Below are 54,963 nucleotides of genomic sequence, written 5' to 3' on the forward strand. Positions count from 1 at the left end.
GGAAAGATCGGGCTAGGGAGGGGTAAGGCTTTGAATGAAATAGGGAAAGTGGACCGCTTGATGGTCAAGAGTGTGGTGAAGGCGTTTCGGATCCTCGAAGTCTTCGATGCCGAGCACCCGGCGATGAGCGTCAAGCAGCTGGCGGAACGCTGCGACATGGACCGCAGTGCGGCGCAACGCTTCGTGCACACCTTGACGCAGCTAGGCTACTTGCAGCGCAATGAGGAGACGCAACTGATCGAGCCCAGCGTGCGCACGCTGGATATCGCCGCGCACTACCTCCATGCGCACCCCCTGGTCGACAAGGTTCGCCCCTACCTGCTGAACCTGAGCAAGGAAACGGAAGGTTCGGTCAGCCTGACGATTCTGGACGGGCAAGACGTGGTGTATCTCTCCCGCTTGCTGAGCCGCAACATGCTGGATACGGACATCACCATCGGATCGCGCCTTCCGGCATTCTGCACGGCGCCTGGGCTGGCGATGCTATCGCAGTTGGAAGAACAGGAGGCTCTGGAGGTCTTGGAACGGACGCAGCGAAAGGCCTACACGCCCAATACTGTGTACGAGGTGCCTGCGATCATGGAGCGCTTGGCTCGATTCAAGCGCCAGGGATACGCGCTGTCGGTAGAGGAGTATTTTCTCTCCGACATCTCCATTGCGGTACCGGTACTGGACAGGCACAACCGACCGCGAGCGGCGGTCAGCATCTCGATGTCTCGGCTAAGGAGCATGCCCGAGGAAGTGGAGCAGAACCTTTCGGGGTTGTTGATCGCTACAGCACGACAGTTATCGAGGCTGTGATTGGAACCCCAATTTTGTTGAACTGGACCGATCAAGAGGTAGAGCGCGCCGATGATAGCCTGTCATCACAATACACCGCTTGCCGCACGGGCCCGCCAGATCCTCGAGACAGCGCCTGAGACTGAGCTGCCGATGACCTACCAGCAGCTCGCCGAGGCGCTGGAGCCGCCGCGCACCATCCAGCGTGTCGCCTCGGCGCTCGAGCAGCTAATGCGCGAAGACGCTGAGCAGAGGCGACCCTTTGTCGCCGCGCTGGTTGTCAGTCGCAGGGGCGAGGGTTTGCCCGCCAAGGGCTTTTTCGATCTCGCTGTCGAACTTGGGCGCTTCCCGCTGGATCCAGCACAGCACGCCGAGGCCTACCACGAGGAGTTTCGCCGGGCCATGGCGCAGCGGGGGTGATTGGGATTCCTCAGGGGTATTGGCTTCATGGTTCTGATGAGGTTCTCGGATCGATCACTCAGAAGTTCTGCACACCTGGACAGCGCCTCGTCCAGGTCCATTGGTCCGTCAGCAAGGGCAAATGCGCCTGTTACGCCCTCATCGAGCACAGCTTTCCAGCCGGGTCCCAAGCGGCCAGCCAGAACAATCACTGGTATGCAATGATCGCGCGCGGCACGCGCGACACCGATCGGAGTTTTTCCAGCAAGGCTTTGGCCGTCCAGTTGCCCTTCGCCTGTGATGACCAGGTCGGCCCATGCGAGGCGGTCTTTCATACCGGCATGGCGCATGATCAATTCTATTCCCGGCATCACCTCTGCACCGAGAAAGGTAGCCAGCGCAAAGCCCATACCACCGGCAGCTCCAGCTCCCGCAATATCCCGATAATCGATGCCAAGCACTTTCCTTGTTTCATCTGCGAGATGTTGAAGCGCCTTGTCCAGACGCAAGACCTCGTCATTGCTTGCACCTTTCTGCGGTCCAAATACGGCACTTGCTCCGCGCTCACCAAGGAGGGGGTTGTCGACATCTACCGCGGCTTCGACAACAAGATTGGCAAGGCGAGGATCGAAGTCACTCAAACCGATGCTCGCTAGTCGCTCGAGTGAAGCGCCCCCTGGTGGCAACGGCTGACCATCGCAGTCCAGAAGCTGTGCACCTAACGCCGTTAACATGCCTGCACCGCCATCGTTGGTGGCGCTACCTCCCAGCGTGACCAGCAGCCGCTCAGCACCCGCATCGAGAGCCGCACGAACCAACTCGCCAACGCCATAGGTCGAACTGTGAAGAGCGGTGCGTTCATCATGGGCCAATGACTGAAGACCACTTGCTTCGGCCAGCTCGATACAGGCCGTGCGAGAATCACCATGCCATCCCCAGTCGGCGTCACAAGGGCGTCCCAGAGCATCGTGCACCCGAGCAGTCCGCCGCTCTGCTCCAGTGGTGCTGATCAGTATATCCAGACTTCCCTCACCGCCATCTCCGAGTGAGCATTTGTCAATCGCCGCTTCCGGGGCGGCAAGCTTGACGCCAGTGGCAATGGCATCAGCGGCCTCGCGAGCACTGAGAGAATCCTTATAGCTATCTGGGCATATTAAGATGTTCATTTTAGTGCTCAAGACATGTCATTGTTCAGGTGTTTTCTTTGAGCTGCATTCTCTTGCGAAGTAAAGGACCAATGAAGCAGGGGAGTGCCAGCCCGAGTATGGCAATTAGCCATAGGCTGATAGAAAGATTACTGCTCCAAAGCGACATCCAATCGCCATTGGCAATATCCAACGTGTGGCGCAAGTTCGTCTCCATCTCGGGACCAAGCAACAACCCAAGAATGATGGGCACGAGCGGTATATCAACTTTGCGCAGAAGATAGCCTATTACCCCGAAGGCAACCATGAAATACAGGTCGAACGAGGAATGGCTTATCGAATAGATTCCCACAAAGGCGACCATGGTGACGATGGGAAGCAGGTACATCGGCGGAATGGAGAGTAGCTTCACGAATATTCCAACCAGCGGGATATTCATGAGCAGAAGCAGGAAATTGCCGATCAGTAGTGCCGCGATCACGCCCCAGACGATGTCCGCGTTCTGGGTGAACATTAGCGGACCAGGAGTGATATTCATCGAAATCAGTAAGGCGAGTAGCACGGCAGTGGTGCCTGAGCCAGGCACCCCGAGGGTGAGCATGGGAACCAGTGCCCCTGACGAAGCGCCGTTGTTGCCAGCCTCTGGAGCCGCGACACCTCTTGGGTCTCCGTAACCGAAATGCCCCTTGCGTCCAATCAAGCGCTTCTCGAGTGTATAGCTGACAAAGCTGCCCAATGATGCTCCGGCACCCGGAAGCACGCCTGCAATGAATCCCAGCATACCGCCTCTAAGGCTGGTGGGCAGAATGGCAACGATATCTCTCAGGCCAAGATTGAGTTTACTGATGGTGACCAAGGGTTTCCCACCTCCAGCCCGGTCTTCGATGAAGAGCAGTAGCTCGGAGATGGCGAATAAACCAACGATAGCGATGATGAAGTCGACACCCTCGTAGAGATGCAAACTGCCGAAGGTGTAGCGCTGCGTCCCCGTCGAATCGATACCTATCGTGGCGATCATCAACCCGATACCTGCGGCGAGGATCGTCTTGACCGGATTCTTGCCGGTGACGCCGCCTAGTGTGGCGAAGGCCAGCACGAAGAGAGCAAAGTATTCGGCGGCACCGAAGGTGAGAGCGAACTTGGCGAGCAGGGGGGCCAGGACGATCAGGCCCAGCGTCGCCAGCAAGCTGCCCACGAAAGACGCGATTGCCGAGATCGCCAGCGCTTCGGCGGCCTTCCCCTTCTGGGCCATGGGATAACCGTCGAGGCAGGTCATCATCGCCGGCTCGTCGCCGGGGATATTGAGTAGGATGGCGGAAATGCGGCCACCGTACATGGCGCCGGCATAGACGGCGGTGAGCATGATCAGGGCCGTTTCCGGACGCAGGCCCAGTGTAAAGGCCAATGGGATGAGGATGGCCACGCCGTTGGCCGGGCCGAGGCCCGGCAACGCTCCGATCAGGGTGCCGAGGAAGGCGCCCAGTAACGCAAACATCAGGTTGTGTGGTGCCAGGGCGACACCGAAGCCGTCGATCAGATAGCCCAGGGTTTCCATGGCTATACCTCCAGGATACTCAGTACGCCCAGCGGCAGCGCCAGGTCGAGAGCGTAGGTAAACAGGGCATACACCGCGACGCCGGCAACTGCGCTGATGCCGAAGGCTCGCGGGGGTCTGGCTCCCATGCGCCAGCACAGGGTGCCCACTGCTACCAGGGTGGCGAGGATGAAGCCCAGCGGCTCGAGCAGCAGGGTGTAGGCGATCATCACCAGCATGGCGAAGACAAGCTCAAGCCCGGTTCGCCAGCTCGGATAGGGATTGTCCGGATCGGGTTTCACGATGAGGTAGAGGCTGCACAGCGCAACGATCACGGATATCACCTTGGGAAAGGTGGATGGGCCGACAGCGCCGTCGCCACCGAACGGTTCGGAGAACTGGGTCGCACCCCAACCGTACGCGACGGCCAGGGTGAGCATCAGTACGCCGACGATGCGGTCGTTGACGGTCATCTTGCGATACCAAGATCGGATGAAATCTGCTCAATGGAGGCGATCTGCTCGGTGACGAAGTTGGTGAACTCCTCACCGGAGAGGTGGAAGGGCATCAGGCCATTATCCATCATGACCTGTTTCCACTCGTCGCTCTCGTAGAGCGTATTCATGGAATCGATCCAGTACTGCTTGGCGTCGTCGGGGATGTCCGAGGGAATGTAGAAGCCCCGCCAGTTCGCACCGACCAGATCGATACCCTGTTCCTTCGCGGTGGGAATGTCCGCGTACTCCTCCAGTGGCAGGCGCTCGTCGGAGAGCACGGCGAGCACGCGCAGGTCGCCGGACTTGATGAAGCCGCGAGCCTCGCTGATGTCGCCGGTGAAGGCGTCCACATGGTGTCCCACCACCTGGGTCAGGGCTTCGCCGCCACCATCGTAGGGCAGGTACTTGATATCGCGAAGATCGCTCACTCCCGCTTTCTGGGCCGCCATCAGCAGCTTGAGATGATCCCAGCTACCCTTGGAGTCGCCGCCGGAGAACGTCACCGAGGTCGGGTCTTCCTGAAGTGCACTCATTAGATCGTTGAGGTTTTGGTAGGGCGAGTCATCAGCGACGGCAATGATGCCGTAGTCGGCGCCGAGGGCGCCCACCCAGTCCACCATGTCTGCTGTCATGCCGGGGAAGAGGCCCTGGGCCAGGCCGGCCGCGGTGGTGGTGGAGGCAGCGATCAGCAGCTTGGGGTCGTTGCTGCGCTTGGAGACGACGTGGGAAAAGGCGACGCCACCGGTGGCTCCCGCCATGTTGATGGTCTGTACGCTCGCGGGCACCAGGTCGAGATTCTGCAGGACCCTGCCCACGGAACGGCAGGTGAAGTCCCAGCCGCCTCCCGGGTCAGAGGGAGCGATGCAGTCAACCTTTCCGGAAGGTTCGAAACTCCAGGCCGCGGTGGAAATGAGCGCGCAGGAGATTGCTGCCGTGAGCTTGGCTTTGCCATGCATTTTCATGATGTCACTCTCGTTTGCTTGACGTCGCTAATTGTTGTTGAGATCGATGCCTTCCCGGAGGAAGTCAGTTTGACCTTAGGGCGACGAGTCACGAATGAACATCACTAAATCGCAAAGCCTGGCTTCGTGGTCCGCGAAGTCAGAGAATTAATAAGCCAACATCAGTCGATTACAATTCTGGTTTTTCCGTGAGGTGGGACAGCATTTGTTTGCTAATGGTGGAAAGATCGTCCGGATTTTTCACGCCGATCACTAGCTCTCGTCTGGCCCAGGCGTCCCTGAGGGCAATGGTATCGATGTCGAGGCTCGGCAAATGACTGTGCACGGATTTTTCTGGAAGCACACCCACGCCCATGCCCTTGTCGATCATCTGCAGGATGCCCTCGAAGCTTCTGACCTGGATGCGCATATGCAGGTTTTTTCCCAGTTGTCGCGCATTTTTCGTCACTAGCTGGTGAAGGGAAGAGCCTTGTTCCAGCCCGATGAAGTCGTACTCGGAAGCCTCCGAGAGCAGGATGGTGTCGCGGCCTGCCAGCGGATGTCCCTTGGGAATGACCAATACCAACTGGTCGGTTCGGTAGGGAAAGGTGTGCAGGTCTCCTGAGGGCATGTGGCCGGCAAAGATGCCGATATCGGTGAGATCCTCCTTGAGCGCGGCGATGACTTCCGTGCTGAGCTTTTCCTCCAGGTCAATCTTGACGCCGGGATGTTCGGTAGAGAAACGCGACAGGTCCTCGGGCAAAAACTGGATGATCGCCGAGGTGTTGGCGTGCAGGCGTACGTGGCCGCGAACCCCTTCGCTGTACTCGCTCAGGTCGGCGCTCAAGTGGCGCAGTTGATCGAAGACATTTCGCGCATGATGGAGCAGGGCGTGGCCTGCAGGCGTCAGTTCCACACCCCGGGGACGGCGGTAGAGAAGCGGGGAGCCCACCTGGCTTTCGAGATCGCTGATGCGCTTGCTCACCGCGGCGAGCGCCATGTTTTCTCGGTTGGCGGCGGCGGTCAGGCTGCGTTCATCGGCGATAGCGATGAAAAGCCTAAGCGTCACAAAATCGAATCGCATCATCGGATGGTGTCCTCAACGGTGGCCGGGAGTGGCGGTTGGTTCCTGACTTCGTCGATTGTGAAGGGGGGCTTGGCAAATGCCTGATTGTGCGAGGACAGGAGCGTGGACAAACTTCGAGCATGTCTGAAATGGTTAAGGTGGAATACCGATGGAAAATACACAAGTTCTTGAAGGACTGAAAGTTCTCGAGCTTGGGCAATTGATCGCCGGTCCCTTCGCCACCAAGCTCCTTGGGGAGTTTGGCGCCGACGTCATCAAGGTGGAGCCTGTGAGCAAGGGCGATCCTCTTCGCAAATGGCGAAAAGTCCAGGACGGTATCTCGCTTTGGTGGCATGTCCAGGCTCGCAACAAGCGCTCGCTGGAACTGGACCTCAAGTCGGAGGAGGGCCAGGAGGTCATAAAGCGACTGGTTGGCGATGCCGACATCGTGATCGAGAACTTCCGCCCGGGCACTCTGGAGAAGTGGGGGCTTGGCTGGGAGGAACTGTCGGCCATCAACCCCCGGTTGATCATGGTGCGCGTCTCCGGTTACGGCCAGACCGGCCCCTACCGCGACAAGCCGGGCTTCGGTGTCATCGGTGAGGCCATGGGCGGGCTTCGCTACCTGTGTGGCTTCCCCAATCAACCCTCGGTACGGGTGGGCATCAGTATCGGCGACTCGCTCTCCGCGCTCTACGCGGTCATCGGCTCGCTGCTGGCACTGCATGAGAGGGAACGCAGCGGAAAGGGCCAGTACATCGACATCGCTCTCTACGAAGCCGTTTTCTCGATGATGGAGAGCCTGATTCCCGAGTACGACGCCTGCGGCCATATCCGCGAGCCCAGCGGTAGCGCCCTGCCTGGCATCACGCCATCCGACGCCTACCCCTGCAAAGATGGCAGCTACGTCATTATCGCCGGCAACGGCGACAGCATCTTCAAGCGTTTGATGCAGGTGATCGGGCGTCCCGATCTAGCCGAGGATCCGCGCCTTGAGCACAACGACGGCCGCAGCCAGCACGTCGAACTGATTGACGGCGCCATCAGCGACTGGACCCTGCAGCATTCGCGTGACTTCGTGATCGCGCAACTCGACGAGGCCAAAGTGCCGGCCGGCTATCCCTATACCGCAGCTGACATCGTCAAGGATCCTCACTTCGTCAGTCGTGAAATGCTCGAAGACATCACGCTGCCCTCAGGCGCGCGCCTGAAAGTTCCCGGTGTGATCCCAAAGCTGAGCCGCACTCCGGGGCGGGTGGGGGGTGCCGGGCCCAAGCTCGGTGAGCATACCAGGCAGATCCTCGATGAACTCGGCATCGATGCCGAGACACAGGCGAAGATGAAAGAAAAGGGCGTCATCTGATTCAAGGCGGAGGCAAGACGACATGAAAGGCGACGGCAAGAAGATTCATATGCAGGAGGTTGTGACGCGAGACGGCTTCCAGAGCGAGAGCGACTTCGTGGATACCGGCAGGAAGATCGAACTCGTCAATCAGCTCAGCGAGTGCGGCTACGCCAAGATTGAGGTGACTTCCTTCACCTCTCCGAGGGCGATTCCGGCGCTGCGCGACGCTGAAGAGGTCATGCAGGGCATCATCCGCAATCCCAGCGTCGAGTACACGGTGTTGGTGCCCAATGTTCGCGGTGCCGAACGGGCGCTGTCCTGTGATGTCGACGAGGCCAATCTGGTCATGTCGGCCAGCGAAAGCCACAACCTCTCGAACCTGAGGATGACGCGCGAGGCTTCCTTCAGCGGTTTGAAGGAGGTGGTCAAGGAAGTGCAGCCAACGCGCACCGCTATCAACGTCTCACTTTCCACCGCCTTCGGTTGCCCCATGGAGGGTGAAGTGCCGCTGGACACGGTACTCTCCTGGGTGGAGCGCTTCGCGGAAATGGACGTGCGCGGCATCACCCTCTGCGATACCACCGGCATGGCTTACCCAACGCAGGTTGCCAAGGTGATATCCGCGTTCAAGGAACGCTTTTCGAACCTCCAGCTCACCGTGCACCTGCATAACACTCGCGGTATGGCGCTGAGCAACGCCCTGGCGGCGATCCAGGCCGGGGCCGACCGCTTCGACAGTTCCCTCGGAGGGCTCGGCGGCTGTCCTTACGCTCCTGGGGCAACCGGCAATGTCTGCACCGAGGACCTCGTCCATATGCTGGAGCTGATGGGCTACAACACCGGTGTTGATCTCGACAAAACGCTCAACGCCGCCTCGCTGCTGCCGGGCCTGGTGCACCATGAAGTACCAAGCCAAGTACTCAAGGCGGGACGTCGTCTCGACCTCCATCCCACGCCGGATTTCGTCAAGGGACGTCTTGGCTCTGAGCCCGAGCGTTAAGCGACCGCCGAGTTGAAACACTGCCAGTCTTTCATAATACGAGGCTAGTGATGAACATCGTTTTTCTCGACAGTGAAACCGTGCCGAAGGACATACCTGCCCCCGCCTGGACAGAGCGTTGGGACAACCTGGCGCTTGCTCCGGATGAGAGCACCGTGGAGGCGCTGAAGGACGCCGACATCGCTATCACCAACAAGGTGAAGATCACGCGCCGCGACCTTGAGCGACTCCCCAGGCTCAAGTACGTGTGCGTAGCGGCGAGTGGCTATGATTGCGTGGACCTCGAAGCCTGCCGGGATCACGAGGTGGTGGTCGCCAATTCGCCGGACTATTCCTCCAATAGCGTGGCCGAGACGGTTATCGCCTTGATTTATGCACTCCGGCGTCGACTGATTCCCTACGCCGAGGCGAGTCATGATCGGTGGCCCGAGTCCTCGTTCTTCTGTGTTCATCTTGCGCCCATTCTCGACGTTCAGGGCGCCACCCTGGGCATCGTCGGCCGGGGCGATATCGGTAACCGCGTGGCCCAACTCGCCGAGGCGGTCGGCATGAAGGTAATGTTTGCCGAACGCAAGGGGGCGACTACGGTCAGAAGCGGCCATGTCGCTTTCGAAGATGTGCTTCGCCAAAGCGATATCCTGACGCTTCACTGCCCGGCAGTACCGGGCGTGGATTACCTGATTGGAAAGCGAGAGCTATTCGTCATGAAGCAAGGGACCTACTTGGTCAATACTTCTCGAGGAACCCTGGTTGACGCCGATGCCGTTCTGGCCTCCCTTGACCAAGGCCACTTGGGTGGGGCGGCACTGGACGTATTGGCTTCAGAACCACCGCCCAAGGATCACCCTCTGATTCGCGATCGTCACCCAAACCTCATCGTTACTCCTCATATAGCCTGGGCAAGTCAAACGAGTATCGACAACCTGATCAAAAGGATTCTGGAGAATCTGGAAGGGTTTCACTCAAAAGCACCGATCAATACCGTATAGAAAGTTTGCGATGTGCTGGAGAGGGATATTGTGCGTTGTACACGAAGTGTGGGTGGTTGTAGAAGCTAAGTGATACGGATAGTGCCACGGAAGGGCGGCCTCTTTGGATAGGTGCAATGCCCTGCGTGATGAAAGATAATAAGCAGGGTAACGAAAATAGCCGGCGCCAACGCCCGAGGTCACTGTCACCTGGCCTCTGATCGGCTCGGCGTCCCGGCCCTCCAAAACAGGCTCTACATCTATCGAGGTAGCATGAATCCCACCATTGAACTGCTGAAATCCCACCGTTCGATCCGCAAGTTCACCGATCGCAAAATCCCCCAAGAGCTGCTGCTGGAGCTCATCCGGGCCGGCCAGTGCGCCGCGACCTCCAGCCACGTTCAAGCGTACAGTGTCATCCACGTCAAGAATCAGACGAATCGCGAGAAGATCGCCGAGCTGGCCGGCGGCCAGGACTATGTGGCCACCTGCTCCGATTTCCTGGTGTTCTGTGCCGACATGAAGCGACCCACCGAGGCGTCCGAGCACACCGGCGCCAACGTGTGCGGGGGATGACCGAGCAACTGCTGGTGGCTAGCGTGGACACTGCCCTGATGGCGCAGAACGTGGCCATTGCCGCGGAATCCGAGGGGCTGGGCATCTGCTACATCGGTGGAATTCGCAACGATCCCCACGCCATCAGCGATATTCTCCGGTTGCCGGAGCATGTCTATCCGGTATTCGGCATGTGCCTCGGCTACTCGGCCCAGATGCCGGACATCAAGCCCCGCCTGCCGGTCGAGGCGATCCTCATGGAGGACCATTACACCGAGGATCGCCAGCAGGTGGAGGCCTTCGATGACGCCATGCACACCTACTATCAGGAGCGCAGTGACGGCAAGAAGGACTCCAACTGGTCACGGAATCTCACGCCGCTCTTCGATAGCAAGTTGCGCGCCCATATGCGGGGTTTCCTGATCGAGCGGGGCTTCGAGATGAAGTGATTCTCCGTCTGGCCCCGCAAATTGACAGTGAGTCGAATCGGCTCACCGCTCCGCCAAGGATCGCTGCAAATGGCTGCAGAAGCGTGGCGTATGTTCGGTATATTGGCGGGCGAACTCCTTGCCGAAGCCGCTCGATGCGCCCGTGATGAGCACCCATGAAGTGTCTGTTGTGGTCATTTCGCTTACCTGTAGTCGGTAGTGGAGAGGTCGCCGTAGAGGCACTCACTGCTCGCGGGCCGCGCATCCCATCCGCCCCCCAGGGCCCGGAAGGAGGCAATGGCGGCGCGCGCCGCTTCGGTTTGCGCCTGCGCCTTCGTGTCGCGCACCTGCAGCAAGTTACTGTCGGCATTCAGCACCTCGATCAGGCTGACGACGCCGCCTTCGTAGGCGGCAAGCGAGTTCTCGCGGGCACGGGCGAGCGAGGATTCGCCCTGCATCAAGATGCCGACCTGGGCCTCGTGTTTGACGAGGGCGGAAAAGGCGTTCTCTACCTCCTCGGTCGCCCGCAGCACGGCCAGGCGGTATGCCGCGAGTGCTTCGGCCTCCTGGCCGCGCGCGGCGGCGATCTGCGCCTCGACGCGGCCGAAGTCGAACAGGCGCCAACGAAACCCGAGGACGCCCTGGGCTTGACGCGCATCGCTGGAGAAGAGGTTGCCGCTCGATATCGTGGTGGCGCTGCCTAGCAGCGCGCCGAGCGAGAGCTTGGGGTAGTACTCCGAAATCGCCACGCCGATGCGCGCGTTGGCGGCGGCGAGGCGCCGCTCGGCCACGATGAGATCCGGTCGGCGCCGAATCATCTCGGCCGGGGTGCCGGTCTCGGCCAGACCCGGCGCGACCGGGATCGACGCCGCCGGGCGCAATTCGGCGCGGTAGGTCCCAGGCGGCACGCCGAGAAGCACGTCCAGAGCGTTCATCGCCGAGTCGAGGCCCGCCTCCAGGACGGGAATCTGCGCCTCGACCTGAGCGAGCGCCCCCTCGGCCTGGTTCATCTGGAGCTCGGCAGCGATCCCCTTCTCGTACTGGAACTTGATCGTGTCGAGCAATTGGCGACGGGTCTCGGCCTGTTGCCTGGCGATCGCGATGCGTGCCTGCAAGCCACGGATCGTGACGTAGACATCCGCCGTTTGCGCGGCCACGGCCAGCCGTGTCGCGATGGCGCCGGCTTCGGATGCCGCGTACTCCGCGCGCGCGGCTTCCCGTCCTCGCCGCAGGCCGCCGAACATATCGATCTCCCAGCCCGCCTCGAGGTTGGCCTCGTAAGCGCTGCCACTGCGGTCGAAATCGGGCGTGGCAGCGAGCACCTGCCCCAGCGGGGTCTCGATCGACTGGTATACTTCCGCACCGTGAGCGCGCACATTGGCCGCTGGAAGCAGCGCGGCATCGGCCTGGCGCAATGAGGCTCGCGATTGGGCGACCCGTGCCGCCGCTTGTGCGATGTCCAGATTCTGCTCGAGGGCGAGGACGACGAAGCGCGACAGCAAGGGGTCATCGAAGACGGCCCACCAGGTCTGGAGGTCCGCCTTGCTCTGGACCTCCCGCTGCTCTACGTCCTCCTGACCGAGGAAGCGAGCCGACAGGGCGGTCCCGGGTGGCCTGTAGTCCGGGCCAACCGCGCAGCCCGTCAAGATGCTGACACTCAACAGAAGGGCGAGAGAGCGGGGGCGGGCGAGCATGCGAGTCTCCGGGGAATTGAATTGTCGGGGTGACTATAATCCAATATAGTCACTAGTTGTCAAACCAAAAATATCGAGGTGTGGTGTTCTCATGAGTGAAAACGCGTCTTCCGCCCCGCAATCGCGCGGCCCCTCCGACCACAGCGTTCGCGAACAGATCGTGGAGGCCGCCGAAGAGCACTTCAGCCACTATGGTTACGAGAAGACCACGGTTTCCGACCTGGCCAAGGCGATCGGCATTTCCAAGGCTTACATTTACAAGTTCTTCGATTCCAAGCAGGCCATCGGCGAGGCAATCTGCTCCAAGACCCTGAGTGATCTCATCATGGCGGTCGAAGAGGCTGTGGCCGGCGCGCCCACGGCAACGGAAAAATTTCGCAGGATGTTCAAGAGCTTGGTATCGACCGGCGTGAGTCTGTTCTTCAATGATCGCAAGCTGTACGACATTGCCGCGCACTCCGCCGGTGAAGGGTGGCCGTCTGCCCGCGCCTATGCGCAGCGCATCGAGCAGATCCTGATGGAAATCGTCCGCGAAGGGCGTGAGAGCGGTGAATTCGAGCGTAAGACGCCGCTGGACGAGACGGTGAATGCGATATTTCTGGTCATGCAACCCTACGTGAATCCGCTCCTACTCCAGCACAACCTCGATCTCGTCGAGGATGCGCCGGTGCAGTTGTCGAACCTGGTGCTGCGCAGTCTGGCTCCCTAGTAGTCCGAATTGTGACTATTGACTAAAATGGTCACAAGGAATACGCTGGAGATATCCGCTCTCCCGGAGATCTCCATGCTCAAGCGCCGTGATGTCCCATTCCTTGCCGTCATCGCTCTGTTGCCCCTTGCCTTGGCAGCGTGCAGCGATGCCACCTCTTCAATCGATCCGCGGACGCAGAGTCCCCTCGTGCGGGTAGCGGCGGTGGCGCCCTCCGCCCAGGCCGAGCGTTCGTTCACCGGCGTCGTGGCGGCGCGGGTGCAAAGCGACCTCGGCTTCCGCGTACCCGGCAAGATCCTGGAGCGCCTGGTCGATACCGGGCAGACCGTCGAGCGCGGCCAGCCGCTCATGCGCATCGATCCCACTGACCTGCAGCTCGCCACGCGTGCCTTTGATGAGGCCGTGGCCGCCGCTACGGCGCGCGCCCGCCAGACCGCGGAGGACGAGGCACGCTATCGCGCCCTGGTCTCCAGGGGCGCGGTTTCGGCATCGGCCTACGACAGCGCCAAGGCGGCGGCCGAGTCGGCCCGGGCGGAGCTCAGTGCGGCCGAGGCCCGGGCCGACGTTGCCCGCAACGAAGCGAACTATGCGGTCCTGTTCGCCGATGCGGACGGCGTGGTGATGGAGACCCTGGCGGAGCCGGGCCAAGTCGTCGCTGCCGGCCAGGTCGTCGTGCGTGTGGCACACGCCGGGCGCCGCGAGGCAGTCATCGAGTTGCCCGAAACCCTGCGCCCGGCGATCGGCTCCACGGGGCGCGCGACTCTGTATGGCAACGGGCTGATGGGCTCCGCGACGCTTCGCCAGTTGTCGGATGCCGCAAACCCTCAGACCCGGACGTTCGAGGCGCGCTACGTGTTGGAAGACCGCCTGGCGGAGGCACCGCTGGGCTCGACCGTCTCCATCCACATCCCGGACGAACGCTCCGCCTCGACACTGCAGGTACCGATCGGTGCGCTCTTCGATCCGGGCAAGGGTCCCGGCGTATGGCTGATCGAAGGGGAAACATCTCAAGTCACCTGGCGTGCGGTGCAAGTCACCAGCCTCAGCGACGAAGCGGCGTCGGTCGTCGGCGACCTCAAGGCGGGCGATCGCATCGTGGCGCTCGGCGCGCACCTGCTGAACGAGGGCGAGCAGGTGCGACTCCCCGGGAGCGAGGTTGCACCAGACCTGGCCGTCAACGGCGGGGAACGGCTATGAGCGCCTTCAATCTCTCCGCCCTCGCGGTACGCGAGCGCTCGGTCACCCTGTTTCTGATGATGGCGATTTTCATCGCCGGCGTCGTCGCCTTCCTGACGCTGGGCCGGGCGGAAGACCCCGCTTTCACGATCAAGCAGATGACCGTGGTCACGGCCTGGCCCGGAGCCACGGCCAAGGAGATGGAGGAACTGGTCGCCGAGCCCCTGGAAAAGCGCATGCAGGAACTGCGCTGGTATGACCGGACCGAGACCTTTACGCGACCGGGCCTGGCCTTCACCACCGTGAACCTGCTCGACAGCACGCCGCCCGCTGAGGTCCCCGAGCAGTTCTATCAGGCGCGCAAGAAGCTCGGCGACGAGGCCGGCAGCCTGCCGCGTGGCGTCATCGGCCCGATGGTGAACGACGAATACGCCGACGTGACCTTTGCGCTCTATGCCTTGAAGGCAAAGGACGAGCCTCATAGACATCTCGTCCGTGAGGCAGAGAGCCTGCGCCAGCGCTTGCTTCACGTGCCGGGCGTCAAGAAGGTGAACATCATCGGCGAGCAGGCCGAAAGGATTTTCGTCGAATTCTCCCATGACCGCCTCGCGACCCTGGGTGTCTCCCCTCACGACCTCTTCGCGGCACTGAACGGGCGCAACGTCATGACGCCCGCCGGCTCGATCGAAGCCCACGGCCCGCAGGTCTTCATCCGGCTGGACGGGGCGATCGACGACCTGGAGGCGATCCGCAATACACCCGTCGCCGCGCAGGGCCGTACGCTGAAGCTCGGCGACATCGCCGAGGTGAAGCGGGGCTACGAGGATCCGGCTTCTTTCCTCATCCGCAACAACGGCGAACCGGCCCTGCTGCTCGGCGTGGTCATGCGCGAGGGGTGGAATGGCCTCGACCTCGGCGAGGCGCTGGAGGCGGAGGCAGCGGCGATCAACGCCGAGATGCCGCTCGGCATGAGCCTGTCCAAGGTCACGGACCAGTCGGTCAATATCCGCTCGGCCATCGACGAGTTCATGCTCAAGTTCTTCGCCGCCCTCGGCGTGGTGATGCTGGTGGGCTTCCTCAGCATGGGCTGGCGCGCCGGCATCGTGGTCTCGGCAGCGGTGCCCCTGACCCTGGCCGCGGTGTTCATCGTCATGGCGGCCACCGGCAAGGACTTCGACCGGATCACGCTGGGCTCCCTGATCCTGGCGCTGGGGCTTTTGGTCGATGATGCGATCATCGCCATCGAGATGATGGTGGTGAAGATGGAAGAAGGCTACGACCGCATCCGCGCCGCGGCCTATGCCTGGAGCCATACCGCCGCGCCCATGCTCTCCGGGACCCTGGTGACGGCGATCGGCTTCATGCCGAACGGCTTTGCCAAGTCGACCGCCGGCGAGTACGCCGGCAACATGTTCTGGATCGTCGGCATTGCGTTGATCGCGTCGTGGATCGTGGCCGTGGTGTTCACACCCTACCTGGGGGTGAAGCTGCTCCCGGATTTCAAGAAGCGCGAAGGTGGGCACGAGGCGATCTACGCGACGCCGAACTACGAGCGCTTCCGCCGGCTGCTGGGTTCGGTGATCCGGCGCAAATGGCTGGTTGCGGCGGGCGTGGTCGGTGCCTTCGCCGTCGCGGTCCTGGGCATGGGCGTGGTCAATAAGCAGTTCTTTCCGACTTCCGATCGGCCCGAGGTGCTGGTCGAAGTCCAGATGCCGTATGGCACTTCCATCGAGCAGACGAGTGCGGCGACCGCCAAGGTCGAGGCCTGGCTGGCCGAACAGCCGGAAGCGACGATCGTGACCGCCTACGTCGGACAGGGGGCGCCGCGCTTCTACCTCGCCATGGCGCCGGAGCTGCCCGATCCCTCCTTCGCGAAGATCGTCGTCCTGACCGACGACCAGGCGGCGCGGGAGGCGCTCAAGTTCAGGCTGCGCCAGGCGGTGGCCGACGGCCTGGCGCCGGAGGCGCGGGTGCGGGTGGCCCAACTGGTGTTCGGCCCGCCCTCGCCGTTCCCCGTGGCCTTCCGCGTGATGGGGCCCGACCCCGACACGCTGCGCGACATCGCGGGAGAGGTGCGTGCCGTGATGCAGGCCTCTTCCCAGATGCGGACGGTCAACACCGACTGGGGCGAGCGCGTGCCCACGCTGCGTTTTGCGCTCGATCAGGACCGGCTGCAGAGCCTCGGCCTGACCTCCAGCGACGTGGCCCAACAGCTTCAGTTCCTGCTAAGTGGCATCCCGATTACCGACGTCCGCGAGGACATCCGTTCGGTGGAGGTTGTAGCCCGCTCCGCCGGAGCTGCGCGGCTCGATCCGGGCAGGATCGCCGATTTCACCCTGGTCGGCGCGGCCGGCCAGCGGATTCCGCTGTCGCAGGTCGGCACGGTGGACGTCCACATGGAAGACCCGATCCTGCGCCGCCGCGATCGCACTCCGACGATCACCGTGCGCGGCGATATCGCCGAGGGGCTGCAGCCGCCGGACGTGTCCACCGCCGTGTGGAAGGAACTGCAGCCGATCATTGCCGAACTGCCGACCGGCTACCGGATCGAGCTAGCCGGTTCCATCGAGGAATCCGGCAAGGCCAATCGCGCCATGGCGCCGATCTTCCCCATCATGATCGCCCTGACGCTGATCACGATCATCTTCCAGGTCCGGTCGATCTCTGCGATGACGATGGTGTTCGCCACCGCGCCGCTGGGCCTCATCGGGGTCGTGCCCACCCTGCTGCTGTTCCAGCAGCCGTTCGGCATCAACGCGCTGGTCGGCCTGATTGCGCTGGCGGGAATTCTGATGCGCAACACGCTCATCCTGATCGGCCAGATTAGAGACAACGAGAAGGAAGGACTCGCGCCTTTCGATGCCGTGGTCGAGGCCACCGTGCAGCGCGCGCGCCCGGTCATCCTGACCGCGCTCGCCGCCATCCTGGCGTTCATACCGCTTACCCAGTCGGTGTTCTGGGGAACGCTGGCCTACACCTTGATCGGTGGCACCTTCGCCGGGACGGTGCTGACCCTGATGTTCTTGCCGGCGATGTACGCCATCTGGTTCAAGATCAAGCCGGCTTCGCCTTTTCCGGCGTCAATGAGCGGCTGGTACCCGACGACTGGGGCTCCCCGCTTTCAAGGATGATGGGAGCTATTACTCACATGAAGTTCCCAAGGGCAGGCGTGTTCATCTGAATAGCTGAGCGCGCCATTCAGAGAACAAGAACCAGGCAAGTGCTTTCATGGAAGGCCACAATCAATGGATTAGACGTGGCTTTGAGGATGGTGTTTTTTAATGGTCGGCAGTCTCAAGCCCGGTCCTGGTGGTTCCATCATTGCTCATGGTGTATCGCTGGAAGCCCTTGAAAATAGGGTTAATAAAGACCCCTTTGTAGCTGAGAATATCGTCACTGTGGAAGTTCTCGAAATAGAACCCAAAAAAGCAGATGATCGACTGAGCTTCCTCCTTAACTGAGAATTGGGGGCTGGCGAGTTGTGTTGTAGTTGGTGTTCAGCGGCTCCTGAATTCTTTGAATACCACGATAAGGAATGGGCTCATCACAAGAACCTGATGTCGGACGCACCTGCGCTTCGCTCCGGCAGGGCTATCACCTTACAGGGTCAGCAGCGCCGCGATGAAGCAGCCGCAAGCGACTGTCGAGGCGACCGTACGCACGTGGTTCCACAAGGTCCATGCCTTCAGGTAGCGTGCCCATACGGCGCCTGCATCGCCAGTTGCCCGGGCACCGACCAGCTCGTTGTTGAGTGGCACGTTGAAGAGCAGGGTGACGCCGAACATGCCGACGACGTAGATCACTCCCCCAAGAAGCATCGGCGCGGCACCCGGCTCGCTCCAGCGCAGCAGGGAAAGGACCGCGAGCGCAGCGCCGGCAATCGTCGTGCCGAAGAACAGTGGCAAGAACAGGGAGCTGAGGATCACCTTGTTGATCTCGACCATGGCGGCAATGCCGGCTCCGAGGTCGATGTGACCGAGCGCCTTCATGATGAAGGCCGAAAAGGCGAAGTAGAGTCCGGCGATGAGGCCACAGCCGATGGCGGAGAACCACAGGAGCAACGACAGCATGGCACTTGCCTCCTTTGAGTTGCGGGCGTTGCCCTGTCAGCCCGCGGCCTCATCTCTGGGCATGGGGGTATCAGGAATAGTGGGTAGCCGAGCGTCGCGCCTCAGGCGCAGCATGGTGACGACATTGGTGAGGAAGATCAGGCTTTCCGCAATGGTGCCGCCGATCGAGCCCGCCAGCAGGTTGCTGGCGACCCAGCACAGCGCTGCCGCCGCCAGGGCGATGCGCATGGGGATGCCGCGCAGCATGAACATGCCATAGGTGCCCAACAGGCCCGCGGCCAGGGCCGGGATATCCCGGGGGCCGCTCCAGGTCAGCACGGCCACCACCAGAGTGGCGAGCAGCACCCCCACCATGACGGCACGGTGGCGCGGGAAGCGGCGCACCAAGGCGATGCGTAGCACGATCAATGCCGAGATGCCCGCGGCCACCCAGCTCTGGAAGAGCGCGAATTGCGTGGCGAAGGCGACATTGGCGAACAGCAGCAGGACGAACAGCCGGTCGTCGCGCTTGCTGGCGAATGCCACGAGACACAAGGCCAGGGCCAGCAGGCTGACGCCCTGGCCCAGCAGCCATCTGAGTCCGATCTCTTCCATAAAGCATCTGTTAACGTGTTAAAGGCGAAGTAGAAGCTTAGCAGGTGATTACGCTGGGAAAGGTTGGTCGTTCCTCGCCCCCCTCCATTGGCGTGGATCGATCCGGCCCTCGTACATCGGCAGTTCCAGTACTGGGTCGTCTTCCCGGAACTGCGACCATACGCGGTTCATGCCCGCAGTGCCGAAGGTGCGCACACGCTCCACCTCATCCAGGTTCAGAACATCGGTGAGGATGCCAGAGGTCGCCCCCGGCATCCGCGTGCGGACGTGGCCTTCGGGGTCGACGATCAAGCTCTGGCCCTCGCCGGAGGGCGTGGCCGCGTTCGCGCTGACCATGAACACCTGGTTGAAGATGGCATTGGCCTGCACCAGCACCTGCTCCTGGGCGCGGTCGCAGGTGGAGGTGGCGGCCTGGTTGATGACCACATCGGCTCCCAGCCAGGCCAGTTGCCGTACCACTTCGGGAAACCAGACGTCGTAACAGATCGCCAGGCCGACCCGGCCTATCCCGGGAATATCGAACACCTCGAAGCGATTTCCCGGCCGAAAGGGCTCGTAGGGGCGCCAGGGGAAACACTTGCGGTAGGCCGCCACCCGCTCGCCTTCGGGCGAGTACACCGGAGCGGTGTTGTACAGGTGGCCATCCTCGCCCCGTTCGCAGACCGTGCCCGGCAGCAACCAGATACCCAGGTTGCGGGCGATACGCGCCAGGTGCCGGTTGCGGGGGCCGTCGATCGGTTCGGCAGCGGCTTCAAGCTGCGTACTGCGCTGCTCTGGCGTGCCGGTGGCGCCGTAGAGGTAGAATTCCGGGTAAACCACCATCCTGGGTTGTTCGAACTCGGCCCCGAAGTCGCTCAGGTGCACAGCCAGCTCGGCCTCGAAGTCCCGTAGCTCGGCGTCCATGCCGGGCTGTCGGGAGGCTTCCTGTACGACTAGGACAGGCAAGTATCTGGGCATGGGGTGTCTCCGTTACAGGTTCGCTTTCACCGAGGCAGGCGCCGGCTCAGGTTCCGATTCGTCAAAGTCGACTTCCGGCGGTTCACGATGGAAGAAACGGGTCAGGTAGATCAGCTGTGCCAGCCCGATCGAGAGCCAGATCAGCCCCAGAATCACCGCATTGATGTCCAGCTTGCTCATCAGCCAGAGGTTGACCAGGGCGCCGATCAGCGGCACCACCATGCCCTTGAGGACACCATAACGGCGCTTGGCGTCCTCATCCTTGCTGACCAGGAAGATGACCGAGAGGTTGACCATGGTGAAGGCGATGAACGCCCCGAAATTGATGAACGAAGCGGCGGACAATACATCCAGGAACAGGGCGATGATGCCGATGGCGCCGGTCAGCACGATACTGAACACCGGTGTATGGAAGCGCGGATGCAGGGCACCGAACAGTTTGCGCGGCAGTACCGCGTCCCGCCCCATGGCGAACAGCAGGCGTGAAGCGCTGGCCTGGGCGGCCAAGCCGGAGGTGAACTGTGCCAATACCATCCCGGCCAGGAAGATGGCCCCGAACAGGTCTGCGCCGATGGTCCTGGCAATCTCGAATGCGGCGGAATCGGCGTTGACGAAATTGCTGCCCGGGTGTGCCAGCTGGGTGGTGTAACCTACCAGCACGTATATGCCACCGCCGATCAATGCGGTGAGCATGATCGCCCGCGGAATGTTGCGCTTGGGCTCGATGGTCTCTTCGGTCAGGGTGGTGACAGCATCGAAGCCGAGGAAGGAATAGGCTGCCACCGCTGCGCCCGCGGCAATGGCCGTAAAGCCGGCATCGTCACCGACAAACGGCCCCAGGCTGAACAGGGCGTCGGGACCGCCGGTCGCGAACACATGACGAACCGACAGCAGCACGAAGAAGCCGATGACCAGTATCTGGAACATCATCAGCAGCGAGTTCACCTTGGCCGCCAGCTTGATGCCATAGACATTAAGGAAAGTGGTGATACCGATGAAGCCCAGCAGGAAGATCCAACTTGGCACTTCCGGGAAGCGCGCATTCAAGTAGGCGGCGCCAATCAGCCAGATCACCATGGGCAGGAAGAAGTAGTCCAGCAGCACGCTCCAGCCCACCATGAAGCCGACCCGGGAGTCGATGGCCTTGCGCGCGTAGGTATAGGCAGAGCCTGATACCGGGTAGGTGCGCGCCATGATGCCGTAACTGTACGCCGTGAATAGCATGGCAACGGTGGTGATGAGGTAGGCCGTGGGCACAGCACCGTTGGTGGCGCTGGCGATCACGCCGAAGGTGCCGAGCACGATCAGCGGCGTCATGTAGGCCAGACCGAACAGCACCACGGCCTTCAGGGATAGGGTTCTCTCCAGTTTGATATTGTTTTCCGACATGATCCGTCTCCAGTACACGTTGACGCCGACGCCGGGCACCAGCCAGGCCGGTACGACGCGTTAAGGTGGCAGGCATGGCCTCCACGAATGAGCAGCTCAGTCCCACAGTTGCCGGCGTCATAAGGGCCCGGCTAGACTGCGATACGTAGTAACCACTCTGTTGACAACGTTATTGAGCGGGCGACGGGGGGTATATAACCCCAGCGTGGTATGGTTTTGCGGGCTTGGAATTGGTGAAACACAGCGAACACGACGAGGCCCTGGCCAACACCATCAAGGCCTTGGCGACAGCCGAGCTTCCTCGTCAGTTCTCCGCGCTGGTGCGAGGGCTGGCCGCCTTCGACAACCTGATCATCATTGCCTATCACGGCGAACACCGACCGACGGTACTCTACAGGGAATTTACCGATCCGGTGGTCTATCTGCCGATGGACAACCAGTACCTGGGCGGGGCCTATCTGCTGGATCCGTTCTACCACGAGCATCTCAAGGGCGATGTGCGGGGCGTAAGACGGTTGATGGATGTGGCACCGGACCACTTCCGGCGCACCCATTACTATAACAACTACTATAAGCAGACCACGCTACTCGATGAGGTGGCGGTCTTTGCCACCATTACTGACAACATTACGCTAACGGCCTGCTTCGGCAGGGACCGTTCCAGCGGCAGCCCCTTCGGCAAGCGCGAGATCCAGGCCCTGCGGCGACACGAGATGAGCCTCAGCGCCCTGCTGGAGACGCACTGGAGGGACTACCGTTCCGAGGATGCCGCCGGGGCGGCGTCGGCGCCTCTGGAGAAACGCCTGCGCGAGGCCCTGGAGCAGGAGCACGGCATCCGGCTGAGTCCGCGCCAGGCCGAAGTGGCCCTGTTCATCCTGAGGGGGCATTCGTCCCTGGCCATTGGCCTGCACCTGGAGGTCAGTACCCAGACGGTGAAGGTCTTCCGCCGCCAGCTCTACGCCAAGTGCAACATTTCCTCCCAGGCGGAGCTCTTCGCACTGCTGATGCCGCTGTTCACCCGACTGACCGTGCCTGGCTGAGCCAAGGTACGTGAACAGCAATCTGACATCTTTATCAGTCATGACTCCGCTCGGCTTCTCCAACGACCCAGGCTCGAAAGATCTCGGCATGGGGGTGCAGATACTGGTGCTCGGGATAGGTCAGGAAAAAGGCTTCCTGCGTCTCGACTCGATGGGAAAAGGGCGCTATCAGACGCCCGCTGGCAAGCATGTCCGATACCAGGGAGGTTCGTCCCAGTGCGATACCATGTCCCAGCGCCGCCATTTCCAGCGCCGAAATCAGGGTATCGAACTGCATGCCCGGCGACGTTTCGAGATGCGCAAACCCGGTTTGGCTCAACCAGTTGCTCCAGCCTTCCTTGTAACCGATCACATGGAGCAGCGTCTGGCCGGACAGCTCCTCGGGTGATGCCGGCGGCTGGCGCCCCCCGACAAGTGTCGGGCTGCAGACGGGCACCAGCTTGTCCCAGGTCAGACGCTCCGCCGTCAGGCCCGGCCAGGTACCCAGCCCGTAACGGATCTCGAGATCGGCATCCCATTTGCGTTCGTCGACCCAGATATTGCTGGTAAAGCGCAGCCCCACCTCGGGGTGCAGGGCACGGAACCTCTCCAGGCGAGGCGCCAGCCAATGGGTGAAAAATACCAGGTTGACCTTGATGGTCAGCGCCTTGGCGAGTCCCTGGCCGAAGAGCTCATCGGTCACCGCCGCCAGGTTTTCGATGGCATCGCGCACCGGCGGCAGGTAGGCCTTACCGGCGTCGGTCAGTTCAAGCCCCCGTGGCAGGCGTTTGAAAAGTGGGGTTCCCAGTTGGGCTTCCAGCCCCTTGACCTGCTGGCTGATCGCGGCCTGCGTCAGATTGAGCTCTGTCGCGGCCTGGGTGAAATTGAGATGACGGGCGGAGGCTTCAAAGGACCTCAGCCAGTTAAGGGGGGGCAATCGCTTCTTCATGGGCGCAGCATTGCTCCGACTGACGTTTGCAGCGAGTGTCACCAATCGACGCCCCAAACACCAGTACGCATTCGTCAGGCAAGGGCGATCGTTGTGATCCTTGAGGTTGGTTCGTGTTACCGATGGATTCGCTGCTTCCCTTACCAAAGCTGCCGATACAGCTCGATGACCTCGTCCGCTTCAGGCACACGCGGATTGTTGCCCGGCGAGCCCGAAGCCAGCGCCTGTTCCGCCATCACCGGCAGCAGTTCGAAGAAGCGCTGGCGCTCGATGCCGAATCCTTCGGGGCTGGGCACCTGCAATTCGTCGTTGAGCGCCTCGAGTTCTGCAATCAGTTTGCGGTTGGCCGTTTCGGTATCGTCCCGTTCGTTGGCGAGACCCATGGCCCGGGCGCAGTCAGCATAGCGCTCGGGTGCCGCCGGTATCGACCAGGCGGTCACCGCCGGCAGCAGCATGGCATTGGATAGGCCGTGCGGCACATGGAAGAAGGCGCCGATCGGGCGGCTCATGCCATGCACCAGCGCCACCGACGCGCTGGAAAAGGCCACTCCGGCCAGGGTCGACCCGAGCATCATGGCTTCGCGTGCGGCCTCGTCGGCGCCGTCGTGATAGGCCCGGCGCAGATTCGGCGCGATCAGGCGCATGGCGGCCAACGCCTGCGCATCGCTGTACGGGTTGGCCTTTTTGCTGACATAGGCCTCGATCGCATGGGTCAACGCATCGATACCCACACAGAGCATTTTCTCGTCGCAGGCTTCATCGGTAATGATGGTGAAGCGGGTCACTTCGGAGCCGGTACCGGCCGTGGTCGGCACCGCGATCACCGGCAGTCCGCTCTCCAGCACGATGCGGGGGAACTTGTAGTCGCGCATCTGGCCGCCGTGCTTGGCCAGTATCGCAATCGCCTTGGCACTGTCGATGGGACTACCGCCACCCAAGGCGATGATGCAGTCGTAGCCGCCCGCACGAGCCTGCTCGACGCCCGCCTGAATGGAGCCGACGGTCGGCTCCGGCACGGTGGCGTCGAAAACGTCGGGGAAGACCCTATGTTGCTGCAGGTGCTGCTGAATCCGTGCGGCATAGCCCAGTTCCACCATCACCTTGTCGGTGACGATCAAGGGGCGCTTGCAGCCCAGACTGGCCAATACATTGGGGATTTCCTGACTGGCTCCAGCGCCCACCTGCATCACGCGGGGCAGAACGATCTGTGTAGACATAACGACTCCGTAATTCTGGTTGTGGACCCCTTGCCGGGGCAGGGCGGACAGGCGTTAGTGGGATGATTTCGTGGGAATCTCGGGCACCGGAGCCTGCTCGGTCGAGCCGCCGACCGGTATGGCCCCGCGGTGCTCAACAACCGCCGTCTGGTATTTCAGGCACTTGCCTGGTCTTGTGGTTATTCTTCATAGCGTGAAACCCTTTGTTCTAATTAACCAAAAAGGAAGTTGCTCAGGCATCGAGAAATAAGGCTGTATGAAACGGCGCGGATTGGATTCTGGTAACGAAAGCGCAGCTTTGGAAGCAATAAAAAAAAAGGCCTTAGACCCAAATTTATTTATACCGGCCCGTCATAAAAAAAATGATGTCTCAGGGCGATTTTTTATTGCTGGTGCCGCCTGTTCGGCGCTCTTAGTATCGCCCCGAGTCTCATGACAGAACTTGGCGAGAACCGATGCGTTACTAAAAAACCCGGAGTCATGGCGCACTTATTGTTTCGTTTAAGGCGACGCCTTGATAACTGTCATGCAAAACAATTTTCAAAGCATTGGGTCGCAGCTAACTGCGTCGACAGCGAGAAGGAAAAATTGGAAATGCAGAACAACAGTCAATTGCCTTTGACAGGTATCCGTGTCGTTGACTTCGGCCAGCAAATTGCCGGGCCGGCGGTTGCCATGGTACTGGCAGACCTCGGCGCGACCGTCGTCCATATCGATCCGCCGGCCGGCCCGCAGTGGGATCACCCGGCCAATGCCATTCTGCATCGCAACAAGAGCTGCCTGAGGCTGGACCTCAAAACGGACGCCGGCCTGCAACAAGCGCTGACACTGATCGATCAGGCCGACGTGGTCATCGAGAGCTTCCGTCCGGGCGTGATGCAGCGCTTGGGTCTCGACTTTGTCCGGTTGCGCCAGGCGCGCCCGGAGCTGATCACCCTGTCGGTACCGGGCTTCGCCAGCAACGACGAGCTGCGTCGTGAATGGAAGGCGACCGAGGCCGTCGTCGCCGCGACGTCGGGCGCCTTTACGGATATGGGCTTCAACCGGGTGCTGATGGGGCTCAACCCCAGTTTCTCGCCGCTCCCCCTGGGCTCCTCCTACGCCGTCTCGCTCGCCGCCGGTGCCGTGGTCATGGCGCTGCTGGCGCGGGAGAAGAGTGGTCGCGGCGACACTATCGAAGTGCCGGTCGCCGCCGCCTTGATGGAGGGCCTGTCCTACAACTCCATCGTCATCGACGGCCTGCCGGAGCGCTACAAGACCATGCGCGAGAAGGAGATCGAATACCGCCGGGCGAACCATATCGAAATGGACCTCAGCTACGAAGCGCTGCAGGAGTATCTCGATCCCTTCTATCGCACCTACGAGTGCGCGGACGGCCGCATGTTCTACGTCGTCTGCCCGTCGCACCGCAACCATGCCAAACGCTGCCTGCAGGTTCTGGGCATCTACGAGGAGCTGCTGGCCGAGGGCTTGCCCGAGGTCAAGGACCTGCACCTCCCGATCAGCGAGTGGGATGGCGAAACCTCGATCGGTGTCTACCCGCTGCCGAAGAAGTGGGCCGATATCATCTCGGCCAAGATGAAAAAGGCCTTCCTGACCCGGACCTCCGAGGAGTGGGGGCGCATCTTCGGCGAAGGCCAGATTCCCGGCGCACCGCATCGCACGACCCAGGAGTGGGTCAACAGCGAGCACACCAATGCCGCCGGTCTGATCATCGAAGTCGACGACCCCGAATATGGCGTGATGAAGCAGCCGGGGCCACTCGCCTGGCTCGAGGGGCTAGCAGAACCCATGCTACGCCCGCAACCGCGCCGCAACGTCAGCTTCGACGAGGCGCTGTCGCTCCTGCAGGCGCCGGCGGCGCACTCCGACTATGCCGCGCTGCGGGCCAAGGCACCCGCCGCCAAGGCAGGCTGGCTCGACGGCCTGCGCGTGCTCGACCTGACCAACGTGATCGCCGGTCCCCATTCCGGCACTTTCCTGACCCGCTTCGGCGCTCAGGTCACCAAGCTGGATCCGGTGACGCCGCTGTACGATCCGCTGATCGGTACCCTCTTCACCTTCCAGTGCGGCATGGGCAAGCAGAGCGCCCTGGTCGATATCACGACCGAGGAGGGACGGGAGGTGTTCAACCGTCTGGTGCGCTCCGTCGACCTGGTGCTGATCAACGCCCCCGACCGTCAGATGAAGCCCCTGGGCCTTGACCATGACAGCCTACAGGCCATCAACCCGGGTGTGCTGTTCTGCCGTCTGGACTGCTTGGGTGGCCCGCGCATCGGGCCGAAGAGCAACTACATCGGCTACGACGATATCGTCCAGGCCAACAGTGGCATCATGAGCCGCTTCGGCGGGCCCGCCACACCGGAGGAGCATGCCCACCTGGGCACCCTGGACGTCAACTGTGGCTTCGCCGCCGGTCTCGGCGTGGCGGTCGCCTTCTATCACAAGCTGAAGACCGGTGAGGTGACCCGGGCCCGTACCTCGCTGTCCGCCGTTACCAACTTCGCCCAGTTGCCGTTCGCCTTCGACTACGAGGGGCGTGCGCCCTTCGACGAACCCTTGGGTCGCGAAGCCCTCGGCAACCATGCACTGTCGCACTTCTACCGGACCGAGGACGGCTGGATCTTCCTCGACGCCAGCCCGGCCGAACTCGAAAAGCTGAAGGCCATCGAGGACCTGGGCGGCATCAACCAGGCGCAGGATCGAGCGGAATTCCTGCGCGCGGCCTTTGCAAAGGCCCCCTCGGCCTACTGGATCGAAGTGCTGCATGAAGCGGACATCGCCGCTGCGCAACCGCTGTCCATCGAGACGCTGCGCGAATGGTACAGCCGGGAAGCCGACGGCAGCGTGAGGATCGACGGGGGCAGCTATGCCTTCTCGATCTACCGCGATCACCCCAGCGGCCACTGCATTACCCAGATCGACCACTATGCGATCCGCCCCCGGGAAGCCATCATCAAGGCGGTCAGCCCGACGGAGCGCTTCGGGCACTCGACGCGCCGGATACTGAGCCAGGCCGGATACAGCGAGCCGCAAATCGACTCGATGATCGAACGCGGTGTCGCCGGCCTGGGCTGGGGCAAGGAGTTCCTACCCAGTTAAACCCGTCCCACCCCGGCGCTTGCCTTTCTCCTCCTACCGCACCCCGGCTTGCCGGGGTGCTGGTCGTCTTTACCGATGTCCCGATCGCTCGAAGCGCGAAAAGAGGGCATATCCGGCGTTTTCCGCAATAATGTCCAAGCCAGTGGCTTGGTGCTAGGGCTAAGCTATGACGGATTGGCGTTCAGGGAGATGTGGCATGGCGAAACAGTCCGGCCGGTTCGACTACTTCAAGAGTCAGCATATCCCCGAGCTTACGGTCCTCCAGGCGGCGTTCAGCGATTTCAGCTACGACCGTCATGCCCACGAGGAGTACGCCTTCGGCGTCACCCTCGCCGGGCGACAGGATTTCTTCAGCGGCGGGCAGTTTCACCGCAGCCCGCCCGGCAACGTCATCCAGTTCAATCCCGAACAAGTGCACGACGGCCACCCGGGCGACGACAGCACGCTGGGGTATGTGATGGTCTACGTGCCTGCCGCCCAGCTCGAGGCTTTGTTTGCCGACGCGGTGGGATGCGAGCGTGCCGGTGGGTTTAGAAGCAGTGAAACCCTGATGGCGGATCCCAGCTTACGCCACGCCATCCTGGATCTGGCTCGCCTGGTGACCGATCAGGTGGGGGCCCGCATCGACCAGGAACATGCCCTCTACCAGATGGCGACACGCCTGGTTCAGCGTGCCAGCAAGTTCCAGCCGAGTAATACGGTAAGTCGACCCGATGCCCTGCTGCAGCAAGCCAAGGACTACATCCTCGCGCATCTCGAGGAGGATATGTCGCTGGACGCTATCAGCCAGGCCGCCCACCTCTCGAAATACCACTTCCTGCGCCTGTTCCGTCAACAGTTCGGCATCACGCCGCACCAATACGTATTGAGCTGCCGGGCCAATGCCGCGCGCAACGCCCTGGAGGCCGGCACGGCACCCAACGAGGTGGCCTTCCGCTATGGCTTTACCGACCTCAGCCACTTCAACCGCCGCTTCAAGCGCATCTATGGAATGACGCCCTACCAATACCAGCGCAGCGTCACCAACTGACCGAGGTTTCACCCCAAGGGCGTGGTAGCGATCCTGCCGATCCAATTTCCCGCCGCAGGAATCCACGGTGTAAGCCTGCTGCTCTGGAGTTCGATGACGATTGCATAAAGCTTCAGATTATCGGTATTGGTGACTTTACAAGTAGGGGGCCAGTGTCTTCACTGGCAAACCGCCGAGAAAGCCGGCCCCGCTTCCTTGCGGGGTCGGCGTCGTCATGTCACGCCTGCTGGTTTTCCTCGCTCTGGCAGGCGGCCGCGGTAAACAGCACATCGGTGGAAGAGTTGAGGGCTGTTTCGGTGGAATCCTGCACCACGCTGATCACGAAGCCGATCGCCACCACCTGCATGGCCACATCGGTGGAGATGCCGAACAGGTTGCTGGCCATGGGGATCAGCAGCAGCGAGCCGCCGGCCACACCGGAGACGCCGCAGGCAGCCAGGGCGGAGACGATGCACAGCAGCAAAGCGGTGGGGAAGTCGACGCCGATACCCAGGGTGTGGGCCGCGGAGAGGGTGATGACGGTAATGGTGATGGCGGCCCCGCACATGTTGATGGTCGCGCCCAGCGGGATCGAGATGGCGTAAGTATCGGCGTGCAGCTTCAGACGCTTGCACAGTTCCAGGTTGACCGGGATGTTGGCCGCCGAGCTGCGGGTGAAGAAGGCGGTGATGGCGCTACCGCGCAGGCAGGTGAAGACCAGCGGATAGGGGTTGCGGCGGGTCTGCCAGTACACGATCAGCGGGTTGGTGACCAGGGCGACGAACAGCATGCAGCCGACGATCACCATCAACAGGTGACCATAGTCGAGCAGGGCTCCCAAGCCGGATTCCGCCAGCGTGTTGGCGACCAGGCCAAAGATGCCCAGCGGGGCGAAGCGGATCACGATCCTGACGATATTCGACACGGCGTCGGACAGGTCGGTCAGCATCGTCCGGGAGCTCTCCTTGGCCTGACGCAGCATGAGGCCGAGGCCGATGGCCCACACCAGGATAGCGATGAAGTTACCTTCCATCAGGGCACTGACCGGGTTGGCGACGGCGTTGAGCAGCAGGTTCCTGAGTATCTCGACGATGCCGCCCGGCGGATTGCCACTGACCTCGGGCATGTCCAGGGCCAGGGTGGTGGGAAACACGAAGCTCGCGACGACGGCCACCAGGGCGGCGGTCAGGGTACCGATCAGGTAGAGGATCAGGACCGAACGGATATGGGTGGGTTGGCCCTGCTTGTGGCTGGCGATGGCCGCCGCCACAAGGATGAACACCAGTATCGGTGCGACCGCCTTCAGGGCGGAGATGAATAGCTGGCCCAGTAGCGATACCGACTGGGCCGCCTCGGGCGAGACGGAGGCGAGCAGGATGCCGCAGACGATGCCGATGGCGATTTGGGGGATCAGCCCCAGGCGCAGCAACGGACGGCTGAGATTCTGGACGGTGGCAATCATGAAGGGTCTCTCGGGAATGGTAATGAGCGGGCAGACGCCACGATGCCGGAGGCTCAGGTGGTCGAACCGTCAGCACGGGTAAGCGCATGGATGATCCGACCGAGCTGCTCCAGGCGGGTGGCCCAAGGCAAGGGCGCCTGCAAGACGCGCGGGATTCTAGCAGTATTCATGGCGCAGGTGGGTGCTATTGCTGCGTTTTAGACTAAAGGCAGAGAACATTTCTGCTATGACGGGATGAGACAGATGCAATGCATTGCGGCCTCGCCCTTGCAGGCGAGGCCGCTGTCGTCGAGGAGGTGGGTAGGGCGGGAGGCGGACAGATCCCGCTTCAGCCTTCCTTATCCGACCGCCGGATCGGCTTGGCTCGATATTCGCCCCGCTCCAGCAATAGGCTCGGGTCATGCCCCTGCGCCTGCAAACGGGCACGCAGCAAATTGAGACGTGCGCGGGCCTGTTCCCGCTCCTTGTCCTGGTCCAGACGGGCGATCAGACTTTCCACCTCGCAGATTTCGCGCACCAGATCCATCTCCGGCAGCAAATAGCCGGCATTTTTCAACAGCCGGTAACCGGCCCGAAGCCCCGCAGTCGTCATCCAACTGAGAACACACATGACGCAGCACTCCCCTGGGATGAGATCTCTCATTGTTTTTCACTAATTCTGTGCATGGATAGCTCAAGAGGATCGGGCGGCAGGGAGGGTAGTGGGCAGGGCGCACAGAAAACGACCCTATCGAAGGGTGTGCCAATCAACAGCGCCTCGCTCGTTCAGTAACCACGACCCCAGCACGGCGACAGCGAGTCCCAGGGTGGCGAAGAGCATGAAGGTGGCGGCATGGCCTTCGGCCCCGACCAGCCAGCCGGCCAGCGGGGAGCCGGCGACCTGGCCGACCGAGGTGGCGAGTAGCGGCAGCACCGGGGCGAAGGAGGGCGCCTCGGTCATGATCTGGGTGCTCCTGACCAGGTAGAAACCGCTGAGGGTCATGTACCCGGCGCCGAACAGGGCCGCGGAGGCCAGGGCGAGGGCGAAGTTGCCGGGAACGACGACCAGCAGCGCGAGGCTGGCGGACATCACCGTGAGGCCGGCAGCATGGCTCGCGGCCGGCCCGAAGCGCGAGATGAGATCACCGGCGCCAGCGCCCGCCAGCCCCCCGACGCCGACGGCCAGCCACATCCAGGCGGTCTGGCTCGGCGCGAGCCCCCCGGCGTTGATCACCGCATCGGGGGCAAACACCCAGTAGGCTGCGCTCACTCCTCCCATGCCGACGGCCAGGCCGCTCAGCCGGGCGATCCCGAGCCACTGCGACCGGCTCACCGGCAGGGCTGCCGGGCGGGGCCGCGATGCTGAGTTGCGTTGGTCATCCCGAGGCAGGTAGCAGAGGGCCGCCAGGGTGCCCAGGGCCGCCAGGGCAGCGAACCCGAGATAGGCGCTGCGCCAGGCCTCCGCCCAGATCAGCACCGCCGGCATGGCGAGCGCGATCCCCAGGCTGGTGCCCGCATTGATGATGGCGTTGACCCGCCCGCGCAGGACCCAGGACGGCACGACCCGGTGAACCGCTTCCGCCATGACCGGCGATGACAGCCCGGTGCTGATCCCGCAGATCAGCACGCCAGCGGCCAGCAGCAGCGATGACGGCGCCAGGGCGATCGTCATCAGCCCGACCCCGGCCAGGCCGGTGGCCGCTACCCCCGTGCGACGAACCCCGAGGCGGCGTATCACCCAGGTGGCGGCGAGGATGGCGAAGACGAAGCTCAGGAAAGGCAGGGCGCCGATCACCCCCGCCATGGAAGGGGAGATCGTCAGCTCGTCGCGCATCGCGGGAAGGAAGAGCCCGAACACGAAGCGGGCCAGTCCGTAGGTGATGGCAATGACCCCGCTTCCGAGGGTCGCCATGCCAAGGGGAGACAGGGGGCTCATGGGCTCTCGCTCCGGGCCGTGGCGAGGAGGGCGTCGGTCACCGCCCGAGTGTCGGCCAGGGCCGTCTTCGCGCCCAGCAGGGCCACAGTCGTATTGCTGCCTTCCAGCACCATGAAGAGGCGTCGTGCCAGGCCGGGGTGGTGATCCAGCCCGTCGCGTGTCACGGCGGCTTCGAGGCGTGCCAGCAGATCGGTCTTGGCGGCCGCCGCCAGGGCATGAATCTCGGTGCTGTGCTCGGCGAACTCGCCCATCGCCTTGGCCATGATGCAGCCATGTTGGCTGTACCGTTCCAACCAGTGGCCATGCGCATCGACCAGGGCCCGTGTCGCTTGGCCCGGCGAGGCGGAGGCGGCTGCCGCATCGAGGCTGGCGATGAAGCGTTCATGGCGGGCCTTCAGGACGGCCGCGACCAGAGCCTCCTTGGAGGCGAAGTGGTTGTAGAGCGTCATGCGCACCACCCCGGCGGCGGCCACGATGCGGTCGATGCCGGTGGCGTGGAACCCCTGCTCATAGAAGAGTCGCTCGGCCGTGGCGAGCAGTTGGTCGCGCTTGGTGGCTGGCATTCGATGGTGCTCCTATATAGACCGATCTATCTAAATACAGGCACATCTAAGCCCAGGAGAGCCGACGATGTCAAACCACAGCGGAGAAAAAGAGGCAGGCGGAGAGCAAGGAGGCGCTCGCATCACCGATCGTCAGGATGAAAGCCCTCCCGCATGACGTCAGCCACCGAACTTCTCGTTCTCACCGAGGTTCGGGGTGGCGTCCTTCTTGATGTTGGCCTTGGCAAACTCATACAGTTGGAGACCTTGCTCTCCAGCAGCGCGAGGGGTGAAGAACCACAGGGTGCCGTCGTATTCATCCTGCACCAGGTGCATCGGCCGGGCACGCGGCATCTCGTCGTCCAGCGTGACCAGCATGCCGACCATGACGGGAATCAGCCTAGCTACGCGGGGCAACCTCGGAAAATGCTCTGCCGACGGCAGAGCAGCGACCATGTAGCGGCCATGCTGGGGACTTATCGCTACCCCATGTTAGACTATGGCGGAAGCGCGAATTGGGTCGAAGCGCTAAACCTCGACGCTTCAGGGGTATCGGGACATGAACAGAACCAAGACCTTGCAACTGTTACGAGATCACCTGCCGATGCTTACCCGCGAGTACGGTGTCACCTCATTGGCGCTTTTTGGTTCCATGTCTCGCGATGAGGCCCGTGAAGACAGCGATATCGATATCCTGGTGAGCTTCGATGGTCCGGCGACCTCGGCTCGTTATTTCGGGGTGCAGTTCTATCTGGAAGACCTGCTGGGCCATCCGGTGGATCTTGTGACCGACAAGGCGCTACGTCCCGAACTCAGGCCCTACGTCGAACGTGAGGCGCTTCGTGTCTAAATCCCGTTCGGTGCGCGAATGGCGCTTCTACATCAATGACATGATCGGCTTCGCCGAGAAGGTTTTGTCTTATACCGAAGGACTGGACCAGAATAGTTTCATTGCCCATAGCCTTACCTACGACGCTACGTTGCGTAATCTTGAGCTCATCGGCGAAGCGGCAGCTCGTATTCCTGACGAAGTTCGTCAGCATATCCGGAAATTCCTTGGCGGATGATAGTCGCTATCAGGAACCGTCTTGTTCATGCTTATCTGGGGATCGATGACGATACCGTATGGAGCATCATCCAGGACAATATTCCCGAGTTGCTTGAACAATTACTTGCGATTAAAGCCCAGCAGGCACGTGAGCAATAAGCACGCCACCGGAGCCCTGACATGTCCAATTCCCTGCATCTGGCCTGCCCCCACTGCCTGGCCATCAACCGCGTGGCCGTGGCGCGGCTGGCCGATGCCTCGCGCTGCGGCAAGTGCAAGCAGCCACTGTTCAGCGGCGCGCCTCTGGAACTCACCACCGCCAACTACGCTGCCCTGATCGAGCGCAGCGAGCTGCCGGTAGTGGTGGACTTCTGGGCCGGCTGGTGCGGGCCCTGCAAGATGATGGCGCCGGTCTTTGCCCAGGCCGCCGCCGAGCTGGAGCCGCGGATCCGCTTCGCCAAGCTCGACACCGAGGCGGAACCGACCCTGGCCGGGCGCTTCGGCATCCGCAGCATTCCCACGCTGATCGTCTTCAAGGGAGGGCGCGAGATCGCCCGCCAGGCCGGGCTGATGCAGGGGCCACAATTGAAGCACTGGTTAGAGCCCCACTTGGTCTAGGCGCGCAGGCAGGCATAGCTCTCCATGTCCACCATGTCGGCGGCGATGGCGAAGAGCACGTCGTGGCCGCCCAGTTCCGTCAGCGGCGCCTGCGTGCGCTGCGCCGCGCTCATCCTTCGCTCGCGTTGCCGACCGTCTGGATGACCTCGAACCCTTCGAAGTTTGGTGGGCCCAAGTAGAGCCCCTCGCGCTTGCTCTGGCCGGCGTTGGCGTGCGCCTTGCGGAATGCCTCGGAGTGCGTCCAGGCCTCGAAGTCCTCGCGCGAGCGCCAGATGGTGTGCGAGGCGTAGAGCACGTGGTCCTCCTTCTCGGGCCCACGCAGCATATGAAACTCGACGAAGCCGGGCAGTCCCTGCAGGTGGGTTTCTCGCTCCAGCCAGATTTGCTCGAACTCCTCCACTCTCTCGGGGTTGACCCGAAAACGATTCATGGCGATGAACACGATATTGCTCCTTGTGGTCTGGCAGCCAATAGTGACCGGATGACGATGACACCGACGCCGATAGGGGGCAAGGCCATCGGCATCCGCCGGCGAAAGTGGCGCCCATCCGCTCGGCCGATTTTCGTATCACCCAGGGCGCGGAATTCCTGCGCGCGGCCTTTGCAAAGGGCCCCTCGGCCTATTGGATCGAAATGCTGCATGAAGCGGCCACTGCATTACCCAGATCGACCACTATGCGATCCGCCCCCGGGAAGCCACCATCAAGGCGGTCAGCCCGACGGAGCGCTTCGGGCACTCGACGCACCGGATACTGAGCCAGGTCGGATACAGCGAGCCGGAAATCGACTCGATGATCGAACGCGGTGTCGCCGGCCTGGGCTGGGGCAAGGAGTTCCTACCCAGTTAAACCCGTCCCACCCCTGCGCTTGCCTTTCTCCTCCTACCGCACCCCGGCTTGCCGGGGTGCTGGTCGTCTTTACCGATGTCCCGGTCGATCTCAGCCATTTCAATCGCCGCTTCAAGCGCATCTATGGCATGACGCCGTACCAATACCAGCGCAGCGTGACCAACTGATCGAGGCTCCCCCATGTTAGAGATCGTCGCCTATGCCCTGGGCGCCGGGCGATGGATCACTTGAAGCGGGAGCGGGCGGACTTGAAGGCCTCGCTTGCCGAGTCCCAGGCGCGCTCGGCGCCATCCTTGAGGTCCTCCCAGGCGTCATCGCTGGCCTCCCGTAGCTCGGCCAGCTTCTGCCGGGCCTCATCGCGGTGCGACTCGAGCCTGTCGATCTCTTCCTGGTACTCGATGCGGGCATCGGCCTGGGCACCCTGTGCACGGGCCTTCAGCTTGTCCATCTCGGCCTGCCACTCGTCCAGTTTGGCCTGCAGCTTCTGCTCGTAGGCTTCCCTGTTGCTCATGGGGCTCTCCTTTCCGTCTGACGGTGTGTGATCCAGAAGTGCGCGCGCTCGGTCTGTCGGGCGCACGCTACCTACTCAGAGTGGAATATCCCGTTGGGGTTTCCATGGTCGCGACCCTGCCGATCGCCACCATCCAGTTCCCCGCCGCCGGCATCCACGGCGCCAGTCTGATGATCTGGTCGATAGGACTGGCCGCGGGAGAATTCTAAGAAACCCGTTCGAGAGCGCAGGGCAAGCCTTCCTACCGTTCGTGTTATCTACTCCTCGCGACCCGTGGTGTCACGATCGCGCTCATAGCGCTTCATGCTCGGAAACGACGGTAGCCAGGACTCGCGACGGACAACCCAGCTCTCGTAGGTCGGCATCAGTTGGTCAGGAGCATCCAGGGAGCCCAGGTGCACTTCGATTTCGTCGTCGGAGCGCGAAAAGACGGACGACCCGCAGCGGGGGCAGAAAAACCGCCCGGCGTAGTCGCGCGTTTCGCCTTCAATCGTCACCGCATCCTCAGGGAACATGGCGGCCGCGAAAAACAGCGCGCCATGATGCTTGCGGCAGTCGAGACAGTGGCACAGGCCGACCCGATAGGGGCGTCCTGTCGCCACGAGTCGTACATTGCCGCAAAGACAACCACCCGTGAATCGATCCATGCGATGTCTCCTTCAGGTTGGCCGTGCCGATGCTTTGCGTCGGCTTAAGCAACATGGCGAATGCCTGGCTATCCTGCAAGCACGTTGGAACCGATCCCCTGATTCGAGGTGAGCCATGGCCAAACGTTTCAAGGTGGGAGATCACGTCAGCTGGAACTCCGAGGCAGGGCAGGTAAGCGGAAAGATCATCCGCGTTCATACCCAGGACACGGAGTACAAGGGACACAAGCGCCATGCCAGCGAGGACGAGCCGCAGTATGAGATCAAGAGCGATAAAACCGATCACATCGCCATGCACAAGGACTCGGCGCTGACCAAGATCGATGACTAGCGATCGACGCTACAGAATGAATGAAGCATGTTCGGTGTTGAGCGCCTCGGCAGCCTAGCGTGGCTGGGCCAGTACCTGTGTCCAATAGGAGGGGTAGGTTGATTCCGAATCGTCGGGCTTGGCCTTGGCCATGCCCATCTCGGTGAAAGCGCCATTCATGATGTTGCGACAATGTCCCGGGCTCTCCAGCCAGCCCTCGATCACCGCGGCAGCCGATTCATGGCCAGCGGCGATATTCTCGCCCACCGCTCGCCACACGTAGCCTCTGTTGCTGACACGCTGCTGAATCCCCACGCCATCCGGACCGGTATGGCTAAAATAGTCGTTCTCGGCCATGTCCTGGGAATGTGCCTCGGCAGCCGCTTCGAGCGTACAGTTCCAAGTCAGCGGATCGACGGCCGCAAAACGCTGGTCGCCGCATTGCCGCGCCTGGCTGCGCACCTCGTTGATTTGCGACAGCATCTCGCGCTTACGATCGGTTAGTTCGCAGTCGCCTTGGCTGGTGGCGCCACCATCCGATGTTTCCTCAGCGGCCCATGACCCACTCGTACCGGTGAATATCAGCAGACCTGCCAGCGCCCAGACGGTGGAGCGTGTCAATACGACGTCAGCCACCGAACTTCTCGTTCTCACCGAGGTTCGGGGTGGCGTCCTTCTTGATGTTGGCCTTGGCAAACTCACAGTGTGGAACACCTTGCTCTCCTTGGCCTTCCAGTGCTCGCCCATGGTCACCTTGATCTCCAGCAGGGCAAGGGGTGAAGAACCACAGGGTGCCGTCATATTCATCCTGCACCCGGTGCATCGGCCGGGCACGCGGCCTGCGCGGCGCCACCATGCATCTGCCGTTGTGAGACCCATGCGGCCCGCCGGGCGATGGATCACTTGAAGCGGGAGCGGGCGGACTTGAAGGCCTCGCTCGCCGAGTCCCAGGCGCGCTCGGCGCCATCCTTGAGGTCTTCCCAGGCGTCATCGCTGGCCTCCCGTAGCTCGGCCAGCTTCTGCCGGGCCTCATCGCGGTACGACTCGAGCCTGTCGATCTCTTCCTGGTACTCGATGCGGGCATCGGCCTGGGCACCCTGTGCACGGGCCTTCAGCTTGTCCACCTCGGCCTGCCACTCGTCCAGTTTGGCCTGCAGCTTCTGCTCGTAGGCTTCCCTGTTGCGCATGGGGCTCTCCTTTCCGTCTGACGGTGTGTGATCCAGAAGTGCGCGCGCTCGGTCTGTCGGGCGCACGCCACCTACTCAGAGTGGAATATCCCGCTGGGGTTTCCATGCTGGGATGGTTCCTCGGCAGGCCCTCAAGTCTCCGTATACGCTTCCATTGCGAACGGGTGACCATCCCTGCCAATCGTGGAGCCGGCGCCCGGGCATACGCTCGGCGAGCCGATTTCAACTGACCACCGGACCGCTCTTGGCTGACCGGTCAATGATCTTAACCTGGAGATGGTCCGAGCTATGCGACTCCGGCCGCTGGAGGGCGCTGATCCAGGCTCCTAAGGTATCCCGATATTATTTTTCGGCTTTCCTTCAAATCGCGTAGTTTTCGATCCAGGTTCTCAACTTCCTTGTGAAGTGCTTCCCTAACTTCCAGGCAAGGATCAAAGATCGGCTGATCATCCAATATGCACGGCAGTAGGGTACGAATGGATTCCAGCTTCAGACCAGCAGCGCTGAGCATGCCAATACGCTTGGCCACCAAGGCCGCGTTTTCATCGTAGTCGCGATAGCCCGACGCTGTTCTAGCGGGTGCCAGGAGGCCTTCTTGCTCGTAGTAACGCAGCATACGTTCGCTAATACCCAGATGGCGTGACAGTTCTCCAATCCTCATAACTTCCCACTCTTGATTGACGTGTTGACCTTAACAGTGCTGTCAGGGTTTAGCATTTCCTCGTGGATTGAGCAACCCACCTAACGAGGAGAAGAATATGTCACTTAAGGCATTCAGCTTGGACGGAAAGGTCGCTATCGTCACTGGCGCAGGTCGCGGGCTTGGTAAAGCGATCGCTCTTGGACTGGCTTCTGCTGGAGCTAAGGTCCTTCTGGGCTCCAGGAATCCTGAACATCTATCTGATACCGCTACGGCAATTGAAAATTCAGGGGGAACAGCTTTACGTGCGTCCGTTGATATCTCGGATCCTGCGTCCTGTACCGCACTGGTGGCGAAAGCAGAGGAAGAGTTTGGGCAGCTGGATATTCTGGTGTGTAATGCAGCCACCAATATCCAGGGGCCTGCGGCAGATATGACGCCTTCGGACTGGCGCCGCGTCATCGACACCGAAATGTCGGGTTGTTTTTATTTGAGCCAGGCAGCTTATAAGCCAATGGCCAAACAGGGACGTGGATCGATCATCATGATCTCTGCCAATTCCAGTTCTGTCGGCTATACCGGCCTGATCGGTGTGGCTACAGCAAAAGGTGGTGTCGATATGATGGCTCGTAATCTTGCCGTTGAGTGGGGGAAGGACGGTATTAGAGTCAATACGATCAATCCGGGCTGGACGGAACACGTTCCCGAGGACGGGGCTGACGTCGCCGCAGGTGACGGTGATCTAGATGATGATATTCGAGCCACCACGCCGTTAGAGCGTCGAGGGCGTGTAGAGGAGTTTGCCAATCCAGCCATCTTCTTGGCCAGTGATGCCTCAAGCTATGTCACCGGCCACAATTTGGTTGTCGACGGAGGCTACTCGGTGAGGTGATTTTCAGGGGCCCGCTGTTGCACAACTCCTAATTCACGCGAAAGTGCTGAGCACTGGATCGGTGATCGGTCAGCCGAGATCGGTCCAGTGGTCAGTACACGCCGGTCGGGTGGTCAATCTGATCCGTTGCATGCAGGTCGTAACCCAGTAAGAAGCTTTGGCGATAACAGCATAGGGAACATGACGCATGGATGATCCCCTGCTCAGTGAGTCGGTGATACGTTGTCCCGCATCCTGGTCAGCCCCGAATACAGCGCCCGGGCCAACCTGCTGTCGATCGATCCGGACGATCTGCCCTTCAACCCCCAGGAGAGCGACCCGTTCGTTACCTTGAAGGCCTGGGATTGTGAGCCGATCTACCACGGCATCGCCAACTGCTCCCCCATTGACCTCAACATCCCGGAGGCGTTTCCGCTGGAGAAACTGGTCGAGCTGGTCCGCGACTTCGCACAGGGGAGGCTGGAGCGAGTTCTACGCCTCGATGTTCGACTTCCACCAGGACTATATCGCGCGGCGGCCCTATTACGCCGTCACAGCACAGTAACCGACATGGTGTAGGAGAGCGGTCGGATGCTGCCGGCCGCTCTTTCCGGAATCGCGGTCAGCCTTCATTGGCGTTGGCAACTCCTGCATCAACCGCAATCACACCTGCCGCAAGTCGCCGGGGTGTGCATGTGATGGGTAAGCTTTCCAGGGTGAGAGTTCTCACTGCTTTTCTTTGGCCAAGCGCCTAGACAGCTCAGTAAAAAGTGCTAACTTGATTTAACGCACTATATAAAAAAACACACGTACGCAAGGGATTGCCCATGGCCACGGATGTCTCTGAAGCGCGTATCACGCTTCGCTCGCACATCGTCGCGACTATTTCTCGTGACGATGTGGGGATAGATCGTTTTGCCTGTTCCGATGCCGTTACCCTCCGCCCCTTCAAAGATGATGCCAAAGATTACGCTAATGGGCAGTCTACATTTCGTTCTGGAACTGGGGTCGTAATTAATTTGACACCAGATCAGGAGTACCAGCTTGAACAGTGCTATGCACGAGGACAAGGAAGTTATAGCTCTTTTAAGAATAATTGTGGTGACCCACACAAAAGATGTTTGGAGGAGGTTCTGGGGGAGTCTATTTCTAATTCTTTCTTCCCAGTTAGTATTGGTAATGACTTGTTGGAATCACCATTTTATGGAGGCTCAACGTTTTATCCAGGGCCTCAGCGTGAATTTGGGGCAGATGCTCCATGGGCACGCTGATGAAGATGATAAGAGTGGGGCTAATTGTTATGGCGATTTTTTCCTTAGGTGCGTGTTTTCACGAGAGGGAGTTGTTCTTGGTCGCCAACGGGATTGTGCCAATTTATGAAACATCAGAAGATGCAATGTCGTCGCCACCTAAAGGAATTATTGCGGAGCTACAGGCGCAGCAGCGAGTGAAAGTAGTGAAATGTATTGATGTGAAGCACTACCTGATATACAAAGTTCGCCTGTCAGACGGTAGAATTGGTTATGTCATTGAGGGTGAATATGTGCTGCTTCGTAACGGAGAACAGTCTCACTGTTGATAGAAAGTATATAATGATATATTAATGCAGTTGTCTCGCCTGGGATTAATGGTTACCTCCGTTCACTCCCTGTGCGAGAACTGAGTAGCCCCGGCCTTCAGGCCGGGGCACCTTGACATGAGGTAGTGGTGGTGAAGCCGAGTTCCAAGTGTTTTATCGGAAGCTGACCATGGTGATCAAAGAGTGGCTGAGTCATCTGTCTGGGAGCGGAGTTATTGTCAAATCTGGTGGATGACGGTCAGACCACATTCCTGTCTGATTGATCGGCTACCTGCTCCCCGTCCTGGAACTTGATGTTGCTAGCGACCAGCTCCAGCTTCTGGAAGTGCTTGATCCGTCTCCAGCGTTTCTGGGCGGTCTGGAGCAGTTTGAAGACCACCGCCAGGGTTGTGTCTCGGGAGCCGCAGTTCCGACTGCGCTTGGTCCTCAGGCGGACCGTGGCGAAGGTCGACTCGATCGGGTTGGTGGAGCGGATGTGCACCCAGTGTTCTGCGGGGGAGTCGTAGAACGCCAGTAGCTCATCCCGATCCTTGGCCAGGCACTCCATCTCTGTCAACGCCAATAAGGTTGTCCGCACCTCCTTTACGGACTTATAGCTCCGGCGTCGACACTACCAGCAGTTGCGCCAGTATGCCCTCGAGGTGCCCAAGTTCGGCGCCAACGACGATGAGAAGCTGAACGCGTTCGCCCAGCAACTGGTGGGGCGCTGCGTCAACATCATCCACGATAACTTCAAGAACCCGATCCCAGATATCGCGCAGGCCTATGAACAGCTCAAGCAGCGCTACGGCAGCACGGAGCGCCCCTTCACCTTTACCGTCACGCCCGGCGTCGGTACCTTCGGGGACAACGTCGGGCTCGGCATGGGGATGGGCGCCTCGGCGGACGGGCGCCTGTCCGGTCAGCCCACCGCCGATGATTTCGCCGCCGCGCCCTGGCCGGACGATCTACCCTTCAACACCCAGGAGAGCGACCCGCTCGTTACGCTGAAGGCCTGGGATTGTGAGCCGATCTACCACGGCATCGCCAACTGCTCCGCCATCGACCCCAACATTCCGGAGGCGTTTCCGCTGGAGAAACTGGTCGAGCTGATCCGCGACTTCGCGCATGGGAGGCTGGAGCGAGTTCTACGTCTCGATGTTCGATTTCCACCAGGACGATATCGCGCGACGGCCCTGTTACGCCGTCAAACCGCAATAACCGACTAGGTATGCCAGGTATAAGAGAACGGCCGGATGCAGCCGGCTGCTCTTTCCGGCATCGCGGTCATCCTTCATTGGCGTTGGCAAGGCTTGCGGCAACCCCTGCATCAACCGTAACGACACCTGCCGCAAACCGCCAGGGTTTGCATGTGATGGGTAGCGGCTTCGTTTGCTTCCGTTGATCCAGCGCATGGGATAAATCACCCTGCAGTGCTAGGCTGAACATTAGATAACCATAACGACAGTTGGTACGCATAGGGAATGTCCCCATGGCAATGGAATCTTCCGAGCCTCGTATCACCTTGCACCCGCACCATCGCCGGGTGCAGGTGAAGATCGGCGACATCGAACTCCGCGAACGCGGCTATCCGCCGCGCCAATATCTTCCCTACGACGATGTGGGAATGGAGCGGCTGACCCGCTCAGAAACCGTGAACTACTGCCCGTTTGAGGCGAAGTTGTTAACTTCTCGTTTGGCGATCTTAAGAATGCAACATGAGCTATGAATACCGATTGAAGAAAGAAGACGATAATGGGTTTTTTCTTATGGGAATCACAAGAATTAGGTTGGCCCAAAGCACACGAAGTTGAGGGTATGTTATGGGCTGAGGTTATAGTGAAAATTAAAGTAAGTCTATGGCTTCTCTATGAGTGAGCTGCAATTGGGAGTTGGTTGATGAATGGGCGAGAAGTTTCAGAGCATTTTGAGTCTGAAGTAAGGCGTGTTGCCAGATTAATATTTTCTGACAATCAAGGTTATTCAGGGGAGATTCATGAAGGTAGAGAGAGAGATGGTTATTTTGACGATGGAGAGACAGTTCACATCATTGAGGTGACAAGAAATACGGCTAAGTCAAAAGCAGAAGGTGACCTTGATAAGAGTGTAGAGCTAAAAAAGAACCTGCAGCGTGAGTGTCCCGATAAGAACTATAAGATATGGTTTATTACTGAAAAAGAGCCAACGGCAGACCAGGCGGGTTTGCGAGAAATATACCGAAAAAAAGCGCGTTGCCCAGTAGTTATAATGAGCTTTAGGAGTTTTGAGCAGAAGCTGGTGGATGCTCCTCATTATCTAAGTTGTCGAAATGACTATAAATTTGGCAGTGTAAGAAATTTAGTTAGCGAGGACCAGTATTTTCCTATGGAGCGGGACGTATTTGTGCCGCTTCAAGTAACAGATCAAGCGACATGTAGATCTTTTAGCACATCTGAGCTGGCAGATATTATAACATCTGAAAATGCTGGTGCTTGCCTCTTATTAGGGCCGTACGGTTCTGGAAAGAGCATGACTTTGCGAGAAGTTTTTTTTGAGTTAAAAGGAAGATATGATTCAAGGCGGATCACGAAATTTCCCTTGCACTTGAATTTAAGGGACCATGTTGGCCAATCGAATCCAGCTAGTGCTATATATGATCATGCTGTGCAGATTGGCTTTGGCCAAGGGGATAAGCTGGTGCGAGCATGGCGGGCAGGCCAAGTTCATGTTTTGCTGGATGGCTTTGATGAAATAGCATCGAGCCGATTCAGAGGAGGGGTAGAAGGGATGCGTCTTGTGAGAAAAAACGCAATGACGCTTGTAAGAAATTTTGTACAAGAACATCCTCTTCAGAGATCAGGGGTTATAATAAGTGGCAGGCAAAATTATTTTGGGTCCGAAGGCGAATGCCTTGACTCACTTGGTTTGAGAGGTAGAAAGTGTAATATTTTGACTTTAAGTGAGTTTGATGAAGAACAGCTTTTTCAATATTTAAAGAAGGTCGGGATAGACCCAAAATTCATTCCTGAGTGGATTCCTTCTAGACCTTTGTTGGTTGGGTATTTAGCGCACAAGAAGATTTTAGATAAGGCCTTGGGTGGGCTTTCCGATGTTAGCGCTGCAGAGGGGTGGGATTATCTCTTGGACATGATAGCAGAGCGCGAAGGAGAACAGCTGGAAGAATTAGGTGGTAGTCGAGAAGACCTTAGAAAATATATTGAGAGATTGGCAAGTCGAGCACGCTGTACAGTAGATGGAAGAGGGCCGCTTTCATTACAAGAAATGGTCGATACCCTGAAAGAGGTTCTCCCCACAGTGCCGGACGAAACAGCACAGCAACTTCTCTTACGAATGGCGGGGCTTACATCAACAAGTACTGATGATGATGATTCTAGGGAGTTTGTGGATGATGACTTGGTTGATGCGGCAAGAGCTGGGGATGTGGTTAGATTCATCGAAAATAATTATGATGAAGACTTGGTTTGCCTCTTTAGAGATGGTGATCTTATGGCAGTCGGTGGAGATATCTGCAAGTCAATAGTAGAGAAAAAAACGCAGGATTCTTCTTCTGGAAAGCTGTTAGCTTCGCTTGTGACCGTCAGTGATAAAATTGGTTCTGCTAGCTTGTGTAATGATATTTATGGTGTGATGTTGCTCAGAAAAACAGGGGTTGTTAGTGAAGCTGGAGATATGTCTCGCGCTGTTATTAAAGATGGCTATTTAAAAGAAGTCGAAGTTGATCTTGATTTAGATTGCTCGTCGCTGACTTTCTCGCAATGCTTAATTCAAGTATTAGAAATAGGTGGGAGCGGACCTTTTTCAAATGCTCCGTCTTTTCATGCTTGTCATATTGAAAGGGTTAGCTCAGGCGGGTTGAGCTGGGATCAGGTTAAAAGTATGTTGGGGGAGGATACTGACTTTGGAGAGGTTGTTGATGACGGAGAAACAGTGAGTGGGTTAAGGAAGCTTGATTTACAGGATGGGCTGAAAGTTCTTCTAACAGTGTTGAGAAAGCTATATATACAAGCAGGGAAAGGGCGAAAGGAAAGTGCTTTTTTTAGGGGGCTTGGGGCCAAGGAAAAGGCTTATGTGCCGGATGTGCTTAAACTTCTTGCCAAGCATGAGTTTTCGCATAAATATACTGCTGGGCAGCGTGATGTTTGGATGCCGAATCGTGCAAAAAAAGAAGATGTAATGTCTATTCTGGGTGCTCCAGAGCAAAGCAATCATCCCCTTGTTAACGACGTTAAAGAGCTGTGACAGGGGGGTGGAGTAAGAAAACATATATGTGAAGTTTTCGGCAGTGACGGTTCAGCTTTCACATGCTCATGAAGGCCTATTGTTAACGGGGCAGTAATAGTATGCACCTGACACATGCCTCCGTGGGGCTCCTATAGTAATGCAGTGTTTTTCTGCCATTTCCCTGGGTTCCTTACTCGCTGCTTTAGTGGGTGCCCTTTCTTGAACACGGCATGAGGTTTTCCCCTTCCTGTTGCGGCCTCGGTGGGGGGAAGGCCCAGGAGTTTGTCGATTAGCCCCTCGGAGCTGAAAGTTTGATAGTTACGGCGGATCTCATAAAACTGCAGTCAGGAATAGCCCATCACCTTACAGGCTCTGCTGACGTTTTGCAGGTCCTTGGCCCAGATCTTGGAGGCTGAGCTTGCGTCGTGCTACTTTCTCTTTGGTGTCATAGTCGTTTCCTCATGGTGTTACAGCCGAGCGTCAGGCCCTCGTTCTATAACCCACGGGGAGCACTATGGCCACACCGCTTTCTGTGGCCGACTGTCAGGTAAATACCATCACGCCTCAGATTGAGCTGAATTCATCCGAGCCTCGGATCACCTCTGCACTCGTATCAGCTGGAAGATCGCCTCGGCGTTCCAGACATTATCGGACAGCAACTGGTCGATGATCGGCTTGTAGGGATCCAGCTTGCTGGGTCGCGGCTGCGCGGGCCGCTCCGTCGGCGCCGCCCGCGGGCCAGGTGGCGCCGCACGGTGCGTTCACAGCAACCGAACTGGTGAGCAATGTTCATGAGGTGAGCGTCTCGCTGACGAGGTTGCTTTTATCATGAGAAAGTCCTCTCGGCTCAGCATGGCACGATCTCTTGCAGATTTGGTCACCAACAAGGAAAGGTGATGCGGGTCGGAGACAATTTGTTTTGATATTATAAGGACTTATAGCTCCGGCGTTGACATTGACGCGTTGTGGCGATATGTAGAAATATCAATCAAGCCAGAGTAGACGCTCTATACCTAAACGGGAACTCGCTACTTCGATCATTTCCTGCACTCCGTCCGCTATTGGACGTCCGCCTTGCAGCAGAACTACCGCATATGGCACAGCGCCTGAAGTCTTGAACGCGCGTTCGAATGTTGCGAATAGGATGGCCTTCCAGTCTCGGCTGCTTCCCCACGATACGACCTTCCCATCCAACAAGAGCCGACCTTGCGGCTTTTCGTAAGTTCGGTGAACCCGTCCAGGCTCGAGGCTAAGTGTGCGAAGGACAGTCTCCTCCATTTCCTTCATTCGCGCCATAAGATATGGCTTCAATAGCGAATCTTTTATATATACCCGGACTCGGCGGGGATCCATGAAATGGCCAAGAACGCCGCCTATAGACTGGTCTTTCGCCCAATTCTCATACCAGGCAGCCCGCTCCATATCCGAGAGGGAGGCCCAGCCCAGCTCATCGGCCTTGGCCCAGAGATCACGCTGGACCCGATCTCTTATATCTTGAGGAACCTTTCGACTCACTGTACAGACCCTGGTTTTGCGGGTTCCGGAAAGTTGAACTGTGGCACGTCCAGCTTGCTGTCACCTTCACGGGTCATCAGGTCGGCCTGGTCCAGCATCCAGTCAAGCATGAACTCACCGGCGCCGGCGTTGTGAAATTGCACGACCCGCTCCATAAAGTGCAGGCGCTCGACATCGCCTGCTACGGCAGCCTGAAGCCGCACCACCTCCGAGATCCGCCGAAGGTCACTGACAAAGTCCAGGACCACAACCTTCTCCTTGTGCGGAGAAATCCGAAGTCCCCTGCCGAGTTGCTGTACAAAGATTCGACGGCTGTGGGTCACGCGCATGAACGCGAGCATGTCGACGTCGGGGACATCCACCCCTTCGTTGAAGATGTCCACGGTAGTCACCGCGTTCAGGCTACCCTTCCTAAGCGCTGCCATCCTCTTGTCACGCTCCCTAGCTTCCAGGTCGCCGGTGATGGCGTCCGCTTCGAAGCCATAGAGGCGAAGCATGCCCGCAAAAGCCTTGGCGTGCGCGACGCTGGCGCAGAACACCACAACCGACTGCCGCTGCTCGCGTTGGAAAATATCCGCGATCATGCGCGCGGCCTCTTCATCCCGTGTCGGTATAAGCAGACGGGTGTTGAGCTCCTTGATCGAGTAGCTGTGGCGGGACTGGTTGCGCACGAACTCCCAGTCGATGTTGTCGGCAAGCAACCGGTAATCCGCCTCGCAAAGGAAGCCGCGTCTCAGCCCCTCGTCGATTCCCATGCGAATCACCGGTTCCCCCAGCAGTTGATCGATGTCGTAGTTGTCGCCTCGCCAGGGGGTCGCGGTTGCGCCGCCGAGCATCGGTGGGCTGAGCACATCGATGACCTTCCGAAAGCTTTCCGAGCCGATATGGTGAGCCTCATCAACCCACACAAGCCCGAATTCAGGTATCGAGTCGAGGCGGCTAGCCACGCTTTGAACAGTTGCGAAGGTTATGCCGTCCCAAAACGAGGGTTCCTCGCCGTCGGCAAGCCGGTGCGTGGGAACCGTCTTTGGCAACTGCTGCCAAAACGCGCGCTGGAGCTGATCGACCAACTCCCGCTTGTCGGCGAGAACCAGCACGCGGCCAGTATCTATAACCCCATCGCGGAGTAACTGCGCCGTCGCTTCAGCCATCACGACCGTTTTCCCGAGTCCTGTGGCGAGAACCAGTTGCCCCCGTCCCGTCTCCCGTAGTGCCCCGACAAGCTTATCGACACAGCATTCCTGGTAACGCCGTAGATCGCGCCTGCTCCGTGGGTACTCGGGGCTGCGGCGCATCATCGTTACGAGAGAGGGTGGGTCCAGCCGGTCGACCTTTATCCCCAGTTTCGCCCAGCGGTCCACCGCCGCGTGCATCGCGGGGCCCCACGGCCTTGATGTTGCCACCGCATACCGTTCGGCGCCGTAAAACCGTCCGGACTCAATAACCTCATCGACGGCCCGGGGGTCGGGATAGCCTCCACTGGTGAATTTGCACTGCACGACCCACAGCCGTCCCTTTTTGACGCCAAGCACATCCGCGCCCTTGTCGCCGGGGCCGCCGACGATGCGGACATCCTCAAATCCGTTTTGGACCAGCAGTCGGGCGATGTCGCGCTCGAACGCATTCCACGGCCCGTCGAGCAAACGTCGGGAATCAAGGAACAGGCCTTCCATCATTAACTCCCGCGATCCGGTGCTAGTAGCCGCAGGCTCTGCGCGGCCCGGATCACGGCTTCGCGCGGGGCACGGTCGATATCAGCCGGGCTTTGCGACGCGAGCCAAACGGCGTCGGCCAGGTAGCTGTCGTACTGCTCCGACACCCGCGCTCGCCCTTCGGCGGTTATGGACGCGTCTCCGAAATCCAGCGCATCGTAGAGCTGTTCCCAATAGCGGCCGTCAAAGAAAAGGCTTGGGTGCTCGCGTACGAAACGCCGGACGTCGTCGGGTTCGGCATAGCTGAGAAAGTCACCGCTTTGGACGACGGTCTTAAGGGCGGTGGCGCCACTGGTGGCCACTTTCCTTCCGATGCGGGTCTTCATCTCCGACGGCAGCGAGTCGAAGCAATCGTTGGCCTCGTTGGCGCCCAGGTTTTCCGCTACCGAGCTTCCTATGTCCCGGAGGGTGGCGCATGCGCTTGCGATAAGGTCGCCGGAGTCGAGTTGCGATTCCCGCGCGTACTGGCTGCGCAGGTCCGCCAGAATCGCGGCGAACACTGCATCGGTCGGGCGGTGGTCCTTGAGGAACTCATAGGTCTTCAGGGCAAGTTCGTTCAGAAGGCCGTCAAGAGGGGTCATGGTGGTCGACCGGAAAACCGGGTGATCCCGCTGAACGAGGTACTGATAAACTCGGGTCGCGGGATCATCCATCCGGAATGTCCACGGCGCTCCGTCCGGCAGGTCCGGGGCCTCCGCCTCGACCGCGAAAGCCTCGACCGCGAACTCCACCTTGATTAGCGAGTGACTGTAGGTCCGCGAAAGCGCATGCAGCTTCTCCCGCAGGTGGACAGTGGGTGGCGCCACAGGCGGCGCCACCACGGTGTCTCCCTCATTGCCGCCACCGTCGTCATCGCCCTCGTCAAGCAGCCCCTCCGGGAGATCGGGTGGATTGCTTGTGGGCTCGTTAGACTGGCTGATGGCGCCAACGACGCTGCGATCCTGCTCAAGCACCAGTTCCCACCACTTTTCATCGGTCTGATACTCTGGATCGCCCTTCTGGAACAGGTCCGCCATTTCCACTGCGCGGTCGTTGTTCTTGACCGCGATGATTCTCTCCCAGCGGCCGGCCTTCCCTTGGGGACTGCTCCGGCGGAACGCTTGGAACAACCGGTAGAGAGGCGCGTTTGTCTCAGGGAAACCGAGGTCCCGTCGCTTCCTGGGCAGAAGCGGGCCCTCGCCCCGAACCAGGTGGACCATTTCCCGCCATGCGGGATCGTCTCGCTCAAACCGATCCTTCGTGTAGTGTACGCGGCAGTGATCCATGTGGACCTCACCGATGAATCGCCCGCGATTCCTCTGGTCGTCGATTGGGTATTCCCTTTCCTGGCGCTCACCGTCGGACCAGAAGAATAGGTCCTTGCTGCGGGCTTCAATGATTCTCCCGTTCCGGATCAGGTCGATGCCGTACTCGTCCTCATGCATGTAGCGCTGCAGGCCCACCCAGCCATGGAGGCGGCGCTGTATCTCGGTGATGGTTTCGATGGACCGGCACGTTGGGCATGACTCCTCGTCCATCATGAGTGTGAGCATGCAGTTTGAGCAGTAACGCCGGGGGGCGAGCTTCACATCGATGGTCTCGACCGCGTGGACTGGTCGGCCATCCGGACCTTGCGTGTGGCGGTCCGGACTCCAGTGACAGTGGCGTTGCGGCTGCACCTGTTGACCGTTGATGTCCAGCCGAAAGCGGGAGTCCTCGGCGAGCAATAGGGGCGCGTAGATGTGCGCCAACTTCTTCCGGATGGCGCGGATATTGGCGCCCCGGGAGAAGAAGCGCCGCTGATCCCGCTTGAGTCGCAGAATCCGGATTTCAGTACCGTGCGTGTCCGGGTCGGCCTTGGGCTTTGTCAGGAGTGGAGTGTGGTAGTCCCGGGAGCGTCGCAGTTCCTCCAAGTCGATCCTTAGCCCTGTCCACTCGTTGTCCCCCTTTCGGGTCGAGTAAACTTCTGTGACGACGCCTAGCCGTGCCGTCGCGATGTTGAAGCCCATGCCGAACAGGCCGAGGTTGTCGAACGGATTGTTGCCGCTCCAGCCAGCCCTGGCGGCCACCTCGAGCTGCTCCGTGGACATGCCCGGCCCGTTGTCACGGAGTGAAATGAAGGCGTCATCGCTATCCGCCGTCGGCAGCGTGATGACCACTTCCGGCGAATCAATACCCTCGCTGCGGCGCTTAGCGTTGACGAATCCGTCCACCGAGTTGTCCACGAGTTCCGCCAGGCACTTCCACTGGTCCAGACTGATGTCGCCGAGCACCTGGAGCACGCGCGGGTCCGGGGTGAGATCAAATTCCATCTTCATATGCCGTTCTCGCTGTTCCGTTGTTGCTCAACCGGCGGCCAAACCAGTGGGTTTCGCCCGAACCTGTTGCTCCAGGGCCTGCGCCACCGACCACGCCACCACCTCGCCTAGTAACACTGGTACCGCGTTTCCGAGCTGGCGCATCGTTTGGGACCATGCGCTGCGGAATTCGAATTCGTCGGGAAAGGTCTGTAGGCGTGCCGCCTCGCGCACGGTGAAGTAGCGCACGCTGCCGTCCCCTTTGACCATCATGTTCTCGCCGCCAGGTACCCCGTGGCGGCCGGCCTTGAGGGTCTTCGCCGGCTCGTCCAGGACGCTGCCCGTATGTCCCACATAAACCCGGGCACCCGGCGTGAACACGTGGTTCGGAATGCCGTTGTCAGGGTGAAATTCAGGGTCGGGGAGATCCTCGACGGCGTCCCTGACCGTTCGCCACGACTCTTCGGCGTCGAGAGGCAACTCGCTCGCCAGCCTCTCGATGCGGCGACGCACCCGGAGGGGAATCTCCGGGCGGTCCCGGCGGGCCACCCGGTGCCGCTCCCAATAATCTCCGGAGACCCATTTGGAGTGAAGCAACGCTTCCTCCGAGTGGGTTCCAAGGGGGCACGACCATTTGGCTCCCACGTCCGAGCGGAATCCCACTATAAACATGCGCTCGCGCCGCTGTGGAACCCCGTAGTCGGCTGCGTTCAGCACCTCTACATGGGTATTGTACGTCGAGGCTTCACCATTTTGGGAATGGTGCCGTTGGAGGCGCGCACGATGCTGAAGCCAGTCCTCGTGCTCCCGACGGACCAGCTCGGGATGTTGCAACTGAAGCTCAATATAGGTGCGGTAAAGGTTGAAGCTCTCCCGGTTCAGTCCCTTCACGTTTTCGAAGATGAAGGCCTTGGGACGCAACTCCCGGACCGCCCTCACCGCCTCGGGGAACATGTCACGCTCATCGAGGTGGCCTCGGTGTTTGCCGCCCAGCGAGAAGGGTTGGCACGGCGGGCCGCCGGAGATGACATCGACTTCGACTTTCACCTGTGAGTAATCGAAGAAACGGGCGTCCATCTCGTAAAGAGGCCAGCCCTCCACAGCGTGAGCGTGGTGCCGTTGATTTTCGCGGAAGGTTTCACACGCAAAATGATCTAGTTCAACGACAGCCGCATGTCTGAAACCTGCGTTGGACATGCCGATTGCCAGCCCCCCGGCTCCTGCGAATAGCTCCACGCTATGCATCAAGAAAGCTCCGTATTTTTCTTCGTAGATCATCTTCGTCTTTAAGTTGGCATTCCCAAATCACTAGGGATCGCCACCCTAGGCGCCTGAGTTCAATCCTATTCATTACATCGCGTCGCCGATTCCCCTCAAGCTTCGTGCGCCAGAACTCAGTTCTGCTTTTGGGAATTCTCGCGTGCGAGCACCCAGGATGCCGATGCCAGAAGCACCCGTGCACGAAAATTACCCTTCGGCGGGAGCGAAAGACCAAGTCAGGGCGTCCCGGAAGATCCCGCGCATGCAACCTGTACCGGTAGCCCATCCCATGAATAAGACGCCGGACGTGCATCTCGGGCTTCGTGTCCTTCGCACGTACCCGAGCCATTATCTGTGAGCGACGCGAACGAGATACCGTATCCATGGCAGCAATGGCAATAAAGAAAACCGTCCCCACCGGAGGCACGAATCCAAGAAACAAAGCGTTACAGTGGGCGGTCCTCAACCAGATAACAACCCAGCATTGGGTTCGTGCTCCTACAGCAGCTGCCAGACCGCTAATAGGCATCTGCCCAGCGAAGCATTCTCATCTTATCTGCTGTGAAGTGTGCCTGTTACCCGGCCTGGATCGCAAGCAGTGTCAGAAAGCGTAGGGTACTGCTTTCGTCGCCGTGGCTCCCGTACGTTCGGCCGCTTTTCGCATTACCCAAGGTACGGAGTCTGAAGGCGTATAGTGCACGCCGGACAAGGCGCGGATGTTCTGCTCGGAGTGGAAGCCCGCTGTACAACGCCCGCGACGAGCTTTCCGAGGTACAGCGGCTGTGGCGAGGGCTCCTTGGATACGCCGGTGTCGCCAAGCAGGCGCTATCACGCATGGGGGTCATCCAAGGTGGTGTGGTTGGTACTCGCCGATGACCTGCCCAAGCATCCCGAGGCTGCACGCTGATCGGATTGTTACTCCAACCTCCCCAACCCACTCACCCTTACCACCTCCCTCGTCACCGCCTCATCCAGCATCCCGCGTCCACTCTCCACCAACGTAAACCAGTGTCGAGCACGGGTAATCCCGGTGTAGACCAGTTCCCGTGTGAGGATGGGGTTGGGTGCATCGGGGAGCAGCAGGGCGGTGTGGATGAATTCCGAGCCTTGGGATTTGTGCACGGTCATGGCGAATACGGTTTCCACCGCTTGCAGGCGGCTGGGCAGTACCCACTTGATGGGCTTTTCGGCATTGGCTGTGGGGAAGGCGACGCGTAGCACGCTCCTGTTTGGGTCTTGTGGATGCGGCTGGGCGAGAGTGATGCCGATATCGCCGTTCATCAGGCCAAGGCCGTAGTCATTGCGGGTCACCAGTACCGGGCGGCCGAGGTACCAACTGCGTTCGAGTTCGTGATCGCTTGCAGTTATCAGGCCCTGGCGGCGCAGCGCCTTGGCGATGCGCAGATTCAGGCCTTCCACTCCCCATGGGCCGCGACGTAGCGCGCACAGCAGTTGGAAACAGTTGTGGGCGTCGAGTACGGTCATGGCCCACCGGTCGTATTCTTCACGATGCTGTTCCAGGTCGCTGCCGGCTGTCGGGCGTTGTTGTTTCAGTACCTCCAGGTAGTGGCGGTAGCCGGTGGGCGGGGCGAGTTCATTGCCACGGTGCTGTCGGCCCTTGCCCTGGTTGAGAAAGCCCGCCGGGTTGCCTTCCACCACTAGCCGATCGAGGGCCGGATCGTCGGCGTCCGCCAGGTTGAGGTGGGCGATATCGGCGTAGCTGTGCGCGAACACTTTTCGTACGGCGCGCTTCTTCTCCTTGGGGGAGTGCTCGCGGGCCAGCGGCCGGTTCACCGCCTGGGCGAGCTGACCGATGCCGCTGCTGGCATCGAAGCGGTGGCTGACGCGCAGCATGGCGATAGCTTGATCGAGCGGCTGGCCGTCTGCGTCCTGGTAGTCGGTGGGAATCGGCGTTCTGGTGGCCTGTTCCAGCCATTGGCAGGTCGCCGGGGTGTAGTGGGCGCCTTCGGCGCGCTGGCACAGGTCGCCGAGCACGGCGCCGGCTTCCACCGAGGCAAGCTGGTCCTTGTCGCCGAGCAGGATGAGCCGCGCCTTGGGGGGTAGGGCGCTGAGTACGGCGGCCATCATCTCGATATCGACCATCGAGGCTTCGTCGATCACCAGCACGTCGAGCGGCAGCGGGTTGCCGGCATGGTGGCGGAAGTGGCGGGTGTCGGGGCGCGAGCCGAGCAGCCTGTGTAGCGTGGTGACCTCGGTAGGAATTTCCTGCTTCAGTGCCTCGGGGGATTCGCTCAGCCCTTCGAGCTTCAACCCGCCAACCTGCCCGGCAATCGATTCGTTAAGGCGTGCGGCGGCCTTGCCGGTGGGGGCGGCGAGGCGGATGCGCAGGGATCGGTTGCCTTCTCGGCCGAGTTGCAGGGACTGCAGCAGGGCAAGCAGTTTGACCACGGTGGTGGTCTTGCCGGTGCCGGGGCCGCCGGTGATTACCGCGAAATGTGAGTGGGCGGCGAGGGCGCAGGCGATTTTTTGCCAGTCGGGTTCGGGGCCGGTGGGCGTGGGGAACAGGGCGTCGAGGGCGGCGGAGAGGGTGGTGGTGTCGATGGCCTCATCCGGGCGCCTGTCGGCGCCATCGCGGCTAAAGCCACTCCTACGGGGGATGGTGGTTTCTTTGGGGGCGTTGCCGGAGGGTGGTGCGGTGGTGTCATCGGGGCGCCTGTCGGCGCCATCGCGACCACGGTCGCTCCTACAAGTGACGTCCGTGGCATCCGTGAGTCTGGCGGCGATCTGTTCTCGGATGTCTTGTTCGTATTGCCAGTAGCGGCGTAGGTAGAGGCGCACATTGCTGTCGCTCTCTGTTTTCACCAGCGGGGTGTTGCCGGGGCCGTTGGTGACCAGTTCGGGGTGGTCGAGGGCGGCTTGCCAGGTGGCGAGATCGAGCCCGTCGAGTATCTGGCTGGGCAGCGGCGGTGGGTCGCTGAGGTCGTCGCCTTCCGGGGGCAGCGAGAGGGCCAGGTCGGGGGCGGCGAGCGTCTGGGCCAGGTCGAGGCACACATGGCCGCGGCCGAGCTGATGGCTGGCCAGCGCGGCGGCGAGCAGCAACAGCGGCGGGGCGTCGCTCACTTCGCGGTGCAGGAATGCCGCCAGGGCGCGATCCAGCGCCCGCAGCCAGCCGCGTTCCACCCAGCGGTCGAGCAGGGCGAACAGGGCGTCGATGTCGTGCAGTGCCGCGTGGTCGGTGGGCTGTGGCTCGTTCGGGTCGTCGAGGCCGTCGAACAGGTCCAGCGTGCCGTCGCTCATGCCGGGGCCTCCGTATCGGTG

General features: G+C 60.4%; 54 protein-coding genes and 4 pseudogenes (1 of these 58 only partly in view). 26 read left to right on the forward strand and 32 right to left on the reverse strand.

All coding sequences use genetic code 11. The annotated features are described in order from the left end of the window. Positions 1 to 60: 60 nt before the first annotated feature. Together ACFOEV_RS20250 and ACFOEV_RS20255 are read left to right on the forward strand one after the other, a co-directional pair. Positions 61 to 801, forward strand: a complete 741-nt coding sequence (locus ACFOEV_RS20250; RefSeq protein WP_386777065.1) for an IclR family transcriptional regulator — start codon at positions 61 to 63, stop codon at positions 799 to 801. Positions 802 to 852: 51 nt separating this feature from the next. Continuing rightward, positions 853 to 1,200, forward strand: a complete 348-nt coding sequence (locus tag ACFOEV_RS20255) for a hypothetical protein (RefSeq protein ID WP_386776707.1) — start codon at positions 853 to 855, stop codon at positions 1,198 to 1,200. Here ACFOEV_RS20255 and ACFOEV_RS20260 read toward each other — a convergent pair. The 5 genes from ACFOEV_RS20260 to ACFOEV_RS20280 form a co-directional block, all read right to left on the reverse strand. Then, complete coding sequence (locus ACFOEV_RS20260; RefSeq protein ID WP_386777067.1) at positions 1,158 to 2,345, reverse strand: glycerate kinase; 1,188 nt, start codon at positions 2,343 to 2,345, stop codon at positions 1,158 to 1,160. The two genes, ACFOEV_RS20255 and ACFOEV_RS20260, sit on opposite strands and share 43 nt — an antisense overlap. Before the next feature lie 25 nt (positions 2,346 to 2,370). Continuing rightward, positions 2,371 to 3,879 carry a tripartite tricarboxylate transporter permease gene (locus ACFOEV_RS20265; protein ID WP_386776708.1) on the reverse strand — a complete coding sequence of 503 codons (1,509 nt, stop codon included), beginning with the start codon at positions 3,877 to 3,879 and terminating at the stop codon, positions 2,371 to 2,373. Positions 3,880 to 3,881: 2 nt separating this feature from the next. Then, complete coding sequence (locus ACFOEV_RS20270; RefSeq protein WP_386776709.1) at positions 3,882 to 4,331, reverse strand: tripartite tricarboxylate transporter TctB family protein; 450 nt, start codon at positions 4,329 to 4,331, stop codon at positions 3,882 to 3,884. Next, entirely contained in the window at positions 4,328 to 5,317 is a 990-nt protein-coding gene (locus ACFOEV_RS20275) for a Bug family tripartite tricarboxylate transporter substrate binding protein (protein ID WP_386776710.1), read from the reverse strand. The genes ACFOEV_RS20270 and ACFOEV_RS20275 overlap by 4 nt, the downstream gene beginning before the upstream one ends. 169 nt (positions 5,318 to 5,486) lie before the next feature. Next, positions 5,487 to 6,383, reverse strand: a complete 897-nt coding sequence (locus tag ACFOEV_RS20280) for a LysR family transcriptional regulator (protein ID WP_386776711.1) — start codon at positions 6,381 to 6,383, stop codon at positions 5,487 to 5,489. 148 nt (positions 6,384 to 6,531) lie between these two features. Here ACFOEV_RS20280 and ACFOEV_RS20285 point away from each other — a divergent pair, with 148 nt between their 5' ends. The 4 genes and pseudogenes from ACFOEV_RS20285 (at position 6,532) to nfsA (ending at position 10,679) form a co-directional block, all read left to right on the forward strand. Then, entirely contained in the window at positions 6,532 to 7,725 is a 1,194-nt protein-coding gene (locus tag ACFOEV_RS20285; RefSeq protein WP_386776712.1) for a CaiB/BaiF CoA transferase family protein, read from the forward strand. 22 nt (positions 7,726 to 7,747) lie between these two features. Then, positions 7,748 to 8,707, forward strand: a complete 960-nt coding sequence (locus ACFOEV_RS20290) for a hydroxymethylglutaryl-CoA lyase (RefSeq protein ID WP_386776713.1) — start codon at positions 7,748 to 7,750, stop codon at positions 8,705 to 8,707. 50 nt (positions 8,708 to 8,757) lie between these two features. After that, positions 8,758 to 9,696 carry an NAD(P)-dependent oxidoreductase gene (locus ACFOEV_RS20295; protein WP_386776714.1) on the forward strand — a complete coding sequence of 313 codons (939 nt, stop codon included), beginning with the start codon at positions 8,758 to 8,760 and terminating at the stop codon, positions 9,694 to 9,696. A gap of 252 nt (positions 9,697 to 9,948) precedes the next feature. Further along, a pseudogene (gene nfsA / locus ACFOEV_RS20300) lies at positions 9,949 to 10,679 on the forward strand (oxygen-insensitive NADPH nitroreductase). 182 nt (positions 10,680 to 10,861) lie between these two features. Here the strand turns inward: nfsA and ACFOEV_RS20305 are convergent. Next, the gene (locus ACFOEV_RS20305; RefSeq protein ID WP_386776715.1) at positions 10,862 to 12,352 is read right to left on the reverse strand and encodes an efflux transporter outer membrane subunit; all 1,491 of its coding nucleotides are present in this window, start codon (positions 12,350 to 12,352) and stop codon (positions 10,862 to 10,864) included. Positions 12,353 to 12,443: 91 nt separating this feature from the next. Here ACFOEV_RS20305 and ACFOEV_RS20310 point away from each other — a divergent pair, with 91 nt between their 5' ends. The 4 genes from ACFOEV_RS20310 to ACFOEV_RS20325 all read left to right on the forward strand — a co-directional run bounded on the left by ACFOEV_RS20310 (position 12,444) and on the right by ACFOEV_RS20325 (position 17,698). Then, the gene (locus tag ACFOEV_RS20310) at positions 12,444 to 13,061 is read left to right on the forward strand and encodes a TetR/AcrR family transcriptional regulator (protein ID WP_386776716.1); all 618 of its coding nucleotides are present in this window, start codon (positions 12,444 to 12,446) and stop codon (positions 13,059 to 13,061) included. Positions 13,062 to 13,088: 27 nt separating this feature from the next. Further along, positions 13,089 to 14,258 carry an efflux RND transporter periplasmic adaptor subunit gene (locus ACFOEV_RS20315; RefSeq protein WP_386777069.1) on the forward strand — a complete coding sequence of 390 codons (1,170 nt, stop codon included), beginning with the start codon at positions 13,089 to 13,091 and terminating at the stop codon, positions 14,256 to 14,258. Continuing rightward, positions 14,255 to 17,368: an efflux RND transporter permease subunit gene (locus tag ACFOEV_RS20320; RefSeq protein ID WP_386776717.1), complete on the forward strand. Its 3,114-nt coding sequence runs from the start codon at positions 14,255 to 14,257 to the stop codon at positions 17,366 to 17,368. Before ACFOEV_RS20315 ends, ACFOEV_RS20320 begins: the two co-directional genes overlap by 4 nt. 150 nt (positions 17,369 to 17,518) lie before the next feature. Then, the gene (locus ACFOEV_RS20325) at positions 17,519 to 17,698 is read left to right on the forward strand and encodes a hypothetical protein (RefSeq protein ID WP_386776718.1); all 180 of its coding nucleotides are present in this window, start codon (positions 17,519 to 17,521) and stop codon (positions 17,696 to 17,698) included. Between the two features lie 138 nt (positions 17,699 to 17,836). Here ACFOEV_RS20325 and ACFOEV_RS20330 read toward each other — a convergent pair whose 3' ends face one another. Genes ACFOEV_RS20330 through ACFOEV_RS20345 form a run of 4 tightly spaced genes read right to left on the reverse strand, consistent with a single transcriptional unit; the run spans position 17,837 to position 21,247 of the window. Further along, positions 17,837 to 18,307 (reverse strand): anthrone oxygenase family protein, encoded by a 471-nt coding sequence (locus ACFOEV_RS20330; protein WP_386776719.1) that lies wholly within the window; start codon positions 18,305 to 18,307, stop codon positions 17,837 to 17,839. A 36-nt stretch (positions 18,308 to 18,343) separates the two neighbouring features. Next, entirely contained in the window at positions 18,344 to 18,901 is a 558-nt protein-coding gene (locus ACFOEV_RS20335) for a YgjV family protein (protein WP_386776720.1), read from the reverse strand. Positions 18,902 to 18,949: 48 nt separating this feature from the next. Continuing rightward, the gene (locus tag ACFOEV_RS20340; protein ID WP_386776721.1) at positions 18,950 to 19,858 is read right to left on the reverse strand and encodes a carbon-nitrogen hydrolase family protein; all 909 of its coding nucleotides are present in this window, start codon (positions 19,856 to 19,858) and stop codon (positions 18,950 to 18,952) included. Positions 19,859 to 19,870: 12 nt separating this feature from the next. Continuing rightward, positions 19,871 to 21,247 (reverse strand): APC family permease, encoded by a 1,377-nt coding sequence (locus ACFOEV_RS20345; protein WP_386776722.1) that lies wholly within the window; start codon positions 21,245 to 21,247, stop codon positions 19,871 to 19,873. 233 nt (positions 21,248 to 21,480) lie between these two features. Between ACFOEV_RS20345 and ACFOEV_RS20350 the strand changes: the two genes are divergently transcribed. After that, positions 21,481 to 22,287 (forward strand): helix-turn-helix domain-containing protein, encoded by an 807-nt coding sequence (locus tag ACFOEV_RS20350; protein WP_386776723.1) that lies wholly within the window; start codon positions 21,481 to 21,483, stop codon positions 22,285 to 22,287. 34 nt (positions 22,288 to 22,321) lie between these two features. Here ACFOEV_RS20350 and gcvA read toward each other — a convergent pair whose 3' ends face one another. Further along, positions 22,322 to 23,215 (reverse strand): transcriptional regulator GcvA, encoded by an 894-nt coding sequence (gene gcvA, locus ACFOEV_RS20355; RefSeq protein WP_386776724.1) that lies wholly within the window; start codon positions 23,213 to 23,215, stop codon positions 22,322 to 22,324. Positions 23,216 to 23,355: 140 nt separating this feature from the next. Then, on the reverse strand, positions 23,356 to 24,432 hold the full coding sequence (locus ACFOEV_RS20360) for an iron-containing alcohol dehydrogenase (RefSeq protein WP_386776725.1): 1,077 nt from the start codon (positions 24,430 to 24,432) through the stop codon (positions 23,356 to 23,358). 594 nt (positions 24,433 to 25,026) lie between these two features. On the opposite strand from ACFOEV_RS20360, the gene ACFOEV_RS20365 reads away from it, so the two are divergent. Further along, positions 25,027 to 27,534, forward strand: coding sequence for a CoA transferase (locus tag ACFOEV_RS20365; protein WP_386776726.1), 2,508 nt, complete (start codon positions 25,027 to 25,029; stop codon positions 27,532 to 27,534). A gap of 196 nt (positions 27,535 to 27,730) precedes the next feature. Next, positions 27,731 to 28,564 carry an AraC family transcriptional regulator gene (locus ACFOEV_RS20370; protein WP_386776727.1) on the forward strand — a complete coding sequence of 278 codons (834 nt, stop codon included), beginning with the start codon at positions 27,731 to 27,733 and terminating at the stop codon, positions 28,562 to 28,564. A gap of 217 nt (positions 28,565 to 28,781) precedes the next feature. On the opposite strand, the gene sstT is transcribed toward ACFOEV_RS20370, so the two are convergent. From sstT to ACFOEV_RS20395, 5 genes are all read right to left on the reverse strand, one after another. Next, the gene (sstT, locus tag ACFOEV_RS20375; RefSeq protein ID WP_386776728.1) at positions 28,782 to 30,005 is read right to left on the reverse strand and encodes a serine/threonine transporter SstT; all 1,224 of its coding nucleotides are present in this window, start codon (positions 30,003 to 30,005) and stop codon (positions 28,782 to 28,784) included. Between the two features lie 328 nt (positions 30,006 to 30,333). After that, positions 30,334 to 30,615 (reverse strand): hypothetical protein, encoded by a 282-nt coding sequence (locus tag ACFOEV_RS20380; protein ID WP_386776729.1) that lies wholly within the window; start codon positions 30,613 to 30,615, stop codon positions 30,334 to 30,336. Positions 30,616 to 30,732: 117 nt separating this feature from the next. Next, positions 30,733 to 31,920 (reverse strand): MFS transporter, encoded by a 1,188-nt coding sequence (locus ACFOEV_RS20385; protein ID WP_386776730.1) that lies wholly within the window; start codon positions 31,918 to 31,920, stop codon positions 30,733 to 30,735. Continuing rightward, complete coding sequence (locus tag ACFOEV_RS20390; RefSeq protein ID WP_386776731.1) at positions 31,917 to 32,483, reverse strand: TetR/AcrR family transcriptional regulator; 567 nt, start codon at positions 32,481 to 32,483, stop codon at positions 31,917 to 31,919. Before ACFOEV_RS20390 ends, ACFOEV_RS20385 begins: the two co-directional genes overlap by 4 nt. 159 nt (positions 32,484 to 32,642) lie before the next feature. Beyond that, entirely contained in the window at positions 32,643 to 32,918 is a 276-nt protein-coding gene (locus tag ACFOEV_RS20395) for a hypothetical protein (RefSeq protein ID WP_386776732.1), read from the reverse strand. A 103-nt stretch (positions 32,919 to 33,021) separates the two neighbouring features. Here ACFOEV_RS20395 and ACFOEV_RS20400 point away from each other — a divergent pair, with 103 nt between their 5' ends. The 4 genes from ACFOEV_RS20400 to trxC are packed head-to-tail and all read left to right on the forward strand — an operon-like array spanning position 33,022 to position 34,128. Then, the gene (locus ACFOEV_RS20400; RefSeq protein WP_386776733.1) at positions 33,022 to 33,312 is read left to right on the forward strand and encodes a nucleotidyltransferase family protein; all 291 of its coding nucleotides are present in this window, start codon (positions 33,022 to 33,024) and stop codon (positions 33,310 to 33,312) included. Further along, a complete protein-coding gene (locus tag ACFOEV_RS20405; RefSeq protein WP_386776734.1) occupies positions 33,305 to 33,529 on the forward strand; it encodes a HepT-like ribonuclease domain-containing protein in 225 nt (74 codons plus the stop codon). Before ACFOEV_RS20400 ends, ACFOEV_RS20405 begins: the two co-directional genes overlap by 8 nt. Further along, positions 33,526 to 33,669 carry a HepT-like ribonuclease domain-containing protein gene (locus ACFOEV_RS20410; RefSeq protein WP_386776735.1) on the forward strand — a complete coding sequence of 48 codons (144 nt, stop codon included), beginning with the start codon at positions 33,526 to 33,528 and terminating at the stop codon, positions 33,667 to 33,669. The genes ACFOEV_RS20405 and ACFOEV_RS20410 overlap by 4 nt, the downstream gene beginning before the upstream one ends. A gap of 21 nt (positions 33,670 to 33,690) precedes the next feature. Then, on the forward strand, positions 33,691 to 34,128 hold the full coding sequence (gene trxC, locus ACFOEV_RS20415) for a thioredoxin TrxC (protein WP_386776736.1): 438 nt from the start codon (positions 33,691 to 33,693) through the stop codon (positions 34,126 to 34,128). Positions 34,129 to 34,237: 109 nt separating this feature from the next. Here trxC and ACFOEV_RS20420 read toward each other — a convergent pair whose 3' ends face one another. Continuing rightward, entirely contained in the window at positions 34,238 to 34,570 is a 333-nt protein-coding gene (locus ACFOEV_RS20420; protein WP_386776737.1) for an antibiotic biosynthesis monooxygenase family protein, read from the reverse strand. Positions 34,571 to 35,062: 492 nt separating this feature from the next. Here ACFOEV_RS20420 and ACFOEV_RS20425 point away from each other — a divergent pair. Further along, positions 35,063 to 35,143: pseudogene (locus ACFOEV_RS20425) on the forward strand (AraC family transcriptional regulator); the annotation flags it as partial. A 56-nt stretch (positions 35,144 to 35,199) separates the two neighbouring features. Here ACFOEV_RS20425 and ACFOEV_RS20430 read toward each other — a convergent pair. Together ACFOEV_RS20430 and ACFOEV_RS20435 are read right to left on the reverse strand one after the other, a co-directional pair. Next, positions 35,200 to 35,487 (reverse strand): coiled coil domain-containing protein, encoded by a 288-nt coding sequence (locus ACFOEV_RS20430; RefSeq protein WP_386776738.1) that lies wholly within the window; start codon positions 35,485 to 35,487, stop codon positions 35,200 to 35,202. Between the two features lie 257 nt (positions 35,488 to 35,744). Beyond that, entirely contained in the window at positions 35,745 to 36,134 is a 390-nt protein-coding gene (locus ACFOEV_RS20435) for a GFA family protein (RefSeq protein WP_386776739.1), read from the reverse strand. A gap of 115 nt (positions 36,135 to 36,249) precedes the next feature. Here ACFOEV_RS20435 and ACFOEV_RS20440 point away from each other — a divergent pair, with 115 nt between their 5' ends. Next, positions 36,250 to 36,465 carry a hypervirulence associated TUDOR domain-containing protein gene (locus ACFOEV_RS20440; protein WP_386776740.1) on the forward strand — a complete coding sequence of 72 codons (216 nt, stop codon included), beginning with the start codon at positions 36,250 to 36,252 and terminating at the stop codon, positions 36,463 to 36,465. Between the two features lie 54 nt (positions 36,466 to 36,519). On the opposite strand, the gene ACFOEV_RS20445 is transcribed toward ACFOEV_RS20440, so the two are convergent. The 4 genes from ACFOEV_RS20445 to ACFOEV_RS20460 form a co-directional block, all read right to left on the reverse strand. Further along, positions 36,520 to 37,080 (reverse strand): CAP domain-containing protein, encoded by a 561-nt coding sequence (locus ACFOEV_RS20445; protein ID WP_386776741.1) that lies wholly within the window; start codon positions 37,078 to 37,080, stop codon positions 36,520 to 36,522. After that, complete coding sequence (locus ACFOEV_RS20450) at positions 37,073 to 37,300, reverse strand: hypothetical protein (protein WP_386776742.1); 228 nt, start codon at positions 37,298 to 37,300, stop codon at positions 37,073 to 37,075. Before ACFOEV_RS20450 ends, ACFOEV_RS20445 begins: the two co-directional genes overlap by 8 nt. Before the next feature lie 43 nt (positions 37,301 to 37,343). Continuing rightward, entirely contained in the window at positions 37,344 to 37,631 is a 288-nt protein-coding gene (locus ACFOEV_RS20455; protein ID WP_386776743.1) for a coiled coil domain-containing protein, read from the reverse strand. A 286-nt stretch (positions 37,632 to 37,917) separates the two neighbouring features. Then, positions 37,918 to 38,292 carry a MerR family transcriptional regulator gene (locus tag ACFOEV_RS20460; protein ID WP_386776744.1) on the reverse strand — a complete coding sequence of 125 codons (375 nt, stop codon included), beginning with the start codon at positions 38,290 to 38,292 and terminating at the stop codon, positions 37,918 to 37,920. 97 nt (positions 38,293 to 38,389) lie between these two features. Here ACFOEV_RS20460 and ACFOEV_RS20465 point away from each other — a divergent pair, with 97 nt between their 5' ends. From ACFOEV_RS20465 to ACFOEV_RS20480, 4 genes are all read left to right on the forward strand, one after another. After that, a complete protein-coding gene (locus tag ACFOEV_RS20465) occupies positions 38,390 to 39,163 on the forward strand; it encodes an SDR family NAD(P)-dependent oxidoreductase (protein WP_386776745.1) in 774 nt (257 codons plus the stop codon). A gap of 222 nt (positions 39,164 to 39,385) precedes the next feature. Beyond that, positions 39,386 to 39,721, forward strand: coding sequence for a hypothetical protein (locus ACFOEV_RS20470; RefSeq protein ID WP_386776746.1), 336 nt, complete (start codon positions 39,386 to 39,388; stop codon positions 39,719 to 39,721). A 248-nt stretch (positions 39,722 to 39,969) separates the two neighbouring features. After that, positions 39,970 to 40,413, forward strand: a complete 444-nt coding sequence (locus ACFOEV_RS20475) for a hypothetical protein (RefSeq protein ID WP_386776747.1) — start codon at positions 39,970 to 39,972, stop codon at positions 40,411 to 40,413. Further along, the gene (locus tag ACFOEV_RS20480) at positions 40,401 to 40,721 is read left to right on the forward strand and encodes a hypothetical protein (protein ID WP_386776748.1); all 321 of its coding nucleotides are present in this window, start codon (positions 40,401 to 40,403) and stop codon (positions 40,719 to 40,721) included. Before ACFOEV_RS20475 ends, ACFOEV_RS20480 begins: the two co-directional genes overlap by 13 nt. A gap of 238 nt (positions 40,722 to 40,959) precedes the next feature. Here the strand turns inward: ACFOEV_RS20480 and ACFOEV_RS20485 are convergent. Further along, positions 40,960 to 41,268 (reverse strand): annotated as a pseudogene (locus ACFOEV_RS20485) (transposase); the annotation flags it as partial. 73 nt (positions 41,269 to 41,341) lie between these two features. On the opposite strand from ACFOEV_RS20485, the gene ACFOEV_RS20490 reads away from it, so the two are divergent. From ACFOEV_RS20490 to ACFOEV_RS20500, 3 genes are all read left to right on the forward strand, one after another. Further along, complete coding sequence (locus tag ACFOEV_RS20490) at positions 41,342 to 41,929, forward strand: hypothetical protein (RefSeq protein WP_386776749.1); 588 nt, start codon at positions 41,342 to 41,344, stop codon at positions 41,927 to 41,929. Positions 41,930 to 42,192: 263 nt separating this feature from the next. Further along, positions 42,193 to 42,429 (forward strand): DUF427 domain-containing protein, encoded by a 237-nt coding sequence (locus ACFOEV_RS20495; RefSeq protein ID WP_386776750.1) that lies wholly within the window; start codon positions 42,193 to 42,195, stop codon positions 42,427 to 42,429. A 170-nt stretch (positions 42,430 to 42,599) separates the two neighbouring features. Further along, positions 42,600 to 44,939, forward strand: coding sequence for an NACHT domain-containing protein (locus tag ACFOEV_RS20500; protein ID WP_386776751.1), 2,340 nt, complete (start codon positions 42,600 to 42,602; stop codon positions 44,937 to 44,939). A gap of 254 nt (positions 44,940 to 45,193) precedes the next feature. Here ACFOEV_RS20500 and ACFOEV_RS20505 read toward each other — a convergent pair. From ACFOEV_RS20505 to recB, 7 genes and pseudogenes are all read right to left on the reverse strand, one after another. Then, positions 45,194 to 45,323 (reverse strand): annotated as a pseudogene (locus tag ACFOEV_RS20505) (IS481 family transposase); the annotation flags it as partial. A 1,109-nt stretch (positions 45,324 to 46,432) separates the two neighbouring features. Further along, positions 46,433 to 48,109 carry a DEAD/DEAH box helicase family protein gene (locus ACFOEV_RS20510; protein WP_386776752.1) on the reverse strand — a complete coding sequence of 559 codons (1,677 nt, stop codon included), beginning with the start codon at positions 48,107 to 48,109 and terminating at the stop codon, positions 46,433 to 46,435. A 2-nt stretch (positions 48,110 to 48,111) separates the two neighbouring features. Then, the gene (locus ACFOEV_RS20515) at positions 48,112 to 50,445 is read right to left on the reverse strand and encodes an ATP-binding protein (RefSeq protein WP_386776753.1); all 2,334 of its coding nucleotides are present in this window, start codon (positions 50,443 to 50,445) and stop codon (positions 48,112 to 48,114) included. Between the two features lie 27 nt (positions 50,446 to 50,472). Next, positions 50,473 to 51,702, reverse strand: a complete 1,230-nt coding sequence (locus ACFOEV_RS20520; protein ID WP_386776754.1) for a DNA cytosine methyltransferase — start codon at positions 51,700 to 51,702, stop codon at positions 50,473 to 50,475. Beyond that, entirely contained in the window at positions 51,662 to 52,213 is a 552-nt protein-coding gene (locus tag ACFOEV_RS20525) for a very short patch repair endonuclease (RefSeq protein WP_386776755.1), read from the reverse strand. The genes ACFOEV_RS20520 and ACFOEV_RS20525 overlap by 41 nt, the downstream gene beginning before the upstream one ends. Before the next feature lie 386 nt (positions 52,214 to 52,599). Beyond that, on the reverse strand, positions 52,600 to 54,942 hold the full coding sequence (gene recD, locus ACFOEV_RS20530; RefSeq protein WP_386776756.1) for an exodeoxyribonuclease V subunit alpha: 2,343 nt from the start codon (positions 54,940 to 54,942) through the stop codon (positions 52,600 to 52,602). After that, on the reverse strand, positions 54,939 to 54,963 hold the 3' end of the coding sequence (recB, locus tag ACFOEV_RS20535) for an exodeoxyribonuclease V subunit beta (RefSeq protein WP_386776757.1). Its footprint extends 3,767 nt past the window's final position; the window shows 25 of its 3,792 coding nt (coding positions 3,768-3,792); its start codon lies off the right edge, out of view; it ends in the stop codon at positions 54,939 to 54,941. The genes recD and recB overlap by 4 nt, the downstream gene beginning before the upstream one ends.

The sequence above is a fragment of the Litchfieldella rifensis genome (genome assembly GCF_042646605.1).
Taxonomy (GTDB): Bacteria; Pseudomonadota; Gammaproteobacteria; order Pseudomonadales; family Halomonadaceae; genus Litchfieldella; species Litchfieldella rifensis.

What these genes read in the sequence shown, in the direction of transcription:
- ACFOEV_RS20250 (WP_386777065.1), top strand. Translation starts at nt 61, where the DNA reads ATGGTCAAGAGTGTGGTGAAGGCGTTTCGGATCCTCGAAGTCTTCGAT.
- ACFOEV_RS20255 (WP_386776707.1), top strand. Translation starts at nt 853, where the DNA reads ATGATAGCCTGTCATCACAATACACCGCTTGCCGCACGGGCCCGCCAG.
- ACFOEV_RS20260 (WP_386777067.1), bottom strand. Translation starts at nt 2,345, where the DNA reads ATGAACATCTTAATATGCCCAGATAGCTATAAGGATTCTCTCAGTGCT.
- ACFOEV_RS20265 (WP_386776708.1), bottom strand. Translation starts at nt 3,879, where the DNA reads ATGGAAACCCTGGGCTATCTGATCGACGGCTTCGGTGTCGCCCTGGCA.
- ACFOEV_RS20270 (WP_386776709.1), bottom strand. Translation starts at nt 4,331, where the DNA reads ATGACCGTCAACGACCGCATCGTCGGCGTACTGATGCTCACCCTGGCC.
- ACFOEV_RS20275 (WP_386776710.1), bottom strand. Translation starts at nt 5,317, where the DNA reads ATGAAAATGCATGGCAAAGCCAAGCTCACGGCAGCAATCTCCTGCGCG.
- ACFOEV_RS20280 (WP_386776711.1), bottom strand. Translation starts at nt 6,383, where the DNA reads ATGATGCGATTCGATTTTGTGACGCTTAGGCTTTTCATCGCTATCGCC.
- ACFOEV_RS20285 (WP_386776712.1), top strand. Translation starts at nt 6,532, where the DNA reads ATGGAAAATACACAAGTTCTTGAAGGACTGAAAGTTCTCGAGCTTGGG.
- ACFOEV_RS20290 (WP_386776713.1), top strand. Translation starts at nt 7,748, where the DNA reads ATGAAAGGCGACGGCAAGAAGATTCATATGCAGGAGGTTGTGACGCGA.
- ACFOEV_RS20295 (WP_386776714.1), top strand. Translation starts at nt 8,758, where the DNA reads ATGAACATCGTTTTTCTCGACAGTGAAACCGTGCCGAAGGACATACCT.
- ACFOEV_RS20305 (WP_386776715.1), bottom strand. Translation starts at nt 12,352, where the DNA reads ATGCTCGCCCGCCCCCGCTCTCTCGCCCTTCTGTTGAGTGTCAGCATC.
- ACFOEV_RS20310 (WP_386776716.1), top strand. Translation starts at nt 12,444, where the DNA reads ATGAGTGAAAACGCGTCTTCCGCCCCGCAATCGCGCGGCCCCTCCGAC.
- ACFOEV_RS20315 (WP_386777069.1), top strand. Translation starts at nt 13,089, where the DNA reads ATGGTCACAAGGAATACGCTGGAGATATCCGCTCTCCCGGAGATCTCC.
- ACFOEV_RS20320 (WP_386776717.1), top strand. Translation starts at nt 14,255, where the DNA reads ATGAGCGCCTTCAATCTCTCCGCCCTCGCGGTACGCGAGCGCTCGGTC.
- ACFOEV_RS20325 (WP_386776718.1), top strand. Translation starts at nt 17,519, where the DNA reads ATGGTCGGCAGTCTCAAGCCCGGTCCTGGTGGTTCCATCATTGCTCAT.
- ACFOEV_RS20330 (WP_386776719.1), bottom strand. Translation starts at nt 18,307, where the DNA reads ATGCTGTCGTTGCTCCTGTGGTTCTCCGCCATCGGCTGTGGCCTCATC.
- ACFOEV_RS20335 (WP_386776720.1), bottom strand. Translation starts at nt 18,901, where the DNA reads ATGGAAGAGATCGGACTCAGATGGCTGCTGGGCCAGGGCGTCAGCCTG.
- ACFOEV_RS20340 (WP_386776721.1), bottom strand. Translation starts at nt 19,858, where the DNA reads ATGCCCAGATACTTGCCTGTCCTAGTCGTACAGGAAGCCTCCCGACAG.
- ACFOEV_RS20345 (WP_386776722.1), bottom strand. Translation starts at nt 21,247, where the DNA reads ATGTCGGAAAACAATATCAAACTGGAGAGAACCCTATCCCTGAAGGCC.
- gcvA (WP_386776724.1), bottom strand. Translation starts at nt 23,215, where the DNA reads ATGAAGAAGCGATTGCCCCCCCTTAACTGGCTGAGGTCCTTTGAAGCC.
- ACFOEV_RS20360 (WP_386776725.1), bottom strand. Translation starts at nt 24,432, where the DNA reads ATGTCTACACAGATCGTTCTGCCCCGCGTGATGCAGGTGGGCGCTGGA.
- ACFOEV_RS20365 (WP_386776726.1), top strand. Translation starts at nt 25,027, where the DNA reads ATGCAGAACAACAGTCAATTGCCTTTGACAGGTATCCGTGTCGTTGAC.
- ACFOEV_RS20370 (WP_386776727.1), top strand. Translation starts at nt 27,731, where the DNA reads ATGGCGAAACAGTCCGGCCGGTTCGACTACTTCAAGAGTCAGCATATC.
- sstT (WP_386776728.1), bottom strand. Translation starts at nt 30,005, where the DNA reads ATGATTGCCACCGTCCAGAATCTCAGCCGTCCGTTGCTGCGCCTGGGG.
- ACFOEV_RS20380 (WP_386776729.1), bottom strand. Translation starts at nt 30,615, where the DNA reads ATGTGTGTTCTCAGTTGGATGACGACTGCGGGGCTTCGGGCCGGTTAC.
- ACFOEV_RS20385 (WP_386776730.1), bottom strand. Translation starts at nt 31,920, where the DNA reads ATGAGCCCCCTGTCTCCCCTTGGCATGGCGACCCTCGGAAGCGGGGTC.
- ACFOEV_RS20390 (WP_386776731.1), bottom strand. Translation starts at nt 32,483, where the DNA reads ATGCCAGCCACCAAGCGCGACCAACTGCTCGCCACGGCCGAGCGACTC.
- ACFOEV_RS20395 (WP_386776732.1), bottom strand. Translation starts at nt 32,918, where the DNA reads ATGGTCGCTGCTCTGCCGTCGGCAGAGCATTTTCCGAGGTTGCCCCGC.
- ACFOEV_RS20400 (WP_386776733.1), top strand. Translation starts at nt 33,022, where the DNA reads ATGAACAGAACCAAGACCTTGCAACTGTTACGAGATCACCTGCCGATG.
- ACFOEV_RS20410 (WP_386776735.1), top strand. Translation starts at nt 33,526, where the DNA reads ATGATAGTCGCTATCAGGAACCGTCTTGTTCATGCTTATCTGGGGATC.
- trxC (WP_386776736.1), top strand. Translation starts at nt 33,691, where the DNA reads ATGTCCAATTCCCTGCATCTGGCCTGCCCCCACTGCCTGGCCATCAAC.
- ACFOEV_RS20430 (WP_386776738.1), bottom strand. Translation starts at nt 35,487, where the DNA reads ATGAGCAACAGGGAAGCCTACGAGCAGAAGCTGCAGGCCAAACTGGAC.
- ACFOEV_RS20435 (WP_386776739.1), bottom strand. Translation starts at nt 36,134, where the DNA reads ATGGATCGATTCACGGGTGGTTGTCTTTGCGGCAATGTACGACTCGTG.
- ACFOEV_RS20440 (WP_386776740.1), top strand. Translation starts at nt 36,250, where the DNA reads ATGGCCAAACGTTTCAAGGTGGGAGATCACGTCAGCTGGAACTCCGAG.
- ACFOEV_RS20450 (WP_386776742.1), bottom strand. Translation starts at nt 37,300, where the DNA reads ATGGTGGCGCCGCGCAGGCCGCGTGCCCGGCCGATGCACCGGGTGCAG.
- ACFOEV_RS20455 (WP_386776743.1), bottom strand. Translation starts at nt 37,631, where the DNA reads ATGCGCAACAGGGAAGCCTACGAGCAGAAGCTGCAGGCCAAACTGGAC.
- ACFOEV_RS20460 (WP_386776744.1), bottom strand. Translation starts at nt 38,292, where the DNA reads ATGAGGATTGGAGAACTGTCACGCCATCTGGGTATTAGCGAACGTATG.
- ACFOEV_RS20465 (WP_386776745.1), top strand. Translation starts at nt 38,390, where the DNA reads ATGTCACTTAAGGCATTCAGCTTGGACGGAAAGGTCGCTATCGTCACT.
- ACFOEV_RS20475 (WP_386776747.1), top strand. Translation starts at nt 39,970, where the DNA reads ATGGCCACGGATGTCTCTGAAGCGCGTATCACGCTTCGCTCGCACATC.
- ACFOEV_RS20480 (WP_386776748.1), top strand. Translation starts at nt 40,401, where the DNA reads ATGGGCACGCTGATGAAGATGATAAGAGTGGGGCTAATTGTTATGGCG.
- ACFOEV_RS20495 (WP_386776750.1), top strand. Translation starts at nt 42,193, where the DNA reads ATGGCAATGGAATCTTCCGAGCCTCGTATCACCTTGCACCCGCACCAT.
- ACFOEV_RS20500 (WP_386776751.1), top strand. Translation starts at nt 42,600, where the DNA reads ATGAATGGGCGAGAAGTTTCAGAGCATTTTGAGTCTGAAGTAAGGCGT.
- ACFOEV_RS20510 (WP_386776752.1), bottom strand. Translation starts at nt 48,109, where the DNA reads ATGGAAGGCCTGTTCCTTGATTCCCGACGTTTGCTCGACGGGCCGTGG.
- ACFOEV_RS20515 (WP_386776753.1), bottom strand. Translation starts at nt 50,445, where the DNA reads ATGAAGATGGAATTTGATCTCACCCCGGACCCGCGCGTGCTCCAGGTG.
- ACFOEV_RS20520 (WP_386776754.1), bottom strand. Translation starts at nt 51,702, where the DNA reads ATGATCTACGAAGAAAAATACGGAGCTTTCTTGATGCATAGCGTGGAG.
- ACFOEV_RS20525 (WP_386776755.1), bottom strand. Translation starts at nt 52,213, where the DNA reads ATGCCTATTAGCGGTCTGGCAGCTGCTGTAGGAGCACGAACCCAATGC.
- recD (WP_386776756.1), bottom strand. Translation starts at nt 54,942, where the DNA reads ATGAGCGACGGCACGCTGGACCTGTTCGACGGCCTCGACGACCCGAAC.